This window comes from Okeania sp., assembly GCF_035285525.1.
Lineage (GTDB): Bacteria > Cyanobacteriota > Cyanobacteriia > Cyanobacteriales > Microcoleaceae > Trichodesmium.
In genome coordinates, this window is the sequence record NZ_JAYKGW010000187.1 from 1 (window position 1) to 46,460 (window position 46,460).

General features: G+C 33.9%; 25 protein-coding genes and 1 pseudogene. 14 read left to right on the top strand and 12 right to left on the bottom strand.

The features are described 5' to 3' along the window. From VKJ25_RS18405 to VKJ25_RS18415, 3 genes and pseudogenes are all read left to right on the top strand, one after another. Positions 1-275 (top strand): annotated as a pseudogene (locus tag VKJ25_RS18405) (photosystem II q(b) protein); the annotation flags it as partial. Positions 276-577: 302 nt separating this feature from the next. Beyond that, entirely contained in the window at positions 578-1,177 is a 600-nt protein-coding gene (locus tag VKJ25_RS18410) for a hypothetical protein (RefSeq protein ID WP_324238096.1), read from the top strand. Positions 1,178-2,023: 846 nt separating this feature from the next. Next, a complete protein-coding gene (locus VKJ25_RS18415) occupies positions 2,024-3,004 on the top strand; it encodes an ABC transporter ATP-binding protein (RefSeq protein ID WP_324238097.1) in 981 nt (326 codons plus the stop codon). A gap of 374 nt (positions 3,005-3,378) precedes the next feature. Here the strand turns inward: VKJ25_RS18415 and VKJ25_RS18420 are convergent, their stop codons facing one another. From VKJ25_RS18420 to VKJ25_RS18450, 7 genes are all read right to left on the bottom strand, one after another. Further along, positions 3,379-4,308 carry a glycosyltransferase family 2 protein gene (locus tag VKJ25_RS18420; RefSeq protein WP_324238098.1) on the bottom strand — a complete coding sequence of 310 codons (930 nt, stop codon included), beginning with the start codon at positions 4,306-4,308 and terminating at the stop codon, positions 3,379-3,381. A 90-nt stretch (positions 4,309-4,398) separates the two neighbouring features. After that, positions 4,399-4,776, bottom strand: a complete 378-nt coding sequence (locus VKJ25_RS18425; protein WP_324238099.1) for a hypothetical protein — start codon at positions 4,774-4,776, stop codon at positions 4,399-4,401. A 732-nt stretch (positions 4,777-5,508) separates the two neighbouring features. After that, positions 5,509-6,522 carry a DnaJ C-terminal domain-containing protein gene (locus VKJ25_RS18430; protein ID WP_324238100.1) on the bottom strand — a complete coding sequence of 338 codons (1,014 nt, stop codon included), beginning with the start codon at positions 6,520-6,522 and terminating at the stop codon, positions 5,509-5,511. A gap of 1,708 nt (positions 6,523-8,230) precedes the next feature. Next, a complete protein-coding gene (locus tag VKJ25_RS18435; RefSeq protein WP_324238101.1) occupies positions 8,231-8,692 on the bottom strand; it encodes an AAA family ATPase in 462 nt (153 codons plus the stop codon). A gap of 708 nt (positions 8,693-9,400) precedes the next feature. Further along, positions 9,401-10,687: a glucose-1-phosphate adenylyltransferase gene (locus VKJ25_RS18440; RefSeq protein WP_324238102.1), complete on the bottom strand. Its 1,287-nt coding sequence runs from the start codon at positions 10,685-10,687 to the stop codon at positions 9,401-9,403. Between the two features lie 417 nt (positions 10,688-11,104). Further along, positions 11,105-13,075 (bottom strand): pentapeptide repeat-containing protein, encoded by a 1,971-nt coding sequence (locus VKJ25_RS18445; protein WP_324238103.1) that lies wholly within the window; start codon positions 13,073-13,075, stop codon positions 11,105-11,107. A gap of 25 nt (positions 13,076-13,100) precedes the next feature. Next, positions 13,101-13,604: a hypothetical protein gene (locus VKJ25_RS18450; RefSeq protein WP_324238104.1), complete on the bottom strand. Its 504-nt coding sequence runs from the start codon at positions 13,602-13,604 to the stop codon at positions 13,101-13,103. Positions 13,605-14,173: 569 nt separating this feature from the next. On the opposite strand from VKJ25_RS18450, the gene VKJ25_RS18455 reads away from it, so the two are divergent. The 3 genes from VKJ25_RS18455 (at position 14,174) to VKJ25_RS18465 (ending at position 17,601) form a co-directional block, all read left to right on the top strand. Continuing rightward, positions 14,174-15,652, top strand: a complete 1,479-nt coding sequence (locus tag VKJ25_RS18455) for a glycoside hydrolase family 13 protein (RefSeq protein ID WP_324238105.1) — start codon at positions 14,174-14,176, stop codon at positions 15,650-15,652. 812 nt (positions 15,653-16,464) lie between these two features. Continuing rightward, complete coding sequence (locus VKJ25_RS18460; protein ID WP_324238106.1) at positions 16,465-16,620, top strand: DUF2256 domain-containing protein; 156 nt, start codon at positions 16,465-16,467, stop codon at positions 16,618-16,620. A 57-nt stretch (positions 16,621-16,677) separates the two neighbouring features. Continuing rightward, on the top strand, positions 16,678-17,601 hold the full coding sequence (locus VKJ25_RS18465; protein ID WP_324238107.1) for an isoaspartyl peptidase/L-asparaginase: 924 nt from the start codon (positions 16,678-16,680) through the stop codon (positions 17,599-17,601). A 651-nt stretch (positions 17,602-18,252) separates the two neighbouring features. On the opposite strand, the gene VKJ25_RS18470 is transcribed toward VKJ25_RS18465, so the two are convergent. The 3 genes from VKJ25_RS18470 to VKJ25_RS18480 form a co-directional block, all read right to left on the bottom strand. Next, positions 18,253-19,065: a RusA family crossover junction endodeoxyribonuclease gene (locus VKJ25_RS18470; protein ID WP_324238108.1), complete on the bottom strand. Its 813-nt coding sequence runs from the start codon at positions 19,063-19,065 to the stop codon at positions 18,253-18,255. Positions 19,066-19,732: 667 nt separating this feature from the next. Further along, positions 19,733-20,608: a hypothetical protein gene (locus VKJ25_RS18475; RefSeq protein WP_324238109.1), complete on the bottom strand. Its 876-nt coding sequence runs from the start codon at positions 20,606-20,608 to the stop codon at positions 19,733-19,735. 400 nt (positions 20,609-21,008) lie between these two features. Further along, positions 21,009-22,907 (bottom strand): efflux RND transporter periplasmic adaptor subunit, encoded by a 1,899-nt coding sequence (locus VKJ25_RS18480; protein WP_324238110.1) that lies wholly within the window; start codon positions 22,905-22,907, stop codon positions 21,009-21,011. A 1,443-nt stretch (positions 22,908-24,350) separates the two neighbouring features. Between VKJ25_RS18480 and iscB the strand changes: the two genes are divergently transcribed. Together iscB and VKJ25_RS18490 are read left to right on the top strand one after the other, a co-directional pair. After that, entirely contained in the window at positions 24,351-25,655 is a 1,305-nt protein-coding gene (gene iscB / locus VKJ25_RS18485) for an RNA-guided endonuclease IscB (RefSeq protein WP_324238111.1), read from the top strand. 132 nt (positions 25,656-25,787) lie between these two features. Continuing rightward, positions 25,788-26,075, top strand: a complete 288-nt coding sequence (locus tag VKJ25_RS18490; protein ID WP_324238112.1) for a hypothetical protein — start codon at positions 25,788-25,790, stop codon at positions 26,073-26,075. A gap of 1,130 nt (positions 26,076-27,205) precedes the next feature. Here VKJ25_RS18490 and ruvB read toward each other — a convergent pair. Continuing rightward, positions 27,206-28,360 (bottom strand): Holliday junction branch migration DNA helicase RuvB, encoded by a 1,155-nt coding sequence (gene ruvB, locus VKJ25_RS18495; protein ID WP_324238113.1) that lies wholly within the window; start codon positions 28,358-28,360, stop codon positions 27,206-27,208. 69 nt (positions 28,361-28,429) lie between these two features. On the opposite strand from ruvB, the gene VKJ25_RS18500 reads away from it, so the two are divergent. The 6 genes from VKJ25_RS18500 (at position 28,430) to VKJ25_RS18525 (ending at position 44,772) form a co-directional block, all read left to right on the top strand. Then, on the top strand, positions 28,430-28,966 hold the full coding sequence (locus tag VKJ25_RS18500) for a hypothetical protein (protein ID WP_324238114.1): 537 nt from the start codon (positions 28,430-28,432) through the stop codon (positions 28,964-28,966). A 1,272-nt stretch (positions 28,967-30,238) separates the two neighbouring features. Then, complete coding sequence (locus VKJ25_RS18505) at positions 30,239-31,090, top strand: ABC transporter permease (protein ID WP_324238115.1); 852 nt, start codon at positions 30,239-30,241, stop codon at positions 31,088-31,090. Between the two features lie 1,076 nt (positions 31,091-32,166). Continuing rightward, positions 32,167-33,549, top strand: a complete 1,383-nt coding sequence (locus VKJ25_RS18510; RefSeq protein WP_324238120.1) for an ABC transporter ATP-binding protein — start codon at positions 32,167-32,169, stop codon at positions 33,547-33,549. A gap of 743 nt (positions 33,550-34,292) precedes the next feature. Then, the gene (locus tag VKJ25_RS18515; protein ID WP_324238116.1) at positions 34,293-37,145 is read left to right on the top strand and encodes a methyltransferase; all 2,853 of its coding nucleotides are present in this window, start codon (positions 34,293-34,295) and stop codon (positions 37,143-37,145) included. Positions 37,146-37,274: 129 nt separating this feature from the next. Beyond that, the gene (locus tag VKJ25_RS18520; RefSeq protein ID WP_324238117.1) at positions 37,275-43,631 is read left to right on the top strand and encodes a glycosyltransferase; all 6,357 of its coding nucleotides are present in this window, start codon (positions 37,275-37,277) and stop codon (positions 43,629-43,631) included. A 283-nt stretch (positions 43,632-43,914) separates the two neighbouring features. Continuing rightward, entirely contained in the window at positions 43,915-44,772 is an 858-nt protein-coding gene (locus VKJ25_RS18525; protein WP_324238118.1) for an Rpn family recombination-promoting nuclease/putative transposase, read from the top strand. A gap of 215 nt (positions 44,773-44,987) precedes the next feature. Here the strand turns inward: VKJ25_RS18525 and VKJ25_RS18530 are convergent, their stop codons facing one another. Next, complete coding sequence (locus VKJ25_RS18530) at positions 44,988-45,854, bottom strand: tRNA (5-methylaminomethyl-2-thiouridine)(34)-methyltransferase MnmD (protein WP_324238119.1); 867 nt, start codon at positions 45,852-45,854, stop codon at positions 44,988-44,990. Positions 45,855-46,460 lie beyond the last annotated feature (606 nt).

Sequence of the window (46,460 nt, forward strand, 5' to 3'; positions counted from 1 at the left end):
CTTCCTTCAACAACAGCCGTTCCTTACACTTCTTCTTAGGAGCATGGCCAGTAGTAGGAATCTGGTTCACAGCATTAGGAATCAGTACAATGGCATTCAACTTGAATGGTTTCAACTTCAACCAGTCAATCATTGATTCGAGTGGTCGTGTAATTAACACTTGGGCAGATATTATCAACCGGGCTAACCTAGGTATGGAAGTAATGCACGAGCGTAACGCTCACAACTTCCCTCTAGATTTAGCAGCTATTGAAGCTCCAGCAATCAAGGGTTAATTCTTAACTGATTGATTAATGAGAAAAAGCTCTCCAAAAATGGAGGGCTTTTTTTTGATCAAAAGTATATGAATCTTACCACTTGCAAAAAAAGTTGTCATACTTGAGGTATATAAAATTACTATAAAATTCTTAAATTATTATCAATTGATACAGCGATCGCCTACTTTCTATGTAGTAACTTAATTCAAGAATAATTTTCTTAATACCCCTTTGCAAATCGAAAGACACTAGCTATTCTATTGAATAAAGGTCTATATTAATCTAGTAATTCTGTAAGCTTTATGAATTTGAGGTAAGTTATGAATAAGCCTAGTAGTCTTGTCACGACGGTAATCCTAACATCTATGATAGCTATCAGTGTTAATGTAGTGGGTAAAGCTCAAGAATCTGCTCAATTTGAGTGTATTCAAAAGTATACTAATCTTGGCGTTTCTCCTGATACTGCAGTTTCTGAGTGTAACAAACAGATTGTTGGTAATTGTATTCGCAAATTAATTGGGCAAAGAGTAGTTGCTACATCTATTCTTTATTCAGAAGAAGAAGGCTATTTAATCGATCTTGGTAATGAGGACTCTAGTTGGTTAGAAGGTGGTAGTTGGAAAGATAAGGGATGTGTGGCAAATACAGTTGGGCCTTACAAAAGACAAAGTGATCAACGACGAACATTTTGGAACAATCAAAGGTCTTATGAATGGTTTCGTCAAGGTTGGTGTCAAGAACCAGAAATAGTTCTTGATAAAACTTACTCTCCTGATGAGGCAAAAATTTTATGCGAGGCTGGATATACAGGTAGTAATACAACAGAAAATCAACCTACAGAAAGTACCTTTCCAGATAACTCTACAACAGAAAATAAATCTACAGAAAGTAACTTCCCAGACGACTCTAAATCGGACTAAAACATATTCGTATTTAATACTATTGAAGAAGCATTTTCTCAGAGTTAGTTTTAACCATTTTGATTGACAAAAAAATCTGGTTTTTATATCAAATCGACTGACTACGGTTCCGTAAGAAATCGGTAATATAAGAAACCGGATTTCTTCGAGGTAAATGTTACTATTTTAAGGGATTTGAGACAAACCCGGTTTCTCTGCTTTTTTATACCGATACTACCGGATTTGATATTATATCATTTTCGGTTGAATAGTTATCATTAGATATCTCCAGAAAAGAGGTAATAGACAATAGGCAATAGGCAATAGGAAAAAATAATTGATAATTTCTTGTCGTGATAATTGATTTGATTTTTGATTTCTGGAAATGTCTATTAGGAATAGATGGAAGAGATATCTCAAACCCCTAATATTCATTCCTATCCTTACCGAAGAATTAAATAATTAAATAATTAAATAATTCACGCCTTGAAGCCTCCGCTTTAAAAGGGAAAAAAATAAATTTTTTCCTTTTATTCAATCCTCTTCCTTTTACAGAGAGGTCATTACAAATTATTAATTCTTGAAGGAATGTTGTGCATTCATATCGTGAAGCTTTAGCGGAGTTTTGCATGAGCAAAACTTTCTATTCCGTTCCAGTCGCAATGATTTTATAGTTAGTATTTATCCGAATATAATATTATAGTTGTTTAACTTAAAAATGAGACATTTTTTTTATGTGAAACTTCGTCAGATCAAGAAAGCTTTGTCTCAATCTAAAGTTAAATGACAATATATTCTATTTTCAGAATTCATGGTTAAGTTTATGCTAAAAAATAAGACATTAAAAAATATATAAACTGAACTTCTATGGAATCTACTGTCAATTTTCCCATTAAAGAAAAAATACCAGAAAAGTTACCAGTAATAGAAACTACTAACTTAGGTAAATCATACCGCACTGGCTTTTGGATGAATCAAAAAATAGAGTCTCTGAAAAACTGTAATTTGACAGTTTATCAAGGAGAGACTTTTGGGCTTTTAGGACAAAATGGTGCAGGTAAGACTACTCTACTTAAAACTTTACTAGGAATTATCCGCCCTACCTCTGGGGAAGGAACATTATTAGGGCAACCAATAGGCGATCGCTTGGTTAAGGAAAAAATTGGTTATTTGCCAGAAAATCCTTATTTTTATGACTATTTAACTGGATGGGAATTTTTGGAGTTTGTAGCTGGATTATTTCAAATATCTAAATCAATACAAAAACAAATAATACCGGAGTTACTTGATTTAGTTGGATTATCTAAATCGGCAGCTATAAAAAAACAATTACGTCAATATTCTAAAGGAATGTTGCAAAGAGTTGGGATGGCGCAAGCTTTGATTAATGACCCAGAATTAGTGTTTTTAGATGAACCAATGTCAGGTTTAGATCCAATGGGGCGTTATCAAATCAGAGAAATTATTGTTTCTTTGAAGGAAAAAGGAAAGACTATTTTTTTTAATAGTCATGTTTTATCAGATGTGGAAAAAGTTTGTGATCGGATAGCTATTCTTGTAGCTGGAGAATTAATTTGTATTGGTACTTTGGATGAAGTATTAGGCATAAATGAAACCTATTATGTTAAGGGTAAAAGTGGTAATATTCAGATCCTTAAACAATGGATTCCAGATTTAGAATTTGAGAATAATTTTTGGCAAGGTCATTTACAGGGAGACCCTCAAGAATTTTTAGTTAGTCTGGGATTAATGAAAGCTACACTAATTAATATGAACATTGAAAAGATTAGTCTAGAAGAATATTTTATGCAGAAATTACGAGAACGAGGAATTTTTGCTAGTAATTAATAAATACTTCCAAAAAAGAGCGAAAAATCTTAGTTTATATAGGGTTGGGAGACCAAACCCCGACGGTCTTAAATTCTACTATGGTTTGGTTTAGAAACCAAAATCCTATTTTTATTTATCCTCAAGCTTCCCACCTTCTGCTTTTTCAGCAAATCCTAATTAGGGTTGTCTGAAAAAGTATGAAAGTATTAACATTCTAAAGTTTTAACCTTTTTATGTAGGGAAAAAGTACCTGGTTTTGAGCTGCTTAATGCACGATTCCCGAAAAATCAAAAATTTACCATCTTCGCTTCATCGTTGGGAAAAAAAATTACTTTCCTACTCCTCTACTCCCCTACTCCTGAAAAAAGACCTTTTCAGCAAACCCTAATTAATTAAAATCTGCTTCCGTAAATTTGCTTTTTTTTTAGCTTTTTTCGAGAAAAAATTGCCTCTAAAAAAATTAGCCAGGCTTGAGGATAAAAAGCTGCTGGCAATAAGATATTTAAAGCTGTTAAAAATTGTTTTTGTTTGACAGCTATCATGCCCCAATGTAAATTCATATATCGTCTAATATTGCTAATATCTGGAATGAAATTTTTGTGCTTTTTATTCACTCTGGCATAAATTTTTTCTTTCATTAAAATATTAGTATCACAACGTTTTTGTATAGGAATTTTTTGGTCATAACCTCCAGACCAAACAGTACGAAAAACTAAACATTTATTGATAAAAATAGCATCACCTAAATCAGTAATTCTCACCCAAGAATCAATATCATCACAACTTGTTAAATTAGTATCCCATCCACCACACTCTAAAAAAGCATCTCTACGAAAAGCCACTTGAATAGTAGTACCAAAAGGCACTAATTCTAGTAACATTCCATAATGAACATCTTCTTGAGAAATATAAAATGCTGTTCCCGGTCCAGTTTTTCTAGTACGACTAATTTCTACCTCATTAATATCAACTTGTGCTGCTTGACAAGAAAGAATTACTGATTCAGGATGAAGAGTAATTACTTTAGTCATTTCTTCCAGACAATTAGGTGCTAAATAGTCATCATCATCTATAGGTTTTATCCAATCTCCCTGAGCATTTTGAACACCTATATTCATTGTAGCTGCATGACCTTGATTAGAAGTAGTACGATAATAAGTCAGGCGATCGCCAAAACTTTTCACATATTCTTCTGTACCATCTGTCGAACAATCATCAACTACAATTATTTCACATTCTATTGCTTGTTCTAAAGCGGAATTAATTGCCCGTTTTAATAAATTTAAACGATTATAGGTTGTAATTACAACACTAAATTTCATCTATAAATTTTCCTCCATATTTTTTGAGCGATCAGAAGAAGAAATAACATAGGAAGAAGTAAAAAGGCAAACCAATATTTTGATTTAGATTTATTGTTGCAGATTTTGTAACTTTGATTGATATTTTGGGCAAAAAGAAATTACGCCTGATGCTATTACTTTACCTGTATAAAGAGCTGCCGTTTGTAATTGTTCTTGTGTTAAACCTGACTGTAATAGTGAAATAGCTGCCTGGGTTGAAACTTCTTCCACAGAAGAACCTTTTTCTAAAGAAATACAAGTATTACGAGCTAATTCTAATGCTTTTTTTTCACCTATAATATTATGTATTTCTACTTCTGCTGGAGTTAATGAACTTCCTAATAAGTCTTCAAATGATTCTGCTTGAGCAGGACTAGATAATAGTAGGTTTAATAGTATAGTTATACTAATACTTAAACTTTGACGTATTCTATTATTTTTTTTCATTTTCTTATTTCTTCAGATAAGAATATTTAGATAGGGTTGGCGCTCAAAAGTTCGATCGTGGACGTAGGGAGTAGGGAGTCAATCCACCCCTAATACCTCCCAAGAGCTATCCTTTATTAAGGAACTCCTGAAACCCTTGTGGAGGAAAAGGTAGACAAGGTAGACAAGGAAAAAGCATCTCAAATGAGAGGAGCATAATTTCTTACTAATGTCTGCGTTTTATGTTAAGAAAGATGTTTATAAAGCATAGCTTCCAGGAGGGGGAGTAGTTAAGAGTTAAGATAAATAGAAGTTACAGAGGAGTTGGCCACAAAAAGAGTAAGAGTGATTATTTTATCATAGTTAGCCAAAAATGCTCAATTTTTGATTTTTCGGGAATCGTACCTCAGTAGCCTAAAAGTTCCCACTTTCTTGATACCTAAAAATCATAAAACCCTTATCTATCAATCCTTCTATATTTATTCAGACAGCCCTAGATAGGGTTTGCGTATGGAAAGTTTTTTGGTAGGGTTAGAAGTCAACCCACCCCTAACCCCTCCCAACCCACTCCCTACTCCCTACTCCCCCGTTCCCGTAGGAACGTTGCATGCAACGTCCCTACCCTTCACAACAAGACTGAAGAAGCGCAAACCCTAATTATTACAGAAAAACTAAAGGGAAATTATGAATGACCTTTTCTAGAACTTTCCTAAATCCTAACTCTTAACTACTCCCTACTCCCTACTCCCTTAACTAAAGCGATACATTTTTTAAATAACTACGAGGATCAAAAGTACGATTAGCCTTAATTTTCTCATAACATTCCCTTTCTAGAGAACTAATATTTTTGGGAGCAGTAATAATAATTCTTACTAACTGATCGGTACGTTCCCCAGATTTAGGTTTAGGCCATCCCTTACCTCGCAAACGCAAAGACTGACCAGAACGAATACCCGCAGGAACATTAACATTAACCATACCATCTGGAGTAGGAACATCTATCGAAGTTCCTAAAACAGCTTCATCGGGAGTTACTGGTACTTCACATAATAAATTATCTCCCTCAAATTGATAAAAAGAATGAGGCTGAATTTCTACCTTCAAATATAAATCTCCCCTTTGTTGAGTATATGGATCTAATTGACCTCTACCTTTAACTCTGATTTTGCTTCCTGGTTTTACTCCAGAAGGAATTGAAACTTCTCCACCACCCACACGCCTTTGCGTCCCATTAAAAGCTTCTGCAAAAGTTAGAGTAATATCAGCTTCTAAATTTAGGGAAGTTGCCGACTTACGACTATCAAAACCAGAACGACCATCAAATCCATCACTAAACCCTCCTGGCCAACCTGTATTGGTTTTGTAGGTGTAAGTTTGTCGCCCACCACGATTACTACTACCAGGACTACCACTACGTCCTAATAAAGTATTGATAAAGTCATCAAAGCTGGCATACTGACTAAAGTCAAATCCACTAAAATCTACAGTAGTACCACTTGCACCACCAGACCATCCACCGCCACTAGAACCTACCTGTTTCCAATATTGACCAAATTGGTCATATTTTTGGCGTTTTTCTGGGTCTGATAAAACTTCATAAGCTTCGTTAACTTCTTTGAAACGAGCTTCAGCTTTGCGATCGCCAGGATTCATATCTGGGTGATATTTTCGAGCTAATTTACGATAAGCTTTTTTTATTTCTTCTGCACTAGCAGTTTTAGTTAAACCTAAGATTGAGTAATAGTCTTTAAAATCTGTTGTCGCCATTTATTCTCCTCTTGATATTATATTTTTGAGCAATTACATTAATGTTAATATATGATTATTTTTGAGTTTTGGAATTGTATAGGATTATTGGGAAATAGAAATAATTTTGATTTTGATGGTGTTTTTTTTGTAGGTATTTAGCTATTAGCAAGTCACCTCAAGCGCAATAAAAATGAATTAAACAAGCATTAACTTGAATGCTGATAATATATGTTTTCAGTTATTATGATAATAATTCATCTTTGACTTTCATTAGAACTTATCCTGAAACAAGTTTAATTTAAAATAGTAAATTTTGTCAGAGAAAAAAACAATAAATTAGGGCGATAAACCGAATTGATTTTTAAGTTTTGGTAAGCATTCAGCAGTCAGCTATCAGGCATTATAAGAGTGCTTTTGGCTTCTGATAAAAGCTTTATTATACGGTTCCGGATAAATCAGAATTTTTTTTACTATAAAAGCGAGTTTTCGACTCTATATTTGTTGAAATATTCTCCTCAAGCTTGAGGTTTTTATTAGCTGAATAGGAGCGCATTCCGGAGGAAAAGCTGATAGTTAATAGCTGTTTGCGCAGCATTCTTCAGGAAATGCTTACAATTTTGGTGTGTCACTCCTGCTCCTAATTAGAGCTTGCTAAAAAAGTCTTTTAGTAGCGGGGAGGAGTCAGAATCGAGCAATCCAGCAATCCGTATAGGAATAACAGTTATAAAGGAATTAGCTGGAAGAATTTTCTCTTAATTTTTCTCTCCTACTAAACTTTTTCTGCTAACTTTTTTCACCTTTTTGACCTAAAAGCTGATACTTTTTCCAGACATAAAATTGCTACTTTATCTGTCAATGGTTTCATCTTTTCATACGCAAACCCTAATTATTAGTAAGTTGTTTTTTTACAAATTATCAAAATTAACTATTTAGTTAAGTTCGGTTATTTCTGAAAAACTAATGGCAATTGCCGTACACATTTTTTTCTGTTGTTAGTAACTGGCTTGCTTGTTTAATCAATTTACAATTACTTTAAAGAATTAGTTAAAATTATGAATTTATCTAAAAATTACAATCATTTAAAATTAAAAAATAAACAGTAAAACCTTGATTATTTCAGATTAAAAATTTCAAAATAAATATAGCGCTACTTTTAGGGAACAGGCAACAGGGAACAGGTATGGAGAAAAAATGAATAGCTGATCATATAAGGTTTTTAGCTATTGAACACCTCCTGCAATTTGTAAATATTAAGTCCGCACATTGCTATATCCTATAACTGTAAGCATTCAGCTATTAGCAATGAATAACTATTTTTGAGCTTTGGGAAGACAGTTTCGATAGTAACTTTTTATTGTTTTTCAACTTCAACGGTTATTTGATCTTCTTCACAATTAATACCTAATAGCTGAGAGCTGAATGCTTACCTATAACTTAACAAAAAAAAGATTATTTATTTGTCATAAATAATGAATTTTGCTCAAACAATCCTAAGTATTCATTCTGCATCGTCAGCTAGCCTCCTGGGTCGGAACTACGTTAACAACTATTGATTTTAGTTGGAAATAAAAGCTTTATTAATTGAAGTAAATATAATTTTACTGTAAAAACTGACTTTATAGGTTATTTTCATTTAAAGCTTTTCCTTAAGGTTTGGATATTATTGCTGAATGGGAGCGCATTCCGCAGGAAATGATGATAGCTAATAGCTGAATCCTTACCAATCTTATTCAGTAATTCGTTTTACTTCATCAAATCCTTCCGCACAACTTGGGGGAACATCTATTAATTGTCGAGACATTTTCATAATTACTTCTTCTGGTACTTGGCGCTGTCGTTGTTTATTTCTTTCTAAGCATAATTGTAATGATTTGTCAACCCATAAACCTATTATCTGACTAAATCCAGTTTCTCTAGCCTGGTCAATTACTTCTCTTCTTCCCCGACGTTGGGTATTAGTAGCATCATATATAGCCAGAGATGTTTGGTTGACAGCTTGGTGAAACTGTTGCTGTACTTCCTGCCACACCTTTAACCAAAGCCCCTGAATTGTTTCATCACCAAATAATTGAGCGCGAATAGCATCAGTAGAAATTAATTGACACTGAGGATATCTAGAGACTATTTTCCTGGCTAGAGTAGATTTGCCACTCGCTGGAAGTCCAATGAGAATAATTAATCTGGTCATTTCAGTTATCAGTTATAGCGCTGTGCCCAGGCAATAGGCAACAGGTAATAGGCAATAAGGGGAATAAATTAGTGATAAGATAAAAATTTTAGCTATTTATTACTCTGCTGAAAAAGTCCGAAAGTATTGAGCCTTTTTAGGTAGGAAAAAAGTACCTGGTTTTGAGTTGCTTAATACACGGTTCCCGAAAAATCAAAAATTTACCATCTTCGGCTCATCGTTGGGCAAAAAAAATTACTCCCCTACTCCCCTACTCCCCTACTCCCCTACTCCCCAACTCCCCTACGCCTTAAAAAAGACTGAAGAAGCGCAAACCCTATTTAGCCCCTCCAGCAATTTGTAAATATACCAGCGCTTATTGCTATGTCAGTTATTAATACTGACTCTCGTAAGAACGTTGCATAAGGGCGTCCCTACCCTTAAAAAAGACTGAAGAAGCAACCCTATTTAGCCCCTTCGGCAATTTGTAAATATACCAGCGCTCATTGCTATGTAAGTTATTAATACTGACTGCTGAAGGATAATGAATTTTGCCTAATAACTTTTTCAGAAATTTTTTCTACAGTTTGAGAAATTATATGGTATAATTACCTCTACTTTTTGAACAAAAGAACAATATTTATAAATTAATGGGACATTAAATCCCACTAATTTACCGTTGATTTCAATAAGTCAATTATGCAAAGATTGTGTAAAGCTAGGAATTAGCTAGATTTCTGTGTTATCTGGGATAGTAGCATTTTTCAAGACCACAACAATACCACTACGAATGATGAACCCTTCATCCTCCCGTTGAGCCTCTTCTATCCTGTCCTTATTGACTATTTGGACATTACGACCAATGCGGGCATTCTTATCAATAATTGCTCCACGAATTGTCGTGTTGGCACCAATACCCAAAGGTACATGACCCTCTTGCAGGCCAGATTGACGTTCAGCAAAAGGTTCATAATAGTCTGAACCCATCAGTAGAGAATCTTGAATTAAACAATCAGCTTCTACACGAGACCGCACACCTAACACACAATGGTCAATCTGACATTTTTTCAGAATACAACCTTCTCCCACAATTGACTCTGTAATTTGGCAGTCCAAAACTTTACTTGGAGGTAAGTAACGAGAGCGAGTGTAGATAGGAGCTGTTTCATCATAGAAACTAAACGGAGGTTGAGGCTGTTGAGTCAAAGCCAAGTTAGCATCATAGAAAGACTTGATAGTTCCGATATCTTCCCAATAACCTTGGAATGGGTAAGCTTGAACATTATACTTATTAGCTGACTTGGGTAAAATTTCCTTACCAAAATCTGTATGGTCTGATTCTTCTATAAGTTTGATCATTACATCTTTATTAAAGACATAAATCCCCATAGAAGCAATATAAGGTTGTTCTTTAGCTATTTCTGGACTAACTCCTAAGATGGAGGTATCAACTGCCATAGCTTTGAGGGCATCACCTTTAGGTTTTTCACTAAATTCAATAATCCGACCTGAGTCATCAATTTTCATTAAGCCAAAGTCGGAGGCCCGTCCTTCATCAATGGGTAAAACGGAAAGGGTAATATCTGCCTTAGTGTCAATATGGCGTTGGACAAACTCTCGGTAGTCCATGCGGTAGAGATGGTCTCCAGAGAGAATTAGGTAATAGTCAATATCCCACTCTTTAAATAACCAAATGTATTTACGGACAGCGTCGGCTGTTCCTTGGAACCATTCTGGATTATCTTTAGTTTGTTGGGCTGCCAGAACTTCGACAAAACCTTCACTGAAACCTGGGAAGTTATAGGCACGAGTAATATGACGGTTAAGAGAAGCTGAGTTAAATTGGGTCAGAACATAGATTTTTTGGATATCTGAGTTGATACAGTTACTGATGGGGATATCTATTAAACGATATTTACCAGCTAGGGGGACTGCTGGTTTGGCCCGCAGTTTAGTTAAGGGATAGAGGCGAGTGCCTGCTCCACCACCTAAAATTATACCTAATACATTTTTCACAGTTGAACCTCAATATTTATGATATTCACATTCTTAGTGTCCAATGGTTGGGGATCATTGGCAAGAGGATAGTAAAAGTCAAAATTCAAAATTCAACAGTTAGAAGTTAGAAATTTTGAAGTCAAAATTCAAAAGTCAACAGTTAGAAGTAATTTTTGTTTGTTTATGGGTTGGCGATCGCTGTTTATTGAGATTAGAAGGTAAAAGTTAGAAATTTGGGGGGTATAGTTCAAGTCAAAATTCCAAAGTCAACAGTTAGAAATTTTGAAGTCAAAATTCCAAATTCCAAATTCAAAAGTCAGAAATTTTGAAGTCATGCATTCAAAAGTCAAAAGTTAGAAGTAATTTTTGTTTGTTTTTGTTTATGGGTTGGCGATCACTGTACAAGTCCTAGATACTACTAAGAATTAAATTTTTTTATAAGCCAAGAAGTGTAGTGAGAGTTGGTAGACAATTTTTGAGAGTAGTTGCTAGTTTGCTAGCGTCTGTCATCGTTGCCGTTAGACCTTTAAGAGCATTCAAAGCCATTGAACAAAGCTTGAGGATACGTTCTCCTGGTGTTTTTTTGGCTTCTTCGGCTATGGTTTCTACAGCTTCAAGGGCTTCCTTTTTTTGGCTTTCTGAAAGTGTAGAATCATTATTAATTGATTCTTGTAAGGCAGTTAAAATAGTTGCTAAATCTGCGCCTTTTTCTGTTTTAATATCCTGAAGTTGTTGGATAGTATTGTTAATTTGACCATTGAGATTTACCAATGCCATACTACCAGAATTTGTGAGACTAACGTCACTTAGATGAACATCTCCAGATGTGGTTTTATCTCCACTAACTAGATCGCCACTAATTTGAGGATTTTCATTTTTGTTTTCCATAATTTCTACCTTTTCTGACGGGTTTAATAATATATTAGCTTTATTACCTTGAATTGATAATTCATTATAATAATAATTTGTAATACTCTGATGAATTGCTGGTTTATCTGCAGTTGGTGAAACAGCAATTTGTGCAAGAACAACATTTTCGTCTTTTTGTTCTATTTTCCAGCGACTTTTTTTTATTCCTTGATATTTATTTGCTGTTTTATCTAGAGCAGTACCTAGAGCTTGCCAACCGCCAAAATCAAAATCGTGTAAAAGTACATCTACAGTTTCTTGAAGTTCATCTATCCATCTTTCAAATTCACTATTTTGAAATTCTCCACTGTCTGGTTTAGGTTCTAAAAAACCGTGTTTGCCTTGTTTAATATAAATTCTTTGACAATAAACATCTTTAAAGCAAGTACGACTATTTATACTCCAATCTTCTATACAAGTTTCTGTTAGATTAGCTCTGGAAAAATCTACATCTAATAGTTGAGCTTTAGATAAATTTGCTCCTTCTAAATTAGCATCTGTTAAATTAGCACCATTTAAGTTTGCTCCTATGAGAATAGCTCCTGCTAAGTTTGCTCCTCTTAAGTTAGCACCACTAAGATTTGCTCTAGTATAATCTTTGCCAGCGCCATCCTCTGGATTTGTAAGTAGCTTTCTTACATGAGGATTTTCTAAAATCGTATCTTGCAGTCTAGACAATTCTAACCCTGTAACATTTTTAAAACTAGCGCCGGTTAATATAGCTTTTCTAAAATCTGTATGGGGTAAATGTGAATTATCGAAGCAAACATTTGTTAAATCAACACCGTAAAAAGATGTTCCACCTGTGGCAGATAAAAATATAGCTATTTTTTTTATCCATGCAAATTTTGGTGAGCCTATGATCGCTTTTTTGGAAATAATATAACCTGTAAAAATCGTAGCTATTATTAAGATGTTTATGAAAACATCTTCTAGTAAAACTTTTTCTTCCTTAGTTAAAACTATCGCTGCAAAGACGACACTAGCTAAAGTTAAAAATTGACTTAAAGTTCCACTGGTAGTATATACAATATTTATCAGTAATGCAATAATTGTTGTACCTAAATATGCTAAAGTAATACTAAATCCAAGGAATGGTAGGCATTGAATAATTATATTAGTTTTATCTCCGCTGATAAATAAGAATATATTAGGAACAATGGTCAATATAAAAATTATAGAAATTCCAACTTTTGTAAAACCATTAATTGCTATATAATATAGGGAAAAAAAATAGGGTATTGAAGTTATTAAGATAGCTTCCTTTGTGTTTATATTAAAATCACCTATCTTTTGTAGTTCTCTCAAAACTTGACTTGCTACAAAACCTGAAACTAGAGGTATCAAACTTGATAAAACACCCACTAATATTCCCCATAGTGTTATTAGTAACTTATAAATGTTTTTATGTCCTGCAGATGCATTACTAAATCCTTTATTTTGAATACTACCTTTAAAAGTAATACTACGAATATTCCTTGAGTCATAATTATTCATTTAGCTAATTCAGAGGTATTTTTGATTAACAACCAAAGTTACAATATTTACACCATACAGCTCTGTAATTTGAACGTGAATAAACATTATTAGTTCTCGATCCTGTAATAAGATAAATGTCTATGTACTGAGTTCTCAGTAAATCTATAAATTCTGCTGAAGTACCTGTCTGTTGAATAAATTCAGCTTCAGTTTTATATTTTTTCCTAATATAAAAGTCTATATCAAACTTAAATAGAGGTAAATCTACTTCTCTTTTCTCTAGAGTATCAATATTACAATTTAAAGCAGTACAAATTTTGTCAAGTTGTTTCTTAGTAGATGGCTCTTTTAATTTTTCTTTACTTATAGGTTGAGTGCTATAAAAAGTTAATACTGATATATCTATTCGAGATTTTTTACTCAACTCTTCCAAACTTTTATCTGTATCACTATCTGGATATAACTCTTCTAACCTATATAATATCTTAAGTTGAATTGCTCCTCTTTCAATACTTTGTGGCTCATCCTCATTATTAGAAATAATCATAGTTTTTGGCGCATCTGCACCCTCAAACCATCTTGTTGGAAATTCTTCTATCCAATCTTCTGTAGGGTTATTTGGATTAGATTCAACTTTAACTTCTTCTATCGACTCATTACTATTTTGCTCCTTTAATTGTAAAGCTTTTTTTTGTCAGTTTTAGCCATGTCATAGTTATCTATCCTCAAACTAATTAATTTCACTCATTCTACTAAGCTTTAATATAGAAATATATAAATAGCGAATATTGTTACATAATTTTACAACAAGTTCAATATCTGGTAACTTTGAATAGAACAACTTAACGTAAGCATTCAGTTATTAGCATTCGGCTATCAGCTTTTTGAAGAATCAAGCTAAAGACTAAGGTTAGCTGACAAAAATGTTTCATTTCCTTTCCTTTCATTCGGAATACTTGGCAAACAGAATGCTTGGCAAACGGAATGCTTCACAAACATAACTTTTAATTCGCCTTGACTACTAATTCCTTCTTACAATATAGTAAGTTAATAACTCATAGCTGATAGCTAATAGCTGATAGCTGAATGCTTACAACTTAAATCAAAAGTTTATCTATGCAAATTCAAACACCAGAATGGGTAAAACACGCTGTATTTTACCAAATTTTCCCAGACCGTTTTGCTAAAGGTCAACCACCCACCCAGGTCAAAAAAGGAATAGATAAAGGTTGGTATCCGAGTACCCTAGAATCTTGGGATGAACCTCCTACTCCTCAAGGTTACAAAGGTGGCAACCTCTGGGGTGTCATCGAAAAACTTGATTATATTCAAGACCTTGGTGTTAATGCCATTTACTTTACACCAATTTTCCAATCCACTTGTAACCATCGCTATCATACCCATGACTATTATCGAGTCGATCCAATTTTAGGCGGTAATGAAGCTTTAAGAATATTAATAGATGCTGCTCACGCTCGGAATATAAAAATTGTTCTGGATGGAGTTTTTAACCACGCTAGTCGGGGTTTCTATTTCTTCAACGATATTTTGGAAAACGGTCCTCATTCTCCCTGGTTACATTGGTTTAAAATAGAAGACTGGCCTCTATCTGCTTATGATGGTAGTTTACCTGCTAATTATGTGGGATGGGTAGGCAACCGTGCTTTACCTGTATTCAATCACGATAATCCAGAAGTGAAAGAATATATTATGGAAATTGGGGAATATTGGTTAGAATTTGGTATTGATGGTTGGCGGTTGGATGTACCTGCTGAGGTGACGACTCCTGGGTTTTGGCAAGAATTTCGCGATCGCATCAAGGCTATTAACCCGGAAGCTTATATTGTGGGTGAAGTCTGGACTGACTGTGTACAATGGTTGGATGGTACTCAGTTTGATGGGGTGATGAATTATTTATTTACTGGTCCGACTATTGCTTTTACGGCAGGCGATCGCGTAGATTTTGACCAAGTGAAAGGCCGTGACTATGTAGCTTATCCAGCTATATCTGCTGCTGTTTATGGTCAAAAAATGCAGGAGTTGTTGCAACTATATCCTTGGGAAATTCAATTAACTCAACTTAATTTATTAGATAGTCACGATACAGCTAGAGTTTTGAGTATTGCTCAAGGAGATAAAGCAAGTGTGGAATTAGCTACTTTATTATTGATGACTTTTCCGGGAGCGCCGAGTATTTATTATGGTGATGAAGTAGGTTTACTAGGGAAGTTAGACCCTGACTGTCGTCGTGGTTTTCCTAATAATGAAAAATGGGATATTCAAGTTCTAGAATATCATAAAAAATTAATTGCTATTAGGAATAAATATTCTGCTTTGCGTACTGGTAATTATGAAGTTTTATTTGCGGAGGGAAATGTTTATATATTTGCTCGAATTTTAGGAAATGAAGAAATTATTATTGCCGTTAATATTGGTATAGAAAAAACTAAGGTAAATGTTAGTATTAATCAGCTAAAATCTCAACCTAATACAATTATTTATGGTAGTTGTGAAATTTTGCAAAGAGGAAATAAAGTTAGTCAATTAGAGTTAGATTTACCAGGAAGAAAAGGCTGTATTTTAATGAATAATTGATAATGAAAATATAGCAATCAGCCCTTATGTTTTCACAATTAAAAAATTAGAAATAAACTCCGGTAGTATTGGTATACAGAGGTTTTCACTTCGATAAACCACAGTAGGGGCGCCCCTACAGAGTTCTTGGTTATGACGGTGTGGTTCATTAATCTGAAAAGCCCTGTAATTAAAGCTCCGTATCAGTTTGGAAACTAAAATTTGTAGGAGTTTAGTTTTTGCTCTTTTCTGATGGTAGAACCTTATTCACCAAAGCAAGAGAATTTGATATTACCCATTAAACATCTCCAGAAAATAGGGAGTGGGGAGTAGAGGGAAAGAATAGATAATTTCTGTCTGATAATTATAATTGATTTAATTGTTTATTTTTGGAGATGTCTATTATCTTGTTCATGCTTTTAAAACCCCTACAATAATCAGATACGCTTACAGCACTTTCGGATTTAGTGAGCTACAAAATTTTTTTTTGTTAAAAACTGGAAGTCTGTTAGTAATGATTGGTAACACAACCTTCTAGGTTGTTACAGCAAACGAAGGCTGTGGTACAAAGATTAATATCTATCTTTAAAGTTTACCTCACTATCGTCATGCATTGCTGTAAAAATAGCTGATCCAATTTATTTGAGAGAGCTTTATTTATCATTTTTCTCCTTTTTTATATAAGTAAGCATTTTCTGCGGAATGCTTACTTATATTTTTCCCTATTTTTCCTTCTTTCTTCTTTCTTCTTCCTTGCTTCTACAATCTGTAAGAAACATTTATAAAATTGGTATAATCAAGCAGACTAATGAATAACAAATGATTATTATATAATGGGAAAAAATAAATCTAAATCTGACTTACCAACAAAAATATGCCCTGTCTGTAACCGCCCTTTTTCCTGGCGAAAAAAATGGGCAGACTGTTGGGATGAAGTCAAATATTGTTCCGAAAGATGTCGGCGACATAAATCAAAAATTGACAAATAAACTGAGACGTAATAGTATATATAGGCTAAATTATTCTGTAATTAATCACAAACAAAAATGCAGCCAAAACTTATTATTCACGGTGGTGCAGGTAGTTCCCTTGAGGAAAAAGGAGGATTAGAAATTGTTAGAAAATCTCTCCATCGCATTGTAGATGAATTATACAACTTGCTTCTAGCTGACACCGCAGCTTTAGATGTAGTAGTCCGTGGTTGTCAACTGTTAGAAGATGATCCAATTTTTAATGCTGGCACTGGTTCCGTACTCCAATCTGATGGTCAAATTCGGATGAGTGCTTCCTTAATGGATGGTTTGAATCATCGGTTTAGTGGAGCGATCAATGTCTCCCGAATTAAAAATCCCATTGACTTAGCTAGAGCATTGCAAGAATCACCTGATCGTGTATTATCAGATATTGGAGCTGCTGAATTTGTGCGAGAATTGCAAATGCCAGTTTATAACCCTTTGACAGATAAACGATTAAATGAATGGCTGCAAGATCGTCAACAAAATTTTAGTAGAAAAATGGCTAACGTGATTGCCGAATCTCCAGGTACTGGCACTATTGGTGTAGTAGTTTTGGATAAAGAGGGGAGATTAGCCACCGGCACTTCTACTGGTGGCAAAGGTTTTGAAAAAATTGGTCGAGTCAGTGACTCGGCGATGCCTGCTGGAAACTATGCTACTGGTAGTGCTGGGGTAAGTTGTACTGGCATTGGAGAGGATATTATTGATGAGTGTTTGGCTGCAAAAATTGTGATTCGAGTAACGGATGGTTTTTCTATGAAGGCAGCTTTTGAACGTTCATTTGCTGAAGCTCACGAACATAAACGGGATTTGGGAGCGATCGGTATTGATGCTAGTGGTATTATTGGTTGGGGAAAAACTTGCGATGTAATTTTGGCAGCTTTTCACGATGGGCAGAAAATTGGTGATAGTTTGGAAGCCGATAAGGGAACACTCGTTTTTACTGCTGAATAATATCAATACAGTGCTTTCCTTTGCCCTTAGAGATTAGGGGAGGAGGAGAGTAGGGAGTAGGGGAGAGATTTAAACGCTAGTATTAACTTGAGAGATGCGACCTTTGCAAGACCCGTCAATGCCTGTGGGCGGAGTGCTGCCGACAGTTCCTGTGGAAACAGGAAGTAAACATTAAAATCTCAGTTGTTCTTACGTTTTATATCGGTTTTATGAAGCAGAAATAAACTCGCGCGAGCAAGATGCACGGTTCCCGAAAAATCGCACTATACTCCCTGGCTTTCTGGCTTGTACTACAAAACTTTCACCATTTACCTTGTACATCATTTGCCCGAAATATATATGTATAGATAATTTAGGGTTGGCGCTCAAAAGTTTGTTGGTGAAGGTAGGCAATAGGTATAGGGGCAATAGGCAATAGTGACAGACCTTAATTGTTCTAAATTTTTCCAAGTTTTGTGATCAAAAATCTAGAGTTTTTCAGGTTAACTTAATAGTTTGTTGATACTTTATTATTACCAGAAAAAGCCTTTAAACTTTGTCTGTTAATGCTTTTATATTTAATCAGCAGAGCAATAATTTAGTCATCTTTAGATGACTTCAGCTATTAGCTAAAGATTAAAATCCTTGGCTTGGTGAGTTTGGCGGGCTTGGTTACGAAAGTATTTCAATTTCAATCCAGACTCCTGTTTTTTTAGTATTAGGAATATATTCAATAGTAAGCTTGGGAATACAACTCAGGCGATCGTCCTGAAGCACCCCCGCCCCATTTAATGTTAAAGCATCAAGACAGGCTCCTGCTAAATTATCTAAATCAGAATTAGTGCGATGTTTTCCACAAAAACTAATATAAATAGCTGCTCTTTTTATTGGTAAATTTATCTCTAAATTCAGTTCAGAAATTTGACGGTAAATTTCTACTTCTGCTTGATTTCTCCAGGCACGATATTGAGGTGGTAAATAAGTACCATTAGCAGTAACTCGCGGACGTGCTTTAGGAACTACTTTCCCTGGAAGATAGAAATGAATTGTTGGAGAATTTTCAGATTCTTTAGATTTAAGGGGAGAAGTTGTATAATTCTTAGAATTATCCAAGGACAGAATATTTTTGTTAATTTGGGTCTCTAGTTTTTCTGGCAAATTATCTTTTGGCTCCAAAGTAGCAAATTGCATTTGATATTTATCCTCTGTAGCAGATAAATCAACTTTTCTATAAGTATCTAATTGTTTCCGGAAGCTAGGCCAACTTTTAGCTATTTGTAAATAAGTCTCTGCACAGTTGGTTGAGAAATGACAATTCTTTTGGAACCAAGTTTGCCATTCAGTAGGTGAAAATAAAGTTTTAATTTCTAATAATAATTGACCCAAAGAATAAGCATAAGCCATAGAATTTTTTGGGTCATTTTGGCATTTTTGATGTTTGAAATTAATATCATTTATTAAGTTTTTCCAGTTAATTAATACCATCTTAAATAGGGAGTAGGGAGTAGGGAGTAGAGGTTAGTGATTAGTTATTAGCTAAAGGAGTAGGGAGTAGGGGTTAGTTATCAGTTATTTAGTTACAGCAGATTCCAAGTATATCAAGTACAAATATTAATAATTACAGGACTTACAGAAAACCAATATATCTAGCCATTTATTCCTACAAATAGGGAGTAGGGAGTAGAGGTTAGTTCAGGACTTACGCAAGACACTATATATAATGTCTATTAATTTAGGCGATCGCTCTCTTAATAGAGAGCGATCGCCTGAATGACAAAATTCTCACCATATAAAGACATGATGATATAATTTATTTTTATAATTAGGACTTAGACAAAACAACCTATTTCTGTCATGGCGCGACTCGCAGCACAAGCGACAGCGTTATGCGGAGCGCAAAACCCACGTTAATGCTGCGCAAACAGCTATTAACTTTCAGTTGTCAGCTAGCCTCCTGGGTCGTAACTTCGCAATTCAGCAATAAAATTCTGTCTTTAAAGCTATCCATTATAAATTTTTATATCAAGAGAGATGTTTATAAAGTATAGTCTTAAAGGAAGGGTTTAAATCTCAAACCAAAAACAATAGCTGAATTGGGCAGTTCCGGCCATAGGAGGCTAACAGATAACAGATAACAGATAACTGATAACTGTTAACGGCCTTTTCTACTGCCAAAACCACCACTCCGACGTGAAGGTGATAACCCACCGCTACCAAAACTACGACGTTGTTGAGGAGGTTTTGCTGTATCTGAGCGACGCAAGTCACTAGCACCAACACCGCTTCCAGTAGAACGATTTGTATTTTGTTGTTGTTTACGAGTTCTGCTGCTGCCAGTAGAATTAGTTACACCTGTGGAACGCAAAGTTTGACGGTTTTTTACTGCTGCTGGTGGAGCTTGATAACGTTCTTGATATCGGTTAATAGCTTGGTTGTAGCTAGTTCCATATCCACCATACCCATTCATTACTCCACCTGCTTGATAAACTGGTGGTACATAATATTGAGGGGTGAACAACATACTACTAATTGCTCCACCAACTACTTGACCTGCTACTGCTCCAGCAAAAGGTGCCCAGAAGTTAGACTCCCGACGCACAACAATAGTTTCTTGTCTACCAGTTTCTGGGTTAGTTTGGGTTTCGGTTACGTTGTGTACATATTCAATTTTAAAGTCAGATTTAATGTGTAAACTAGCTTGATTACTATTAATTTTGGCATAGTTACTTTTGCCTTCCTGAATTTCCTCTTCTGTTAAACTTGCCATTTGCAAGTCTGTAGTGGTATAAATTGGAGGTTTACCTGAAGGAGTATTCAGTAACATGAGGGAATATTCACCATTAGCATCGTTATAGGTTGCTTGTTGTACAGGATATTCTCCTTCAGTTACTTGGTTACGGTTGGGATTAGATGTAGATGAGATATTGAGATTTGAGTTTTGAGATGAGGTTGTACTGGAACTGCCACAGGCAACTGTTGTCCAAGACAATATTAAGCACATAAACAAAACGGTTAATTTACGCAGCATATAATGATAGCTCCTAAAATAACTTTGAGTGATTTTTACTTACTTATTCTACCTTGATTTTGCTTTTGAATATGTAAGGTAGTGAAATATTTTATCCCTTAGACCTCTCCAAAAATCAAACTTAAAATCAATTATCCCATACGAAATTATCAATTATTCTTCCCTGTTCTCACATATCTAGTGTTCCCTGTTCCCTCTTTTCTAGAGATGTCTCTTGATTTTTCTCCCATAGTCAGCAAAAAATGCTAAATTTTTGATTTTTCACCGATTTATCGGGAACCGTACCGTACCTGAGAGACTTAAAAGCTGGTAATTTTTCCAGAGATAAGAATGCTAAAACATTTACCTGTCAATCCTTTGATATTTAATCAGCCAGCCCTAATTATCCATTATGAATTTACTACTCTCCTTTCCCTGAATTCAAAACCTTCACAGCCGCTCCATCATTCAACTTCTGTAAACCTGAAACAATCAACTTATCCCCAGACACCAAACCCGACACCACCTCAGTCATATCACCCTGAACCAAACCCAACTCAATTATTTGACGTTTTGCCTTTTGCTGTTCACCTTCTCCCTCCAATAAATACACAAATCGTGTCTCCCCTTCAAAAACTACTGCCGTCATTGGTACTACTACTGCTTGACGCTGTTCCCAAATCGCATTAACTTGCACAAACTGACCATCTTTTAAATTTCCAGCCCTATTATCCACATCTACTTTAACCAAAACAGTTTGAGAATCACTAACAGTAGGAGAAATAAAACTAACCTTCCCAACTCCCAAAATCTTATCTTCAGAACTCCTAATCTCCACAGGTAAACCCAGTCGTAAATCCTCTCGTCTCTCCAAAGGAATTGGTAAATTTACATCTAATACCTGATTTTCGGTCACAGTAGTTATAGTGTCACCATCATTAACAAAATCTCCTATCTTTACAACCATATCTCCAATCACACCTGCAAAAGGAGCAACAACCACCATATTGTCTAACTCAGCCTCCCAATTTTCTACCTCCGCTAAAGCTGCTCTTACTTCCGCCTCTGCCTGAGCAATTTCTTCCGAGCGAGTACCATTTTGCAACTCCTCTAAATTACTACGAGTCTCTGCTACCTCTGCCTCTGCTCTGGCAATCTCTTCCGGACGAGTACCATTTTGCAGTTCCTCTAAATTACTACGAACCTCTGCTACTTCTGCCTCTGCCTGAGCAATTTCTTCCGGGCGAGTACCATTTTCTAGTCTTCTCAATATCTGGCGTTGTTGTTCTAATGCTGCTTCTAATGTTTGAATTGTAGATTCTCGATTTCTCTGTAACTGAGTCACTCGTTTTTTTGCTTCTTCTAATCTGGCTTTAGCTGCTCTCTCTTCCTGAAAAATTTCCTGAAAAGTTAACTCAGCGATCGCTCCTTCTGCTCTTAAATTTTGGTTTCGCGTGACTTCTTCACTAGCTAATTCTAATTCTGCTTTTTGTACTTCTATTTGTGCCTCAGCTTGAGCAATTTCTTCTAAAAGACTACCCGTTCTGGCATTTTCTAGTCGTACTTTTGCCTCTTGTAATTCTGCTTTAGCTTCGGCAATCTCTTCCTCACGAGTACCAGCCCGGAGTTCAGCCAAGTTAGCTTGAGATTGTTGGAGACGTGCTCTAGCTGCGGCAATTTGTTCTGGTCTGGCTCCTGTTTTTAGTTGTGCCAAAGTAGCTTGAGATTGTTGGAGACGTGCTTTAGCTGCAGCAATTTGTTCTGGTCTGGCTCCTGTTTTTAGTTGTCCTAAACGTGCTTCTCTTTGCTGAAAGTTAGCTTTTGCTCTCCTTAAGTTAGCTTCCACATTATCACTTTTGAGTTTAGCGATCGCCTGCCCTTCAAAAACAAAAGTTCCTTCTTTTACTAAAATTTGGACTACCCTTCCATCTATTTCTGGTTTAATACTAACTGAGCGTTTGGCTTCCATAGTTCCTACAAATTCTGAAGTTTCTTGGAGGGAGGTAATTTTTATTGGTATTACTTTAACTAAGGGAGTTCGTCGTCTACTTGGAGCTGTTTTTGCTGGTTGGTTTGTTGTTTGGTTAATATTAGATTGTCTAGATTCCCACCATTGTCCTCCTAGAAATCCCAGTCCGAGAGTGGCAATAATTACTGTTACCCAAAGTACAACAGAAAAATTCTTTTTTTCAGACTGAGACGATTGAGGAATAGTATTTATTTGCTCTTCATGGAATTCTGTTTTAGTATTTTCTTGTAGATTTTCTATCGGTTTAGGTTTTTCTTCAATTACTGAGTTTGATGAATTATTATTTAGCATTTTTTGACTTTTATTTTTAATTTTTTTGACTAAAGTTATAGTAATTCTCAAAAAGAATGAGGTACAAAATTCCTAATTTTTAGGCAATAGGAAATAGGAATTATCGTTATGTGGGAATAGGAAAAAAACTGTACCTCAGTTACTTGAGAAACGTTATTATTTCGAGTTACTACTCATTTTTTATACTTTCTTAGATCGAGAATTTATCAATTATAATTCTCCTCTGAATTAAATGATTTTGTAAGCATTCAGCTATTATAGCAATCAGCAATGAGATGTGAGAAAAAAACTGTAGGGGTTTGGTCTCCAATTTCTCGGGAACCGTACCCAAGTGTTAAGGGATTTAGAAACCAAACCCCGCATTTATAAAATCTTACAACCTATTTCAGATTGCTATAGCTGATAGCTGATAGCTGTTTCGCTTGCTTCGCTGCCCATTCATGTCGCGCAGCATTCGGCAGGAAATGCTTACGTTATTTTTTATTCTATTTTTAATTAGGGCTGAATGATTAATTATAAAAACATTTATATCATCAGGACTTACGCAAAGGTACTTACTATATCTATATGTAGATTTAAAAAACTATTTCGTAATAGTTTTAAGTACTATATCTAGGGTTGCTGCGTAAGTCCCGATCATGTTCGTTTGAATACTTAAACTTTGCAGGAAGTAAGGCACAAGACAGAAAGCAGAAGGAAAGAAAAGGTAACTATGGGAGAAATTTTTTTTTATAACTGATTATCTGAAAATGATATTACAGGTAAAAGATTGATACTTCTTAGATTCGCAAAAAGTGCTAGATAAAGAGTTTAAAACCTGCAAAAAATTAGCATTTTAGACTAACTAAGGACAGAAAAATTGAGAGGCAATTATTACTCCTACTTTTTCTAAATTACCTGTTTGTCCTGACTCCTAACCCCTACCTCTACCACTCATACTTTCCATACGCAAACCCTAATTACTTTTGACTTCCGTAAAATTGAATAACCCATAAAAAGAAGTATTCGAGCGGATGAAATATATCGTAACAAATAATCAGTTAGTTTTCAATATTTCTTAATATTTGTCCAAATTTATTTAATCCTTTGTCATGTTATGGTAGTAACTATGTTAAAATTTTGATAATTAACAAAAACTATAACGTTATAGTTATGACGGAATTATTAGTAAGTACAACGGAAGCACCTTTGAAAAACCTAGCCAATCCTAGACATTTTTAGGAATTGTCTCTTCATTGGTTGCAGATTAAGTCAAAACTGACTACGTTGGCAGGTCACGACCACTATAAGTGAACTCCAGCTTATATCCAGGTCGCTCTAAATTAAGGAAAGCGTTTAGTAGCGCCAATCGGAAGTAGGTTTTGTACCGATAGTGTTTAGAGTATGGACAAGCCTGGCCAACATAATCGAGGAACACTTTACTGAAAAGGACTAGACGCCAAAATGTCTAACACTAATTACGTTTTCGTCATAGATACAAACAAAAAACCATTGCCACCCTGTAAGCCAAGTGTAGCTCGTAGATTGTTAAATTCTGCTAGAGCTGCTGTATGGCGACGCTTTCCGTTTACTTTAATTCTCAAAAAAGCTGTAAAAAGAGTTACCAAAATAACTTTAGTTCTGAAAATTGACCCAGGCTCAAAATTCACAGGTATGGCTTTATTAGAAGGAAATAAGGTGATATGGATGTTAGAAATTCAACATCGAGGTTCATTAATTTCCGAAAAACTGCAAAAGCGTTCTCAAAGAAGGAGAGCGAGAAGGACAAAAAATCTGAGATATCGTAAACCAGGATTACCTAATAAAAAGAAACATACTGGTTGGTTAGCACCTTCTCTCATGCACAGAGTTGAAACTACTATGACTTGGGTGAAACGATTAATGAAGTTTTGTCCTGTTCAATCAATCTCAATGGAGCTGGTTCGCTTTGATACTCAATTGATTCAAAATCCAGAAATTTCTGGCACTGAGTATCAGCAAGGGGAATTAGCAGGGTATGAGCTGAGAGAATATTTATTAGAAAAATGGGGTCGTCAATGTGCTTATTGTGGTCAAACTGATACGCCACTAGAGATAGAACATATTCGCCCTAAGTCAAAAGGAGGTTCAGACCGAGCATCTAACTTAACAGTGGCCTGTACTAAATGCAATCAACTAAAGAGTAACCAAGATGTTAAGGACTTCTTATCTGGAAAACCAGAATTATTAAAGCGAATACAAACCCAAGCCAAATTGCCTTTAAAAGATGCAGCAGCGGTTAATTCTACTCGGTGGAAATTGTTCAATGCGTTAAAAACTACAGGTCTGGAAGTAACTACAGGTAGCGGGGGACAAACAAAATTTAACCGAAGAAAACATAAACTGCCAAAAGCGCACTGTATAGATGCTGCTTGTGTAGGTGAAGTTCGGGAGTTAAACTTTCATACTACCCAAGCTTTAGTTGCTATTTGCAAGGGGCAAGGAGGTAGACAGAAAGCAGCGGTAAATAAATATGGATACCCCATAAGGTACAACCCACTAAAACCGATAAAAGGTTGGAATAGTGGAGACTTAGCTTTGAATATGGAAACTGGAGTTGTAGGTAGAGTTAATCCTCGCTCAAAATCAAATAGTTTTAATTTCACAGTGCCTGGGCACAAAGCCAAAAGTGTTCATGTAAGGAAATTAAAAATTGTACACAAGAAAGACGGTTATGCCTATACATTTAGTCCACAGTTGTCCATAGATGTCAAGGAAAATGCCGTCTAAAACTTAACAGGTAGTCGTGGCCCTGAAGGAACTTGGAACAAAAATAAGCGTAAAGCGAATACTTTTGTTCACGTTCTACGCAAGACTATTGATTATAACAGAAACAACGGAACTTCTCATCCTGCAATTGCCGTGAAAGTCGGAAATAAAAAGGATTATTGTCACGCTTTGAAAATTCACGGACCCTGCGTAATAGTCTATCAACCCCATCAACCCAATACAAGTCAAGCTGGGGGAGCGCGCTTGTGGATGGAAGTTGAACCGCAACATAGAGTAGAGCGAGTATATTTTTCCGATGGAGATTATGGTCTGCCTCCAGAAGTGGTTCAGCAAAGACAGACATTTAAAAAGAAGAAATCAAAAGTCAAAAAGGGAAAACTGAAACCGAAGGGTAAGAAGGGTAATAAAAGAAGAAATTAAATAATTTATACAAATAATTAGTCTGAGAAAGAAGATTTTTGAGCAGTGTCTATTTTCTGTTCTATTTTTTGCTGTCTAATTTTGACGGCTTATAATAAAGAGGTAGCGATCGCCAAAATAATTATCAATTTTATACTTCATTTTATGTTTTACCTTACGAAGTTAATAATTCTAGTTAAGAAATAATTTTAAAGAAGCAAAAATCCCAGAGCATAACTATATTGTTTAGTCTGGAAATGTCAAAGGAGCCGACTTTTTGCATCTAAAATATTGAGATATTAATATTCAAAGCCAAAAGTTTTACCTACTGCTAAAATTTGATAATTGATGTTTTAATTTCAACTTGCTCTGTTGATTCTGAATTGTCTAGTAAAAAATCACCAAGCATGATCGCTACCTCATAGTAGTTCTAAGGATCAGATAGAATAGACCACTAAATAGGGTTTGCTGAAAAAGTATTTTTAAGGGGATGGGGAGATAGGGTGATGGGGTGATGGGGAGTAATTTTGTGACCCAACTCTTCCCCAAAATATGCTCCTTTTTGATTTTTCAGGAACTGTACCAAAGCTACCCAAAAAGTTGCACTTTTTCCTTACCTAAAAAGGTACTTATATATGTCAAATTTTTTAGATTTATTCAGCAAGCCCTAAATATCTAAATTCATCCCTAATTTTAGTACATCAAAACTTATTTTGACAGTTATTTTATAGATTCACTATAATCCCTTCAAGAATTAGCTTTTCTAGTAAAAATTGATACTCAGGCTGGATGATAAATATATCTAGGGTTTGCGTATGGAAAGTCTGATGGTTAAAGGAGGGAGTAGGGAGTATGTAGTTGCATGCAACGTCCTTACAGAGTTAAGATTTAAGGGAGTTGTAGAAGAAGTGGTTATTTATAATCTCCCCTTAGTTTTTCTGTCATAATTACCCTAAAGTCCTCACTTTTTCCCTCCATCAACCCAAAAGCTGGTACTTTTTTAGCATCTAAAATTATTCAAACGTTTATCTATAAACGCTTTCATATTTAATCAGCAACCCCTATATATATTAGACATATCCAATAATAAAAAATTAATCAATTAGGGGTAATCATTAATTATTTCCCTCTACTCCCTACTCCCTCTTTTCCTACAACTTCAAACTTAACTGTTCATCCGGCGGACTAAAGCCCAAATGCTTCCAACCTGCGGAAGTCACAACCCTACCACGAGGAGTACGTTGCATAAACCCAATCTGCATCAAATATGGCTCATAAACTTCCTCAATAGTTTGAGCATCTTCCCCCGTCGCTGCTGCCATAGTCTCCAAACCAGCAGGCCCGCCATTATAATTCTCTATCATAGTCCTCAATAAATTACGGTCAGTCCAATCTAAACCTAGAGGATCGACATTAAACAACTCTAAAGCTTCCCCTGCAACCTCAGCATTTATCGGACTTAACTTTTTGACCTCGGAATAATCTCTCACCCTGCGCAGTAAACGATTAGCGATTCGAGGCGTACCCCGGGAACGACGGGCAACCTCTTCAGCACCATCCTCTGTAATATCCATATTTAAAAGTTTTGCTGCTCGCATAATAATTAAACTCAGTTCATCAACCTCATAAAACCGTAACCTCTGAATAATTCCGAAGCGATCGCGCAGAGGAGAAGTTAAGGAACCAACTCTAGTAGTTGCTCCTACCAAGGTAAAAGGTTTGAGAGGAATACTTTTAGTTTTAGATGCTTTACCTTGACCGATTGTAATATCTAATCGAAAATCTTCCATGGCTGGATATAGAATTTCTTCGGTCATTTTGGAAAGGCGATGAATTTCATCTATAAATAAAATATCTCCTTTTTGTAAACCTACTAGCAAGCCAACTATATCTCTAGGTTTTTCAATGGCAGGTGCAGTAGTAATTTTACAATTAACTTCCATTTCGGTTGCCAATATTAGAGACATTGTAGTTTTGCCTAACCCCGGAGGACCATACAATAGTAAATGGTCTAAAGATTCTTTTCTAGATTTAGCCGCCGAAATCGCAATATTCAATACTTCTTTAAGGTCTTTCTGTCCAATATATTCAGCTAACCTTTGAGGTCGGATTTTTTCTTCATTTTGATTACCGCTTTTTTCTTCAGTAGTTGCCTCTGCTGCTAATAAAGCTTCTACTTCGGCTGTTTCAGTTTGAGATTTTGATTTTTTGGTTTTATATGAAGTTCTTTTTTCGGAGGCTAAGAAAATGTTTTCATCTGGCCTTTCTGGTTGAGGAGATTGTTTTTTAGAAGAAAATATGGCCATAACTGGAAAATTACAGATAACATCCTTATTATCATATTAGATAGTCTATTTAATAATTGTCCCAGATTTATGAAATCCTTATTATCAGTACCAGAAAATATAACGTTTGAAGAGGCGATCGCCTTAACTCAAGAAATTATGTCTGAGATGGAAACAGGCCAGTTATCAGAGTCTCAAGAATTAACATTAATTGGAGATTTAGTCAAGAGTAAAAATGGTGCGAGAGGATTTTTTGTTAGTTATCTTACAGACTCTAGACCTGTAGCGGATAATCCATCACCATCGATATTTAAAGCTTTAGAATCAGCTCCAGAAATAGTTGTAGAACTGTTAGTCAAAAATCTGGCCATGTCTTCGGCAATGGTAGTCCACCATCAGCGAAACCAAGATGAGGAGACAGCTAATGGCTCAAAAAGAGTGCGAGTGAGAACTACGAAACTAATAAAAAGTGTAAATATACCGAGTTTACGCGGTAATATTCAGGAATTATATCAAAGTACAACTACTGGCCAGGGAAATTACAAAGATTTTCTTAAACGTTGGGGTTATGATACTGAGCAGTTAAAGGCTATTGAACAAGCGATAGAACCTTTACTGAATGGATAATTGATAATGGATAATTAATAATTAATAATGAAAACTATCTTTAATTAGGGTTTACTAATTAAAGATAAAAGCATTTACAGATAAAGGCTAAAGTCTTTTTATATTGAAAAAACTGAACTTGTTTCAATTTTAAAAAAACTCAATATCTTAGCATTTTCGGGAATAAATAATTGGCAACAAATTACTTACCGAAAAATTAGGCTATAAATTCTCTCTATTAATGGAGAAAAAAATTTCTTTTAGCTAATCCTATTATTTATAAAAGTAGGTGATTATTAGTTATTGATTATTAATTAGGGCTGGCTGAATAAATATGAAAAGATTGATAGATAAAAATAAAAGTTTAAACCTTTTCATGTCTGGAAAAAGTACCTGGTTTTTAGCTATTCATGGTGAAAAAGAAGCGTATTTTAGTCATAGAGTATGGGGAAAATTAATGGAGAATTCTTCTGACTACCTCCTCTATAATTATCCTGAATTATGGATTCTTGATTCTGACTTCTATCCTGAAAAAAAAAGACTTTTACGGCTCCCGATAAATCAGCAAACCACAATTAGGGTTTACTGATTAAATACCAAAGCTTTTACACATAAAAATTAAAGGCTTTTTCTGGTCACAATAAAGTGCAAAAAAATTACTAAATTAATCTTTAAAATTCTGAATCTTTCCTCATAAAAATTGGAAAAATCTAGAAAAATTAATACCTGTAACTATTGCCTATTCTCTACCTTCACCAAAAGACTTTATTCATCCAACCCTAATTATTGAAATGCTCCTTAGAAATACTTTTTCAGCACACCCTAATTATCAAATTATTAATTACCTATACTTAAAACAGAGAGGATTGAATTAAGTACGGAAATATCCTAGCACTTTATTTTTCCTGAAAAGGATAGGCTTGAAATCTCTATAGATTAATTATCAATTATCCATTCTTAATTAGGGCTGGTGTATCGAAAGTCTGGTGGTTAAGGTAGGGAGTAGGGAATAGGGAGTAGGGAATAAACCCACCCCTAGTCCCTCCCAAGAGGGGAATTTAGGAGGAATGAGAGTTATAGAGAAATTAGTTGTCAGAATTGTCTCTTAATTTTTGTTTCCTAGTGAGGAATTTACTGCTAACTTTTTTAATTTTTTTGACCTAAAATATGGTATTGTTCCCGACTTAAAGTTCCTAAAAGCTTTATCTTTGAATGGTTTTATATTTCCATACGCAAACCCTAATTATCAATTATCCATTATTAATTATTAATTATTAATTATCCATTATTCAGATGAAAGGAATTGTCCGCAAAACTAGCAGGGTTAGCAATTGGTTGACCAAGGTAAATATTCATTGGTTAGTTAACTTAAACCTATTATTCACATTAGTAAGAAGAGATTTAGAAGCTAGATATAAAGGCTCAGTTTTAGGCAACTTATGGCCACTACTTAATCAACTATCTCAACTTTTAATTTATACTTATGTCTTCTCGATTATTCTGAAAGTTAAGCTTGACCTCAAAGGATTACCAGCAGATAGTAAACTAACATTTGGATTATGGTTATTTGCTGGATTAATACCTTGGTTAGCTTTTACGAGTGGATTGACTCAAGCTTCTGGTTCTGTAATTACACAGCCTAATTTAGTTAAAAAATTAGTTTTTCCCCTTAGTTTATTACCCTTAGTTCCGATTCTTTCAACATTTATAGAAAGTACATTTGGATTAATAGCTTTAATAGTAATGTTTTATATATCATCTGGGGCAATAAATCAAACATTATTCCTGTTACCTTTAGTGGTTATACCTCAACTTTTATTAACAACAGGTTTAGGATATTTTACTGCTGGATTAACGGTATTTTTGCGAGATATTCCACAGACTTTAGGAGTAATTATTAATCTTTGGTTTTATGTTACGCCAATAGTATATCCGGCATCAGTAATTCCAGAAAATTGGCGAATTTGGGTGTTTTGGTTTAATCCTTTAACAGCGATCGCTGAAGTATATCGTGACTTGGTTTTAGTAGGAGAAATTAAGCATTGGGGAGAGTTAGGAATTTCGGCTTTGATATCTCTACTAATTTTTTATTTTGGCTGGTGGGTTTATCAAAAATTACGTCCTGCTTTTGCTGATGTTTTATAAGAAGTAAGAAGGAAGAAGGAAGAAGGAAGGAGGAAGGAGGAAGAAGGAAGGAGGAAGAAGGAAGAAGTCAATAATTAATAATTACCAAAAAATGAGGTATAAAGCCTCCTCTTTGAAGGAGATGAAAAAATATTTAACACGGTTCCCGATAAATCAGTATTTCCAGCCTTCGACTTTAGTCGGAGCTTCGCTGATAACTGATAACTGAAATGACCTCTTCTTATAAAGAAAATGATTAGCTAAAAGGATTTTTTTCTTATTTATCCATGAATGGAGAGACTTTATACTTTAATTTTTTCGTAAGAAGAAAGAAGGAAGAAATATTCAAAAAAAATTTAAAATTATGTACATCTCCAATGTAATTACTCCCCCTACCTAACTCCTAAATTCTAATTGGTATCGAAATCTTAGAACTTAAAAATCATTGATAAATTATAATAAAAAACTCTAATATGCTGAAAAATATAAGTAATTAATATGCAGGATTTTCCAAGTATTAAATGAATATTTAGCTTGACTAAAAGATACTAATTTTGGATTCAGTAATTAAGGCTTGCTGATTAAATATCAAAGCATTTATAGATAAAGGTTTGAACAATAAAAGTAAGGCTCAATTATGAATTAACAGTTATTCTAGAACTCCTCTAAATCCTAACTCTTAACTACTCCTTACTCCCTACTCCCTACCATAGCAAAAAGATTTTCCATAAGCAAACCCTAATTAATAATTACTCTTAAAAAAATTGAGTATTAGTTCGGAGTGACTTATTTTCTTTTTTTCTCCCTAAAAAGAGAAGCTTTAAACCTTAAAACTTTGGTATATTTGTATTTTTCCTAGATTTTTAAATTGCTTTTTCCTGCTCCATTCTGAAATAGCTGATGACCTAATACTTATGAAAAAAGATTAATTTTTGACAAATTGAATATATAATATATACTACTAAATTTCCCTTTTATTTCCTGGGTTATGTTCCGCAAACATAATTTCACTTCTTGGAGATTAATTCCTCCTTCGATGTGATAATTAAGTTAATAACTAATAGCTGATGGCTGATAGCTTATATATAAAATCCATGATGCCTGAAACTGTAATTTCACTACAAAATGTTTCTAAATGTTTTAAGCGATATCCACATCCTGTAGATCGTTTAAAAGAAATTTTACTGCCTGGAAAAAGTCGTGCTGATGAATTTTGGGCAGTGCAAAATATAAACATAGAAATAGAAAGAGGACATACTTTAGGAATTGTAGGGCGGAATGGTTCAGGAAAAAGTACCCTTTTACAAATAATTGTTGGTACTTTAACACCAACAATAGGAAAAGTAAAAGTTCAAGGCAGAATTTCTGCTCTATTAGAACTTGGTAGTGGATTTAATCCGGAATTTACAGGCAGGCAAAATGTTTTTTTTAATGCTCAGTTACTAGGATTAAAAATACCAGAAATTGAAGCAAAATTTGACCAAATTGCTAGTTTTGCTGATATTGGTGATTTTATTGACCAACCTGTAAAAACATATTCTAGTGGAATGTTTGTTAGATTAGGATTTGCTGTAGCTACCAGTGTAGAACCAGATATTTTAGTTGTTGATGAAGCACTTTCTGTAGGAGACGAAGCATTTCAAAGAAAATGTTTTGCTCGTATTCAAGACATTCAAGAAAGAGGAGGAACAATATTATTTGTCTCTCATGCTGCTTCCACAGTTGTGCAACTTTGTGATTCAGCAATTTTGATGGATAATGGGGAAATGTTACTTTATCATACTCCTAAATATGTGGTTTCTAAATATCAGAAACTAATCTATGCTTTTCCTGATAAAGTTCCCTCCATTAGAGAAGAAATTCGCCAAATTCCTGATTTAACTATTCACGATTTTTTTGATGATGAGGAGACAAATGAATCTACATCTAAATCTCAAGAAAATAGTGAAAATCAAAGTAAAGATAGGATTGCAGAAGCAACAGAATATGAAGAAATTTATGACCCAGAAATGATACCTTCAAATACTATACGTTATCCTGATAAAGGAGCAGAAATTATTGACCCCCATATTATTACTTTGGATGGTAAAAGAGTAAATCATTTAATTAATCGTCGGGAATATTACTACACATATAGAGTAAAATTTATTAATTCTACATCTAAAGTTAGGTTTGGAATGTTGATCAAAACTCTTAGTGGTTTTGAGTTAGGAGGAGCGTCTTTACATAGTTCTACTAAATCTGTAGAATATGTTGCAGCTCAACAAATAGCTATAGTTAAATTTAAGTTTAAATGTTTACTAAATCCTGGTGTATATTTTTTAAATGCTGGAGTTGTGGGAATGGCAGACGATCATCTAACATATTTATCTCGTTGTATTGACATAGCTATGTTTAGAGTGCAACATTGTAGTGATTCATCCGGTACGGGTGTGGTTGACTTTTTGATAGAACCTAGATTAATAATTAATAATGGATAATGAAAAGTGTATCTAATTATCAATTATTAATTACCTTTAGTTAAAGCCGATAGAATTGAATTAATTATGGAAATATTATTTCTTTTTTTTATGAAAAGGAAAGGTTTTAAACCTCTGGAGATTAATTATAGAAATCAACTCTTATGTTGTCATAATTCAAAAACTAGAAATAAATTTTTAAACTCTTACCAATTGACCAAAAAAACTTGGGTAGTTACGCCTCTTCAAATAAGAGGATAAAAAAAGAAGGCTCGGTATTTAAAGCCTCCTTATTCCACAATATACTAATAACTAATAACTGATAACTGAAATAACCATTACCTACAGAAATATTCTTAAAAAGCTGTAAGATTATAGACACAAATAAAATAGAATTTCTAGATCAATTATCTATTAGTAAGTAGTGTAATTTTTTTCATTGTATATAATACTTTAAAATTCACCTACTTATTAAAGTCTACTATCGAAAAACTTGAGGTATTTGTTTGTTTACTAAATACCTTCTTTCTTTTTCCTTCTTCCGTAACCATTCAGCTATTCCTACGGAATGCGCTCGCATTCAGCAATAAGACCCTATGTTAAAGATAGGTTTTAAGTGAATATAGACTTTAGAGCTGACTTTATAGTAAAATTTTTTTAGCTTAATTAAGAGAGCTTTTATCACTTACTAAAAGCAATAGCTGATAGCTGATGGCTGATGGCTGAATGCTTACCTTCTTCTTTCTTCCTTAAAATCTAAAAATATGAACACTGAAAAAATAGATTTCAATCATAAGTTAATTATAGATAATTTTCTTCAAGACCAAACTACCAAACCGGAAATAATTAACATAAAAATTCATCCACAAGATGAAATGTATCTCTATGCTTTGAAAAATACAGATGGGAAAAAAGAAGAAGCTCTACTACGATATTTTTCTAATGGCAAAAGAATTTTTGATGCAGTTAAACAAATTGTAGAATGGTATTTTAATGGTTTTGAAAATATCTCTTCTTTTTTAGATTTTGCTAGTGGTTATGGGCGTTTTAGTAGATTTTTGGTTCAGGAAATACCGACTAATAAAATATGGGTTTCAGATATTTATTCTGAAGCAGTAGAATTTCAAAAACAAGAGTTTGGTTTTGATGGGATAGCTTCAACTACTGCTCCTGAAGATTATCAAATAAATCAGAAGTTTGACTGCATTTTTGCTTGTTCTTTCTTTAGTCATATTCCTCAAAAAACTTTTGCTAGTTGGTTAGAAAAGTTATATAGTTGTTTAACTGAAAATGGCATATTAATATTCAGTACCCATGATTTATCTTTGATGACTATAGAGACAGATATAGAGGCAGAAGAAATTTATTTTACTCCAGAAAGTGAAAGTCTTTTTCTGAATACTGAAGATTATGGAGTTACTTATGTGGGAGGAAAATGGGTAGGTAAAATAATTGAAAAAGTGACTCAGGGAAAAGCAAAATGGCATCGAATTAAAAAAGGTCTTTGTGGATTCCATGATTTATATATTATTGGGAAGGAGGAATTCTTTATAAATTCAAAAGTTAAAAGTCAGGATTCAAAAGTTGGAAAGGAAGAAGTATTAATAAATTCAGAAGTTAAAAGTCAGGATTCAAAAGTTGGAAAGGAAGAAGTATTAATAAATTCAGAAGCAAAAATAGAAGCAGAAGTAGAAAGTAATCAGTTAGAAGTATTTATAAATTCGGAAGAATTAGCAGAAAATAATCAGTCAGAATTATCTCTAAATTTAGAAATTAGGAAGGAAAAAGTTTGGGAACAAATAGATGAATTATTAAACTTTCATTGTCATCCTGATGGAGGTTGCCAAAAATTTGAAATTACAGCTACAGGGGAACTTTATTTAGAGGGATGGGCAGCAGATATTAATCAAGAAGAAAAGGTAGAAAAAATTTCAGTTTTAATCAATGGAAAAGAAGTAGTAAGCTGTTTACCTAAACCTGAAATTAAGAATAAAAAATATCAATGGTCATCTACTATTAAGAGTGAATATCTATCACCAAATAACATTATCCTAGTAAAAATTATTAATAACTTCCATTTTGAACGAGTAGTTAATATTTCTCCTATTAATACCATTGCATTACTTCCACCAAGTCATCTGTTATTAAGAATAAGTGGTAACCCTAGTGTTAAAGCTTTTATTAGTTCATTTGATGATCTTAGACATACAATAAAAAATTACCTTCAAACCGCAGGATTTGATTTTAATCAATTTGAAAATATACTAGATTTCGGCTGTGGAGTCGGACGTTATTTAATGGCGTTTCAACCTGAACTTTTGCCTAATCAAAAATTATTTGGTTGTGACGTTTTTCCCGAATGTGCTGAATGGTGTCAAGAAAATATTAAGTTTGCTACGGTTAAACGTAACGATATTCAACCACCTTTACCTTTTGAAAATAATCAGTTTGATTTAATTAATTCTATTTCAGTATTTACTCATCTAAGTATAGATTTACAACATCTTTGGGCTTGGGAAGTTTATCGAGTTTTGCGACCTGGGGGAATATTATTTATGACTCTTCACGGACCTCAATTTTTCCCAGTAGTTTATGATATTTTTCTGACTGGAAATGCTCATAAAGCGGAAATGTATAGTATTGGTGAAGAGGGATTATTTTTATATCTTGACCATGAGGGAGAAAGAGATGGTCAAGGTCAAAATACTATTGCAGCAGTTCATACACCTGCTGCTTATCAAGAAATATTTTCTATGTTTAAACACATTAAAAGATTTCCTCAAAGTAATTTGGCAAATGGGCAAGATTTATATATTTTACAAAAGCCAATTTCTGGTACTTTGGTTGCTCAACCTCTGAATGTGAAGTCAAAGTTCAAAAGTCAAAATTCAAAAGTTAGAAGTAAGAAGTTAGAAGTTCAGAATTTTGAGAATAAAGAAGATTTGGCAAAGACTCAGGAAGAAATAATCGGAAATATTGACTCAGATGTGATAACTCAAAAGTTGGAAGTTGACAATTTTGAGAAGGAGGAGAAAGTTGGAAATGTCGAAGAAGAAATAATGGGAAATATTGACTCCGAAGTGACAACTCAGAAGTTGGAAGTTGACAATTTTGACAATAAGGAGAAAGTTGCAAATGTCGAGGAGGAAATAATCGGACAAAATATAGAAGAGGAAAAAATTCTCATATCTGATAATAGAGAAACTCAAAATTTGTCGGAAGTGCCAAAAGTACCTTTGTCTAGTGATGGAAAAATTGAAAATTTATCAGAGCAAACATTGTCTGAAAGTTATCACTCTCAAACTGAGATGAAGTTTCAATTACAAGGTCAAAAAATATTCCGAGTTTATCCACAAATTGAACCTATGGGAAATTATTCTCTTGCTTCTAAAATTGAAATTATTGACAGCAAAAACGAAGAAATTTTAGTGCAAAAAACTATTCCTTTAAATAATAAAAAAATATTTGGTAAAACTAACTATGGAGTGATACAAATAGAAATTCCTGAATACTCAGGAGAAGTAATTGTCAGATTAAAAACTTTCATTACTGACTGGATTAATTTACCACTAGAACAAGAAGTATTAGTATATTGGAATTTTGCCAATTTTGCTTAGAAAAAGCTTTTAGCTATCAGCATTCAGCGGTCATCAAGATTATTTTTTTTAAGGTTAGTAAAGGATATTTCAATCTAAGTTAAGGGCGAATATCCATGATATATAGTTAACATTAAGGAGAAAAATTACATGAAATCAACAGTTTTAATTATTACAGGAATGCACCGTTCGGGAACTTCTTTAACTGCTTCTTTATTTCAGAGTGTAGGAGTAAATATTGGGGAGAAATTAATTGGTCCTGAATATGGAAATATTAGAGGGCATTTTGAAGATATTGAGTTTGTTGAACTACATAAACAAATCTTGCGATCGCAACATATTGATGAGTTGGGTAGCAATGTGGAAATTTCTGAAATTCCGGTTAAAGATGAATATTTGGAAGCAGCAAAAAGACTGATAGAAAATTGTCAAGTAAAAAATGAGAAAGTAAATAAATTTTGGGGATGGAAAGACCCGAGAACTACATTATTTTTAAGTTTTTGGTTGCGGTTATTGCCTGATGCTAAGTTTATTTTTGTTTATCGTTCCCCTTGGGAAGTTGTAGATTCTCTTTATCGTCGAGGTACTGATAAAAAGTTATTGGAACAACCAGAGTTAGCTGTGAAAATGTGGTGGGATTATAATCGGAGAATATTGGATTTTTATCAACAATTTTCGGCACAATGTTTAATTGGAAAAGTTGATACTATTGGCAAAAATTCTGAGGGTTTTATTGAAGCAGTTAATGAAAAATTTGAAATTGATTTGTCAGCGCCTCCCCCTGGGAATTTTACTGAATCTTTATTGGTGAAAGATATTAGTAAAACTACTAAACCTGGTTTGATAGAAAGATATTTTCCAGAAGCTTTAGAGGTTTATAAGGAATTAGAAAAAATTGGTGTGGAAGAAGGAGTCAGCAGCTTTTATGAAGTTAGACTTCAGAAATTAGAAGTCGGTAGTGAAGTGTCTAAAGTTAAAGATGAAAATTTAGGTACTAAAAATTGGGAAGTCGGTAGTGGAGAGTCTAAAGTTAAAGCTGAAAAAGTGGGAAGTCAGAAATTAGAAGTTGGTAGTGAAGTGTCAGAAGTTAAAGATGAAAAGTTCGGTACTCAAAATTGGGAAGTCGGTAGTGAAGTGTCAGAAGTTAAAGCTGAAAAATTAGGTACTAAAAATTGGGAAGTCGGTAGTGAAGAGTCTAAAGTTAAAGATGAAAAGTTCGGTACTAAAAATTGGGAAGTCGGTAGTGGAGAGTCTAAAGTTAAAGCTGAAAAAGTGGGAAGTCAGAAATTAGAAGTTGGTAGTGAAGTGTCTAAAGTTAAAGATGAAAAAGTGGGAAGTCAAAATTTAGAAGTCGGTAGTGAAGAGTCTAAAGTTAAAGCTGAAAAATTAGGTACTAAAAATTTAGAAGTAGGTAGTGAAGAGTCAGAAATTGAAACTAAATCAGAATTATGGGAATTTCGAGATTGGTTAAATATTCGGAGGTTAGAAAAACAAAATAATCTTTTAGAAAAACAAATTAATAGTTTAGAAACAGATGTAGAAAGATGGAGAGAAATATTTCGAGAAGCACAACAGAAAGTAGGAAATTTAGAAACAGAATTAGGAGAAACTCAACAACAACTTGATAATAGAACAATCAAACTTCAAGAGTCTGGTAAAAAATTAGAACTACTTGAAACAGAATTAGGTAAAACTCAAGTTCAACTTGAAGCTAGAGAAACAAATTTACAAGCATCTCAAACTAAAGTAGTTACATTAGAAAAAAAATTAGGGCAGACTCAATCTCAACTAGAAAATAATCAAATTAAATTACAACAGTCTCAAACAAAAATCTTTATATTAGAAACAGACTTTGGGAAAACTCAGGCAGAACTTGATAACTCAAAAACTAAATTTAAAGAAGCATTAACTAAAATATCTAATTTAGAAACAAATTTAGGAGAAACTCAACTTCAACTAGATGGTACTCAAATTAAATTAACTGAGTCTCAGGAAAAAATTGGAATATTAGAAACTGATTTAGGAGAAACTCAAAATCAACTTCAGAATCAAGTTCAGACAAATAAAATTCAATTAGGAGAATCTCAGGAAAAAATTGGAATATTAGAAACAAAATTAGGAGAAACTCAAATTACTCTCGAAGAAACCAAAGCAGAAATTTTAGCTATGAAATCTTCTAAGTTTTGGAAACTTCGAGAAAAGTGGTTTAGTTGGAAAGGGAAAATAAAAAAGGTTCTGAGAAGTTTACAACCGCGCTTCGTTTTTTCCATCGACTCTCCTATTAATTGGAAATTTTATAATTCTCAAATAGAAATAGTTGGTTGGTGTTTCCACAATACTCTCGACATCCAAAATATTCGCGCCAAAATAGGAACAGAAATTTTTCTTGGTAATTATGGCATTCCACGAAAGGATGTTGCTCAACTTTATGAAGAAGTAAAAATTCAAAATTCAAAAGTAAAAATTCAAAAGTTAGAGATTGGAAGTAATGAGTTAGAAAATGAAGAAGTCGGAAGTAAAAAGTCAAATAATACCTCGACTCTAGAAAATTGTGGTTTGGAAATTTCTGCACAACTTTCTTCAGGAAATTATCAGTTAATTCTGGAAGCGGAGGATAAAAAGGGTAAGTGGCAAAAATTTGCGAGTTATCCTATATCGGTATCTACTGTTGAGGCAAATTTTGATGCTCCGACAAATTGGGAACAACGGGAGGGAATAATTTTCTTTGCTGGTTGGTGTTGTCATCCAGAACAGAAAATTACTAAGTTAGTTTTAAAATGTGGGGGTATTTCTGTAGATTGTGCTTATGGTTTGCGTCGGAAAGATGTGGGGGAAGTTTTTCCAGATTGGGTGGGAAGTGAGTATAGTGGGTTTGAAGTAACTGTGGAAGTTCCATCGGGAAAATGGGAAGTTAGTTTAGAAGCATATTTGGAAAATGGGGAAGTGGTAGGTTTTTCTTGTCAAGAAATTTTCAAACTAAAACGTTATAGTTTCTGGGATAAAACTCAGGATAAATTTCAAGATTTATATAAATTTAGTCAAGCTCTTCAGAAACGAGTTGCCGAAAGAAAACAAAGATTAGGTCGCATTTTACCTTTACCTTCAGAAATACCTAATATTGTCAGACAAATATTAACTATATATAGAGAGCAACAAAAATTGGAGGGAGAATTATTACCTCCCCCTGAGTTTGTTTTGCCAGAAACTATAGATGTTTATGATGCTTGGTTAGCAGTAAATAAATGGGGCGATCGCTCTCGTCAATATTTAATGTCTCGTTTGGAAAGTTGTCGGACTGCTTTACCGAAAATTTCTGTGGTGATGCCTGTTTATAATCCACCCCTAGAATTTTTGCGCAAGGGAATAGCCAGTGTACAAAACCAAGTATATCAAAATTGGGAATTTTGTATAGCGGATGATTGTAGTAGTAATTCGGATGTTCGAGAAATTTTGACGGAAATAGCTCAGACTGACTCTCGGATTAAATTAATATTCCGTTCCGAAAATGGAAATATTAGTGCTGCGACTAATTCTGCTGCGGAACTTGCTACGGGAGATTTTATTCTTTTTATGGATAATGATGATGAACTTACTCCGGATGCTTTAGGAGAAGTTGCTCTATATATAAGTGAAAATCCAGAGACGGATTTTCTTTATTCGGACGACGATAAAATTACTACGGAAGGGAAAAGATTCGCTCCTCAATTTAAACCAGAATATTCTCCAGAGTTGTTACTTTCTTATATGTATATGGGGCATTTATGTGTAGTGAGAAAGGAAATTTTTGACAAAGTTGGAGGTTTAAGAATTGGTTTTGAAGGTTCTCAAGATTATGATTTTGCTTTAAGAGCAACGGAATTTTCTCGTCATGTCGGACATCTACCTTTAGTATTATATCATTGGCGAACTTCTCCTGGTTCGACTGCTATTTCGGGGGGGGAAAAACCAAAGAGTTTTCTAGCAGGTGAAAAAGCAGTTCAAGAAAGTTTAATTCGTCGAGGTATAGCAGGAAAGGTTGCTCAACCAGATTGGGCAATACGAGAAAATTTAGGAATTTTTAAACCTACTTTTCCTGATCAAGGTGATTCGGTGACTATTATTATTCCGACGAAAAATCAAGCTAAGTTATTGAAGGCTTGTATTGAGTCTTTGCAAAAGACAACTTATCAGAATTATCAAGTTTTTGTGATTGATAATGAAAGTGATGAGTCAGAGAGTTTAGAGTATTTGGCAAGTTTAAAAGATTTATTTTTAGGTGAAGCAAATGTATCGGTTTTGCCAATTCCTAATAATGATGGAAAGTTTAATTTTGCTGCCATAAATAATCGTGCTGTTGAGAGGGCAAAAACTGAATATATTTTATTTTTAAATAATGATACGGAGGTGATTTCTTCTAACTGGTTAAGTCAGATGATGGGTTATGCAAAAATTCCTGGAGTCGGAACAGTCGGAGCTAAATTAATTTATCCCGATCAAAGGATTCAACACGCTGGTGTGATTCATGGTTTACATCATGGTTTAGCAGGTCATGCTTTTAAATTATTATATAGTGAAAATAGGGGTTATCTTTCTCAAGCATTTGTGTCAAGAAATTATTCGGCAGTAACGGCAGCTTGTATGTTAACTCCTCGGAAATTATTTTTAGATAATGGTGGTTTTGATGAGGAAAATTTTGCTGTTGCTTATAATGATGCAGATTATGGTTATCGACTTTTAAGAAGTGGTTATCGTTCGGTTTATTGTCCTGATGCTGAGTTGATTCATAAGGAAGGAACGAGTCGTGGTTATTCTGATAATCCTCAAGAGGAGGCAAATTATCGTCGGAAGTATTCTAGGATGATAGATGGTTTTTATAGTCCTCATTTTTCTCTAGAAAGTGAGTTATTTGAAATTAAACCGAGAAGATATTTCATTGAAATTGAAAAGTCAAAATTCACAAGTAAAAAATTAGAAAATTCTTCAAAAGAGTCAGAATTAAATTCTCAAACATTAGAGGAAAATTCTGCTAATGAACCAGAAATAGATGTTCAGACAAAAGTTGATAATCTGCCCAAAGATTCTCAAATAAATAGTCAGACAAAATTTGATATTTCTCAAAAAGAGTCAGAATTAAATTCTCAAACATTAGAGGAAAATTCTCCTAATGAACTAGAAATAAATGTTCATAAAAAAGTTGATAATCTTCCCAAAGATTCCCAAATAAATAGTCAGACAAAATTTGATATTTCTCAAAAAGAGTCAGAATTAAACTCTCAAGCAAGAGACTGCCTGTTCCCTCATACAAACATTAAAATATTGATGTGTAGTAATTCCTTAGACTTAACTGGTGCACCACTTCATCAATTAGAAATTGCCCTAAAATTAGCCAAAGACGGAATTATTGAACCAATAATATTTTGTGTCAGCGATGGGGAACTTCGAGAAATTTATCAACAACAAAATATTCAAGTAATTGTTAAAGAAAACCCCCTAGAACATATCTATCAAATAGATGCTTATAACGCAGCCTTAACCACCTTTGCTGAACAAATAAAATCTCTAAATATTGATGTTATGTATATCAACACTTTAGAAAACTTTTTCATGGTAGATGTCGCTCAAATGTTAAACATTCCTAGTGTTTGGAATGTGCATGAAAGTCAACCTTGGCAAACATATTTTAATCGTTTTGGAAACGAGATAGCTGCCAGAGCATTAGAATGTTTCCGTTATCCTTATCGGATAATTTTTGTTGCTGATGCTACTCGAAATAGATACCTTCCTTTAAATAGTCATCATAACTTTACCGTCCTTCATAATGGATTAGATTTAGAACTATTAAAAAAAGCAGCAACTAAATGGTCTAGAAAAGAAGCAAGGTCAACTTTAGGAGTACAAAAAGATGAAATAGTTATTCTCTTATTAGGTACTGTCTGCGAAAGAAAAGGTCAACATGATTTAGTAAAATCTCTATCATTTATTCCAGAAAAAGAAATAGAAAAAATCAAATGTTTTATAGTAGGTGATCGCCCGAATCTTTATAGTTTAAAATTACATGAACTTGTCAAAAATTTGCCAGAAGAAGTTCAGAAAAAAGTAGAAATAGTAGGAGAAACTCCTGATACGGCAAAATATTATCAAGCAGCAGATATATTTGTTTGTACTTCTCGAATAGAAAGTTTTCCCAGAGTAATATTAGAAGCAATGGCTTATAATTTACCAATAGTTACTACTCCAGTTTTTGGCATAGTTGAACAAGTTAAACCAAATATTAATGGTTTGTTTTATACTCCAGAAAATCCAGAAGAATTAGCAAATGTTTTGACATCTTTATTAATAGATGAAGAGTTACGTCAGAGATTTGCTAATAATGCTAAATATGTATTGGAGTCGTTAAATACTTTTGCAGAAATGACCGAAACTTATGGTGAAATATTCCAAGAAGCTTACTTTTCTTTAGATAAATTAGCGCACAAGGATTATACCACGGCACACAAGGATTTAGGCACGGATACACGGATTAATTAGTAGCTTTAATTTTACTAATAGATTCTAATTTGATGTTACTTTTGACTTTGGTTTCAAAGTAATTAAATATTTTTGCATAAATGTTAGATTTGTAAATTCCTTATTACCAAAAAAAGAAGTCTAAAGCCTCCCTTTTTAAGGGAATGAAAAAAAACGATTCAGTATTTCAAGACTCCTAATGAATTAGGAGGTACTAATAACTAATAACTAATAACTAATAACTAATAACTGATAACTGATAACTGATAACTGAAATAACCTACTCCCTACTCCCTATAAAAAAATGATTTTTATTAACCCTAAAACAGATTTTGCTTTCAAGAAAATTTTTGGTTCTGAAAAGAGCAAAGATATTTTAATTAGTTTCTTAAACGGCATCCTTTATGATGGTAATCCTACCATTAAAGACTTGGAAATTCTTAATCCTTATCTTGTACCAAAAGTTCGGGGATTAAAAGATACTTATTTAGATGTTAAAGCTAAAATTACTGGCAAAAAAACTGTGATTATTGAAATGCAAGTCTTAAACCTAGAAGGATTTGAGAAACGGATTTTATATAATGCAGCTAAATCTTATTCGACTCAATTAGACTCAGGAGAAGATTATACTTTATTGAATCCTGTAATTGCTTTGACTATTACAGATTTTGAGATGTTTTCTGGATTAGATAAAGTGATTTCTCGGTTTCTATTAAAGGAAAAAGAATACTTGATAGATTATCCAATTTACGACATTGAATTAATATTTGTAGAATTGCCAAAATTCCAGAAAGAAATTTCAGAATTAGTAACTCTTACTGATAAATGGCTTTATTTTCTCAAGAGTGCGAATGATTTAGATTCTGTACCAGAAATCATGGAAGAAGTACCAGAAATAAATAAAGCATTTGTAGTTGCTAATCAAGCTAATTTAACTAGGGAAGAAATTGAAAATTTAGAGGCTAGACAAATCTATATATATGACCAAAAAAATTCTATTAAAAGAGCTAAGAATCAAGCAATCGAGGAAGGTAAACAAATAGGTATTCGAGAAACTCAAATTGAAATTGCCAAAAAATTACTTGAGTTTTTAGATGTAGAAATAGTTAGTAAAAATACAGGTCTGAGTTTAGAAGAAGTTAAACATTTGAGAGAACAATAAACACACAAGGATTATGCCACAGATATACAGATTAATTAGTAGGTTTTACTACTTGCTGAAGAGGAATGCAAGAACAATATCTATCTGGTTTTATCTGGTTTTGTTGAAACTTAAGAAAATAAAGATTTTGATTCTTGCTCAAAATTCCTCTAACTTATAATTAAGCACTAATAACTAATAACTGATAACTGATAACTGATAACTGATAACTGTTTCTATGACCAACGTTTTTTCCAATGAGATGTCGGTTCCAAAGATGATTTTTGTTGCTCTAACTGACGGCGATGCAAAATAACTTCAGCAGAGTCTGATAAACTTGGGTCACGATAAGGAATACCAGCGCGAGTAAGTAAATGTTCTTTTTCCTTTTCCGAAAGTGGGGGTAAATTTTCCTCCCCAAAACTAGCTACTGTTCCTGGCGATCGCCTACCCACTGGTGCAGTAGAACCAATTTTCAAACCAGCTTTAAGTAATGCTGTTCTCACTGCTGCGGAACAAGAATAGGTTGCCAGATAACCATCCGGTTTCAGAAAGCTACTGACTAAAGATAAAAATTCTACCGTCCAGAGTTGAGGACAACTAGGTGGTGAAAAAGGGTCAAGAAATATAGCATCTGTCTGGAAACCAGAGTTACTTAATTGTTGAATAGCTTTCCTTGCGTCCCCTGTGAGGAGTTGAGCGTGAATTTTGTCTTTTTCTAATTGGTGGGTTGTGGCTAGGGTTGCTAATAATTCTGGCACAGGTTCAGGCCAACTATTGAGAAGACCTTCGGCGATCGCTGCTTTTGGCACTTCTGGGTCTAACTCTAGTCCCACTTGCATAACTTTGCAACTAGGATTAATTTTCCAAATAGCCGCTAAAGCTGAGGCTGTATTATATCCTAGTCCGTAACAAATGTCAAGTAAACAAACTACAGATTGATTTGATTCTACTTTAGATAGTAGTTGAACTGGGTAAACAAATTTATATTCGGCTTCTTGTTGAGCGCCAAAATGAGAGTGAAAAGTTTCACCAAATTCAGGTGAAAAGAAAGTCCATGAACCATCTGCTGTTAGTTGTGGTGTGAATTTATAATTTGTCAATTCTTCCTTTTCAAACTTTTATCGACTAGACAGTACAAAGTTATAGGAATAATTATTACTCTTTGAAGGCTTTCAGATATCTAAAGGTGAGAAACTTTATATTCGGAATTTTAAGTTCTGTAAGCTTTTTCCAATAACGCTTTCAGTATACTCGCCAATTCTCAATTTGTACTTTCAAGTTATCTATCAATGCTTTGATATTTAATCAGTAAGCTTTAATTATATATTCTTTTGACCAAAAAATTAGGAAATTAATTTTGTATAACCAACTATAGCAATTTCCAAACAGCGGAAGGTACGAATCCTTGCCAAAATAAAAGTCCCTTCATCAATCTTGACAAGGGACAAATAACGATCAGGGTGCATCTACTGAGCGCAGTATAACACCTGTGATGGGTTTAGCCCATCTGTTTTTGTTAGAAAAATCATATAGTAAAGAAAAAAAATATAAGTTTAATTAAACTAATTTCAAATACTCAAAAAAAAAGCCCTCTAGCCAAAATTGACCAAGGGACTATAACTATCAGGGTGCATCTACTAAAATTAGTATAGCTTAAACTAGGGGGTAAAACCCCTCACTTAGTTATATTTATTAATTATAAAAAA

Bases quoted from the DNA above. Each gene is read 5' to 3' on its own strand.
- VKJ25_RS18450 (WP_324238104.1), bottom strand. From the start codon at position 13,604: ATGATTATTTCTAATAATGAGGATGAGCCACAAAGTATTGAAAGAGGA.
- VKJ25_RS18465 (WP_324238107.1), top strand. From the start codon at position 16,678: ATGCAGCCAAAACTTATTATTCACGGTGGTGCAGGTAGTTCCCTTGAG.
- ruvB (WP_324238113.1), bottom strand. From the start codon at position 28,360: ATGGCCATATTTTCTTCTAAAAAACAATCTCCTCAACCAGAAAGGCCA.
- VKJ25_RS18470 (WP_324238108.1), bottom strand. From the start codon at position 19,065: ATGGTATTAATTAACTGGAAAAACTTAATAAATGATATTAATTTCAAA.
- VKJ25_RS18430 (WP_324238100.1), bottom strand. From the start codon at position 6,522: ATGGCGACAACAGATTTTAAAGACTATTACTCAATCTTAGGTTTAACT.
- VKJ25_RS18475 (WP_324238109.1), bottom strand. From the start codon at position 20,608: ATGCTGCGTAAATTAACCGTTTTGTTTATGTGCTTAATATTGTCTTGG.
- VKJ25_RS18415 (WP_324238097.1), top strand. From the start codon at position 2,024: ATGGAATCTACTGTCAATTTTCCCATTAAAGAAAAAATACCAGAAAAG.
- VKJ25_RS18515 (WP_324238116.1), top strand. From the start codon at position 34,293: ATGAACACTGAAAAAATAGATTTCAATCATAAGTTAATTATAGATAAT.
- VKJ25_RS18460 (WP_324238106.1), top strand. From the start codon at position 16,465: ATGGGAAAAAATAAATCTAAATCTGACTTACCAACAAAAATATGCCCT.
- VKJ25_RS18505 (WP_324238115.1), top strand. From the start codon at position 30,239: ATGAAAGGAATTGTCCGCAAAACTAGCAGGGTTAGCAATTGGTTGACC.
- VKJ25_RS18445 (WP_324238103.1), bottom strand. From the start codon at position 13,075: ATGAATAATTATGACTCAAGGAATATTCGTAGTATTACTTTTAAAGGT.
- VKJ25_RS18500 (WP_324238114.1), top strand. From the start codon at position 28,430: ATGAAATCCTTATTATCAGTACCAGAAAATATAACGTTTGAAGAGGCG.
- VKJ25_RS18455 (WP_324238105.1), top strand. From the start codon at position 14,174: ATGCAAATTCAAACACCAGAATGGGTAAAACACGCTGTATTTTACCAA.
- iscB (WP_324238111.1), top strand. From the start codon at position 24,351: ATGTCTAACACTAATTACGTTTTCGTCATAGATACAAACAAAAAACCA.
- VKJ25_RS18425 (WP_324238099.1), bottom strand. From the start codon at position 4,776: ATGAAAAAAAATAATAGAATACGTCAAAGTTTAAGTATTAGTATAACT.
- VKJ25_RS18410 (WP_324238096.1), top strand. From the start codon at position 578: ATGAATAAGCCTAGTAGTCTTGTCACGACGGTAATCCTAACATCTATG.
- VKJ25_RS18480 (WP_324238110.1), bottom strand. From the start codon at position 22,907: ATGCTAAATAATAATTCATCAAACTCAGTAATTGAAGAAAAACCTAAA.
- VKJ25_RS18435 (WP_324238101.1), bottom strand. From the start codon at position 8,692: ATGACCAGATTAATTATTCTCATTGGACTTCCAGCGAGTGGCAAATCT.
- VKJ25_RS18510 (WP_324238120.1), top strand. From the start codon at position 32,167: ATGCCTGAAACTGTAATTTCACTACAAAATGTTTCTAAATGTTTTAAG.
- VKJ25_RS18520 (WP_324238117.1), top strand. From the start codon at position 37,275: ATGAAATCAACAGTTTTAATTATTACAGGAATGCACCGTTCGGGAACT.
- VKJ25_RS18525 (WP_324238118.1), top strand. From the start codon at position 43,915: ATGATTTTTATTAACCCTAAAACAGATTTTGCTTTCAAGAAAATTTTT.
- VKJ25_RS18420 (WP_324238098.1), bottom strand. From the start codon at position 4,308: ATGAAATTTAGTGTTGTAATTACAACCTATAATCGTTTAAATTTATTA.